Origin of the sequence: Novosphingobium sp. (assembly GCF_965229225.1) — a bacterium.
Classification (GTDB): domain Bacteria; phylum Pseudomonadota; class Alphaproteobacteria; order Sphingomonadales; family Sphingomonadaceae; genus Novosphingobium.
The window spans coordinates 3,431,215-3,486,654 of sequence record NZ_OZ245867.1; the positions used below are offsets into that span (position 1 = coordinate 3,431,215).

The window sequence follows — 55,440 nt, forward strand, 5'->3', positions numbered from 1 at the left end:
CCTTCACCAAGAACCGCGAACCGGCGGGCGCGGCAAGACCGGGCACCGCCAGCGAGGCGAGGCCCGCAGCACTGATGGTCATGGCGGTACGGCGATCGACGGTCATCAGGCAGGTCCTTTGGCGATGATGCGCGGGGCATCGGATCTGAAACCTGATTTATCAGACTTATTGCCGGTCATCAAACCGCGAAGCCCGGTTACTCTCGTCATCCCCGCGCAGGCGGGGGGCCAGAGCGCCCACAGCACTCCGCTCGCTATCATTACCCGCCCGCCCGATCCCGCCCGACACGCCGCCCATAATAAATAACAGACGCGTCTGTTATTTATTAGCCACTGTCCTACAATGACTGCCCTGTGGTATGTTCGTTAAATGTTCCATCCGCTCCGCGCAAATCTGCCGTTTTTGATCCTGCTGTCGGCTGCGTTGCAGGGGCTGAAAGTTTTCGCTCTGGACTGTGTCAACCGTGTCAACTTGGCCTGAAATCGCCGAACCCGACTCGGCGGCACGCAGACGTCAGGCCAGCCCCAGCTTCGCCAGCTCGCCCGCAAGGCTCGGCGGCAGAATCTCGGCGCTTTCGCCGTCCGCCAGATCGGCGGGGGCGTCTGCCTCTTCCAGATAGCGCCAGCCCTGATGCGCGCGCTTGGGTTTGGGGTGGACGTCGATCAGCTTGGTGGAGATCACGATAAGGGTCCGCCCGCCTTCCGCTTCCTCGAAGCCGAGAATCTCGCTGCGCGCGACAAGCTGGTGCTTCAGGATCCAGTAGAGCGAGCCGCCGATCATCTCGGCATGGCGCTTGGGCAGATACCGCGTGGTGAGGCGGGCGGTCTCCCCGCGCGTCTTGAACCAGCTGTGGAGGTCTTCGAACGATGTCGCCCCGTAGGCGACCTTGGTCATGTGGAGAGGCATTGGGATCAGCTCGCGAGGCCGCTGAGCACGGCAAGGCCGAGGAACGAGAAGAAGCCCATCACATCGGTCGCCATCGTCACGAACACGGCGGAGGAGACCGCTGGATCGACCTTGAGCCGGTCGAGCGTGACGGGGACCATGATCCCGGCAAGGCCCGCGACGAGATTGTTGATCACCATCGCCGCGCCGATCACGCTGCCGAGCAAGGGGTTCTGGAACAACAGCGCGGTGCCGACGCCGATCAGCGCGCCCAGCGAGAGCCCGTTGGCGAGCGCGATGCGCAATTCGCGCAGGATCATGCGCACGGTGTTGGAACTGGTGAGCTGGTTGGTGGCAATCGCGCGCACCACCACCGCCAGCGTCTGCGTTCCCGCATTGCCGCCCATGCCCGAGACGATCGGCATCAGCACCGCGAGCAGCGCCAGCTTGGCAATCGCGCCCTGGAACATGCCGACCACCGAAGAGGCGATGATCGCCGTGCCGAGATTGACCACCAGCCACGAAAGCCGCGTGCGCACGGTGAGGTGGATCGGCTCGTTGATGTCGCCGTCGCCCGCACCGGAAAGGCGCAGGATGTCCTCGCTTGCCTCTTCCTGGATGATGTGGACGACGTCGTCGACGGTGATCTGGCCGACGAGCCGCCCGCTTTCATCGACCACGGCGGCGGAAATCAGCGCGTACTTCTGGAAGCGCAGCGCGACCTCTTCCTGATCCATCGTCACCGGGATCAGCGTCTGGTCGCGTTTCATCACGTCGGTCAGCGCGATCGAGCGCGGGGTGCGCAGGATCCAGGAAAGCGCGCAGGTGCCGATCGGATGATGCTTGTGATCGACGATGAACACTTCCCAGAACTCGGTGGCAAGGTCCTGATCTTCGCGCATGTAGTCGATGAGATCGCCGACCGTCATGTGTTCGGGCACCGCGATCACATCGCGGCTCATCATGCGGCCGGCGGAGTCTTCGGGGTAGGACAGCGCCGTCTCGATCGCGGCGCGGTCTTCCGGCTCCATCTCGGCGAGGACGGCCTGCTGGTCTTCCTCGTCGAGATCCTGGATCAGCGCGACCGCGTCGTCGGTCTCCATGTCTCCGGCGAGTTCGGCGACTTCATCGGGATCGAGCTCTTCGACGAGATCGTCGCGCACATAGTCGTTGAGCTCGGAGATCACCTCGCTGCCGAGCAGATCGTTGATCGCGCGGGCGAGATCGACGCGGTAGTCCGGCCCGATCAGTTCGAACAGGTCGGCCACGTCGGCCGGGTGGAGCGGCTCGACGAGGTTGTAGACGGTCTCCTGATCGTCCGCGTCGAGCGCTTCGGTCACGCGGCGGATGAAGCTGGGGCGGAGGGTATTGTCCTCGTCGTCGAGGCTTTCGGAATTGCGCGCAGGCTCAGTGACCGCCGCCACCTCCGTCATCACGGAGCCGCCATCCGCGAGAGCGGAGTCGTGCAGGTCTTCGTCGCGCGCCATGCTGGCAGGCGATACGCAAGGGGGACGCAAAAGCAACCTCGATGGTATACTTTGGCGAACAAGGGATTATATGCCGGGACCAGACAGAAGGGATTTGGTGACCATGGCAGACGAAAAACTGGTTCTTACGCTCGATGGCGGTGATGTTGTGATCAATCTGCGCCCGGATCTGGCGCCCGGCCACGTCGAACGCATCAAGGAACTGGTGGGCGAAGGCTTCTACGATGGCGTGAAGTTCCACCGCGTGATTCCGGGTTTCATGGCGCAGGGCGGCTGCCCGCAGGGCACCGGCATGGGCGGATCGAGCAAGCCCGATCTCAAGGCTGAATTCAGCGATGCACCGCACGTGCGCGGCGTTTGCTCGATGGCCCGCACCAGCTATCCGCACTCGGCCAACAGCCAGTTCTTCATCTGCTTCGATGATGCCCGCTTCCTCGACAAGCAGTACACCGTTTGGGGCGAAGTCGAGAGCGGCATGGAACATATCGATGCGCTGCCCAAGGGCGAGCCGCCGGCAAAGCCCGGCGCGATCCAGAAGGCGGCCATCGTCACGGCCTGAGGGCTCGCGATGAACCTGGAGCTCAGGCATCCCGCGCCGGCCGACCGCGCCGCGTGGGACCGCCTGTGGCAGGGCTACCAGCGTTTCTACAAGGTGGAGATCGCCGACGCGGTCAGCGACCTCACCTGGGAGCGCCTGCACGATCCGGCCGAGCCGATGCACGCCGCGATTGCCTGGCAAGGCGCGCGTGCCATCGGCCTGGTCCACTGGATATTCCACCGCTCGACATGGACTGCAGGGCCCTATTGCTACCTGCAGGACCTCTACGTCGAGCCCGACGTGCGCGGCGGCGGAGTGGGCCGCAAGCTCATCGCCCATGTCCGCAGCGAAGCGGAAGCCGCCGGAGCCTCGCGGCTTTACTGGCTGACGCACGAGACCAATACCGACGCGATGGTGCTCTACGACAAGGTCGCCGAGCGATCGGGGTTCGTGCAGTACCGGGTGGTGCTGTAAGCGACGTCAGCAGGGATCAGCATGACCGAATACACCCGCCTGCGCACGCTCGCCGATCCCGACCATCTTCCAGCGCTGAACCGGGACCATATCCATGAACGGCCGGCGCTGGGGCTTGGCGATCTGACGCACCCGCCGCGGATCCTGCTGCTCTATGGCAGCCTGCGCGAACGCTCGTTCTCGCGCCATGCGGTGGAGGAAGCCGCGCGGCTCCTGCAGTTCTTTGGTTGCGAGACGCGGATCTTCGACCCTTCCGACTTGCCGCTGCCCGATCAGGTTGCGGGCGATGATCATCCGGCGGTGCATGAACTGCGCGAGCATGCGCTATGGTCCGAAGGGCAGGTCTGGTGCAGCCCGGAGCGGCATGGCCAGATCACCGGGATCATGAAGACGCAGATCGATCACCTGCCGCTCGCCTATCAGGGCCTCAGGCCGACGCAGGGGCGCACGCTGGCTGTCATGCAGGTCAGCGCCGGATCGCAATCGTTCAACAGCGTCAACAGCTTGCGCATCCTTGGCCGCTGGATGCGGATGTTCGTCATCCCCAACCAGTCGAGCGTGGCGAAGGCCTACATGGAATTCGACGCGGATGGGCGGATGAAGCCTTCCGCCTACTACGAGCGGATTGTCGACGTGATGGAGGAACTGGTCCGCTTCACCGTGCTGCTGCGCCCGCATGCCGAGCAACTGGTGGACCGCTATTCGGAGCGTGTCGAAGCGGGGCGGCCTACAAGCCCGCCTTGATCATCCAGTCGTGGAACAGCCGCACCGGGCGCGATTGCAGCGCGCGGGGGCGGCAGACGAACCAATAGGAATAGGGGCTGTCTACCTCGATATCGTAGAGCCGGGCCACGCGTGGATCGTGGCTGCGCTTGTAGTGATCATCGTGCATGATCGCGATGCCAAGGCCCTGCGCGGCGGCTTCGAGAATCAGCTGGCCGGAATCGAAATGATCGATCGCGGCAGGTTGCAGCGCTTCCAGATGGAGCGTGCGTTTCCATGCCTCGAAGCTCATCGGCAGGTCGTTGTGGACGAGGAAGGTCTGCTTGCCCAGCTTTGCAAGATCGGGCCGCGTGCCCAGTTCCGCCACGATCTCGGGCGTGGCGATGGCGTAGACGCGGTTGTGGTCGAGCCGCACCGAATGGAGCGAGCCGTCCGGCCCTTCGGACAGGATAATCGCGGCGTCGATAGTGTCGCCCAGCTTGGTTTCAGCAGCCGCCGAACTATCGATATCAATGTGGAGCTGCGGGTGGAGCTTGCGCAGTTCACCCAATCGCGGAAACAACCGCTGGCTGCCGAACAGCGGCAATACGCCGAGGCGGAGGCGCAGCACCTGCCCGGTATCGATCAGGCGATCGATCCGGTCCGCCATTTCGTCGATCAGCGGCGCGACGGCATCATAAAGCTGCTGGCCCTCTTCGGTGAGCTTGAGCAGCTGGTGCTTGCGTTCGAACACCGGCTTGCCGATGAACTCCTCAAGCGCGCCGAGCCGGCGCGAGAGCGCGGAGGGGCTGAGTGCGAGTTCCGCAGCCGCCGTCTTGGCCGAGCCAGCACGCACGACGCGGATGAACGCTTCGAGTGAGCGCAACGGAGGCAGGCGGCGAATCATCTAAGCGTCAGTCTTCCTCAGGCGTCTCGGGCAAGGGCGCATGGAGCCGCAGCCGGGTGAGCCTGCGCTCGTCCCCTGCCGTCACCTCGATCCGCCACCCGCTGTCATGTTCCAGCACGCGGCCGATCGGGGGGACTTCCCCCGCCAGCACGACTGCGAGCCCGCCCAGAGTATCCACGTCCTCGTCCACCAGCGCAAGCCGGGGATCGATCCGCTCGCCCACATCGTCAAGCTCGGTGCGGGCGTCTGCGTCCCAGGTCAGTTCGTCGATCTGGCAGAGCAGTTCCTTCGGTGCATCGTCGTGCTCGTCCTCGATCTCGCCGACGATCTCCTCGACAAGGTCCTCGATGGTGATGATCCCGTCGGTGCCCGAATATTCGTCGATCACGATGGCAAGGTGCGTGCGGCTGGAGCGCATGTCGGCCAGCACGTCGAGCGCGCCGCGTGCCTGGGGCACGAACAGCGGCTGGCGCATCAGCCCGGTCCAGTCCTTGGGCGCGGCCTTGCCCGAGAGCGCCATGCCCGCCACGATCGGGAACAGGTCCTTCACGTGGAGCATGCCGACCACTTCATCGAGCGATGTGCCATAGACCGGCAGGCGGCTGTGGCCGTGCTCGGCAAAGGCGCTCACGACCTCCTCGAAGGTTGCGGCGGCGGGGATCGCCACGATCTCGCCGCGCGGGATGGCGACATCGTCGGCATCGTTCTCGCTGAAATGGAGCAGGTTCTTGAGCATCTGGCGCTCGAGCGGCAGAAGATCGCCGTCTGCACCGTTGCTGCCACCGGAATCGCCTTCGTGCTCCTCGATCGCTTCCTCGATCTGCGCACGCAGCGATTGGTCGTGATCCGGTCCCCGGAAGAATGCCTTGAGCGCGCGCCACAACGCGCCGCTACTGTCTCCTTCGCCCGATCGGCCTTCGCCGCCGGACCCATTGCCCTCAGGCACGGCCCATCACTCCTTTGTCGCTAATGCGCCGCATATGGGTCGGCGAGGCCCATCAGCGCAAGCGCCTTTGTCTCCAGAGCCTCCATTTCCGCCGCGTCATCCTCGCCGGTCTCATGATCGTAGCCAGCGAGATGGAGCAGGCCGTGGACGATGAGGTGGGCTGCATGGGCCTCCACCGTGACGCCCTTGTCCGCCGCCTCACGCATGCAGACCCCATGTGCGAGGATCAGATCGCCCAGCATCCCCGGCGCACCCGGCGCCGCGGCTGCCGCCAGCACCTCCTCGCGCGACAGCATGGGGAATGACAGGACGTTGGTCGGTTTGTCCTTGGCGCGCCACTGCTTGTTGAGCGCATGGACTTCCTCGTCATCGGCCATGACGAGGCTGACGAGAAGATGTTCGTGCGCGAGTTCCGGTGCGACGGCACCGGCGGCTTCCGCTGCGCGCGCGGCAAGGTCTTCCCAGTCGGTGGAACTCGGCCAAACGGGGTCGATATCGAGTTCGAGGGTGGGAGCAGTCATAGGGGCCAAGGGGTTAGGGTCATCACGAAGCCGGACAGATCTTGCTCTCGAAGGCACGGCCCGCGCGCTGGGCCTTCTTCGCGTCGGACGCCTCGACCTCGCGGAACACGAACTCGAACAGTGCGACCGTGTTTTCGGCCGGGAGCGGATCAAGGATCGTGAGGACCCTGTCCACCTTGCCGCAAACCTCAGGGGTCAGATCCTTGCCCATCGCCTTGAACAGGCCAACCTTGAGGAACACGCGAAGCTCTGCGGCCGACATGCCGGAGAGCTCCCCCTTGGTATCGAACCTTTCCACGATCGCGGGCACTGCGCTTTCGTCCCCCGGCAAGGCCTCGTAGCGCTTCAGGAGGTCAGGACCCTTGGTGGCAAGGTAGGAACCGTTGCCAAGAACGGGCGCGCACTTGGTCGAGACGCCGTTGATCAGGATCGGCATGACGAACCGCGCCGCAACGCGCATTTCCGCACCGGTGATGCATTTCTCCGGAGCTGCGAGCACGGGCTGCATCGTCATGGCCGCCAAGGCCAAGGTTGCTGCAAGCTTCTTCATCATGCCGGTTTCCCCTTCGCCAGACAGCGCTCAATCGCGGCCTTCGTAAGCCTCGACGATCCGGCCGACAATGGGATGGCGGACCACATCGGCGACATTGAAGCGGACCATGCCGATGCCGTCCACGCCGTCGAGCCGACCCACCGCATCGTTCAGCCCGCTCGCCGCCGAGCCGCCGGGCAGGTCGGTCTGCTTGGGATCGCCGCAGATCACCATGCGGCTGTTCTGGCCGAAGCGGGTGAGGAACATCTTCATCTGCATCGGCGTGGTGTTCTGCGCTTCGTCGAGAATGACGAAAGCATCCGCCAGCGTGCGCCCGCGCATGAAGGCGATCGGCGCGATCTCGATCTCGCCCGAGGCCAGCCGCCGCTCGACCTGTTCGGGCGGCATGCAATCGTAGAGCGCATCGTAAAGCGGGCGGAGATAGGGATCGACCTTCTCCTTCATGTCGCCGGGCAGGAAGCCGAGCCGTTCGCCCGCCTCGACCGCCGGGCGCGACAGGATCAGACGCTGCACGCTGCCGCTGATGAGCTGCGCGACCGCTTGTGCCACGGCGAGGTAGGTCTTGCCCGTGCCCGCCGGGCCGAGTGCGAAGATCACGTCATCGCGAACCAGCGCGCGCATGTATTCGATCTGGGTGGCCGAGCGCGGGACGATGGTCTTCTTGCGCGTGCGGATCATGATCGGCGGCGCGCCATCGGGGGCGCCGGAGATGATCCCTTCGAGCGTCGGTTCGTTCGACATCATGATCAGCGAATCGACCGCGCCCGCATCCACCTCATGCCCCGAAAGCAGGCGCTGGTGCATGCCTTTGAGGACATCGCGTGCCCGGGCGACCGCATCGTCCGGCCCCTCGATCACTGCCTTGTTGCCCCGTGCGGAGATATAGACCCCCATGCGGTTCTCGATCTGCACGAGATTCTGGTCAAACTGGCCAAACAGCGCACCGAGCACCGTCTGCTCCTCGAACGCGATCTCGATCCTGGCGCGTCGCTGGCTTTCGCTTCGTGCGGCTTCACCGCGCTGTGGATCATTGCGTAAGGCACCCTGCCAGTCGCTGCGGGCAGCCTCTTCATGCGAACGGGAGAACTTGCGGGCCATGCGCTCCTTTCAGGTTTGCTGATGCGAGATTAGGCACCGATGCGACAGGCGCAAGACACGCCGGGCCGAAATCGCATCATTTGCACTGCCTTGTGGCGGGCGGGGCCCTACTTGCGACAAACTGCGACCAAAATGTCGCTCCCCTTAAGCCGCTGTTCCCGGCTGGTTCAGCCCGAGAAAGGCATTCTTCATCCGTGGTCGCAAGGATGCGATCCCGTCTGAAGGAGAATCCGATGCGCAAGTTTCTGCTGGCAGCCGCGTTCCTCGCGCTGACCCCCGCTGTGGCCCCTGCCATGGCCCAGGCCCATGCCGGTCCCGTGGCTGCTGATGCCCGTGCCCACGCCATCCACCGCGAAGTCGTTCGCGATCGCCATGAAGTGCGTGAAGAACGCCGCGAGCTGCGCCGCGACCGCCATGAACTGCGCCGCGATCAGCGCCGGCTCCACCGCGCGCGTGTCGCCCGCGCCCGGGCCTGGCATCGCCACCACCACTACCACGGCTAAGCGGTGATGCGCGCGCTACCGTTTATGCGGCGGCGCGCGCCACCAGCTGGCCGGCCAGCGAATTGGGCCCGGCCTCGACGAGATCGACGTCCACAAGATCGCCCAGCGCCGCATCCCCGGTGAAGTGCACCGATTGCAGCCAGGGCGATTTGCCCAGCCATTGCCCGGCGTGGCGGCCCTTGCGTTCGACCAGCACCGAGCAGCGCTTGCCGACGCTCGCCGTGTTGAACGCAAGGCTGTCACGCTGGAGCGCGGCCTGCAGGCGCTGCAGGCGTTCGTCCATCACTTCGGGCGCGATCTGGCCGTCCATCGTGGCGGCGGGGGTGCCGGGGCGGGCGGAGAACTTGAAACTGAACGCCTGCGCATAGCGGGCCTCAGCGATGATCTGCAGCGTTTCGGCGAATTCCGCTTCGGTCTCGCCCGGGAAACCGACGATGAAATCGCCTGAAAGCGCGATGTCCGGCCGCGCGGCACGCACGCGCTCCAGAATGCGCAAGTAGCTCTCTGCGGTGTGGCTGCGGTTCATCGCCTTCAGCACGCGGTCGCTGCCAGATTGCACGGGCAGGTGGAGGAACGGCATCAGCTTCGGATTGCTGCCATGCGCCTCGATCAGCGCATCGTCCATGTCCGCCGGATGGCTGGTGGTGTAGCGGATGCGACCAAGATCCTCGATCCGACCCAGTTCCTCGGCAAGGCCGGCGAGGCCGACACGGCGGCCCTTGTCGTCCTCGCCCGTCCAGGCATTCACATTCTGTCCCAGCAGCGTGATCTCGCGCGCGCCGCCTTCAACCAGCGCGCGGGCCTCACTGACGAGATCGGCATAAGGGCGCGAGAGTTCGGCGCCGCGCGTATAGGGCACCACGCAGTATGTGCAGAACTTGTCGCAGCCTTCCTGCACGGTGAGGAAGGCGCTGGCGCCGACCTTGCGGCGCTTGGGCAGTGCGGCGAACTTCGCCTCGGCGGGCATGTCGGTCTCGGTCGCGCGGCCACCGGCTGCGGCCTGCGCGACCATCGCGGGCAGGCGGTGATAGGCCTGAGGACCGACGACGACACGCACCGAAGGCGCGCGTGTCATGATTTCCTCGCCCTCCGCCTGCGCGACGCAGCCAGCCACTGCGATCAGCGGCACGGCGCCAGCCTCGCGCCCATCCTTCACGATCCGGCCGATATCGGAATAGACCTTCTCGGTCGCCTTTTCGCGGATGTGGCAGGTGTTGAGCACGACAAGATCCGCCGCCTCGCGCTCATCTGCCGCCGTCATGCCTTCGGCGGTCAGCAGTTCGGCCATGCGTTCGCCGTCATAGACGTTCATCTGGCAGCCGAAGCTTTTCACATGGAAGGTGCGGGGGGATTTAGCGGACATAAGGGGCGCCCGTACGCGAAAATGGCCCGCGATAGAAGGGGGCGCGGGAGGGTGCTGGCCGAAGCCAAGGCGACAGTCAGGCACGATGCAATGTTGGGCTTGTAATTCAAATTGAATTGGTAGAGATTTAACGGGTCTCTCAGGGAGGTCTGCCCATGCGTCGTCGCGTTGTTGCTCGCAGCGTTTCCACGTTCGTTCTGGGGGGCAGCCTGCTAGCCCTCGCGGCCTGCAGTGAAAAGGCGCCGGAGGCGTCCGGGACAAGCTACAGCAAGCCCGAAGAAGCCGCCGCTGCCGTCGACGTCGCGGAGGAGGCTCCGCCTCCCGCCATGGCCCGCGCGGTCACCAGGAAGTCCGAATGGACCATTGGCGGGCTGGTCAGCGGCAAGACCGAGACGACCATGCTCGATCCCGTGGCGCCGCCGCCGGTGGTCATCGAACCGCCCGCCATGCCGACCAATCCGGTCCAGCCGCAATCGGGCCTGCTGACGGCAGGCGATGTCGATGATCTGCTCAATCCAGGGCAATATGCCGCCTATGCCGGGCGCTTCCTCCAGGCGAGCGGCCAGTCGCTGCCGTTCTACGATACGCGCAGCCGAGTGGTGATCCGCGTGGTCGATGCACGCGGGCGGCCGGTGCCGTTTGCACAGACCGATGTCGGCCGCCCCGGCGCACCGCTCCATCTTGTGACCGCCGCCGACGGGACCGCCTCGTTCTATCCGCGGGCGGACCGCATCCCCCAGAAGACCACCGTGGCCGTGACCGGGACCGCCGGGGCGGCACGCAAGCCCGTCACGCTTTCCGCAGGCCGGTTGGTCGAGATCGCGCTTCCCGGCCTCGCCGCTGCGCCGCGCGCGATGGACCTTGCGCTGGTGATCGACACAACCGGCAGCATGGGCGACGAGATTGAGTACCTCCAGGCCGAACTCGATACGATCGTCGCGCGGCTCAAGCGCAATGCCGGCCAGATCGACTTGCGCATCGGCGTGGTGCTCTACCGCGACGAGGGCGATGACTATGTCGTCCAGTCGACACCGCTGACCGGGAACATCGGTTCGATCCGCACGCTGCTGGCCCGTCAGGATGCCGATGGCGGCGGCGATACGCCGGAGGCGATGGACCGGGCGGTGGTGGAGGCTGGCCGCCTGCAATGGCGCCCGGATGCGGCCAAGGCCGTGCTGCTCGTCACCGATGCGCCGCCGCACGAGGACGCGATCGGCGCCACACTCGACGCGGCGCAGCAACTGCGAAGTCGCGGTGTGCAGATCGTTCCCGTTGCGGCGAGCGGGGTGGAGGACAGTGCCCAATATGTCCTGCGCTCGATGGCCGCGTTGACGCAGGGGCGGTACATCTTCCTGACCGATGACAGCGGCGTTGGTGATAGCCATGCCGAACCGGATGTGGCGTGCTATCTGGTCACCCGGCTCGATACGATGGTGGCGCGCGTGCTGGCCGGTATTGCCACGGGGAAGCGCGTCGAGCCGCGTCAGGGCGATGTCATCCGCGCGGTCGGTGGTTATGATCGGGGACGCTGCAGCATCGCGCAGCAACGCGGGCAGGATCTGCAACGGCAGCAGGGCTGACCGCCGAACTACTCGGGCTCAGTTGCGGGTAATGCAGTAAACCGATGCCGGTGGGACGTTTCGCCAGACGCGCGCGGTGCGGTGTGCGGAGAGGCCCAGACGGGCCATGATCTCTTCGCGCACCGGGCACTTCGGGCCATAGGTGAACTGGTAAAGCGCGGCATCCGGCGTGCAGAAGCCGAACGCGGTGGTGACGATGCTCTCCACCTCGCGGCTGGGAAAGTTGAGCAGCGGCAGGCCGCTCACCACTGCGGCCGGGCGGCGGCCCTGGAGCATGTCTTCCGTTACGCTGGCCGCCTTGTGGGCCAGCACGAGCGCCTGGGGAAACGCTGTGCGCAGCCGTGCGGCGAGCAGATGGTCTGCCTCGACCAGGATCAGATTGCTCTCGGGAACACCGCGCGCAATGAGGGCGCGCGTGAACACGCCGGTGCCGGGGCCGAGTTCGAGCACGGGGCCGGCCGCCGGATCGATTTCGGCAGTGATGGCCGCCGCCAGCGCAGGACCGCTGACGAAGCCGCCGAAGCGACGCGGATTGGCGACAAGGCGGCGCAGGCCGAGCAAAGCCTCGGGCGGGCCTTTGGCCTCTCTGGCCGGGGTGCCGCGAAGGCGGGTTTTCTGGAGAATGATCTTGCGGCGCACCGCGTTGGCAAGCTTGTGTACCACCTGGCGCGGACGGCGCGCCATGCCGGGCTTGAGCTTCAGCTTCACGCCGCGCTCTTTGCCGCTTCGTAGCGTACGGGCGCAACATCGAAGGCGAAGGGCCGCAGCGGTTCACCCAATGCGGCCTCAAGCGCGGGTTCGATGCGGCGGCGCGCTTCGGCGGCGATCGCCTTGCGCCCGGCCAGCCCCTGCGGATCGAACGGTTCGAGGAAGTGAACCTCGAGCCGGAACGAACCACGACGCGAGAGAATGCGCTTGCCGTTGGAAACACCGTCTTCCGTGCCGATCCAGCCAATCCATTCGGCGACGCGGCCATAATCGAGCACCACTGGCTGCACCATCACACCCGGCGGCGGCGGCTCCAGTACGCGCAGCATCGAGGTCTTGAAGGGGAGCAGCGATTTGCCATCGGTGCAGGTGCCTTCAGGGAACACGGTGATCGACCAGTTGTCGGCCAGCGCTTCCTTGAGGCGGTTGATCTGATCGGCCACGCCCATGCGGTCCTCGCGGCTCACGAACACGGTGCGGTTGATCCGCGCGAGCCAGCCGACGATGGGGGCCTGCGACAATTCTGCCTTGGCGACGAAGGCCGTGCCGCTGGCCCCGCCAAGCGCAAGGATATCCACCCACGAGAGATGGTTCGAAATATAGAACACATCGCGCTTGAGCGGCACGCCGTGGACCCGCACACGCGCGCCGATGATGCGCGCCGCCAGAAACAGGAACAGCTTGGGAAACGGCGAGCCATAATGCACGACGCGGTAGAGGTAGTGCAGCGGCACGCAGAGCAGCATGGCCAGCACCAGCGCCACACCGCGCAGCACGATCCGCATCCAGCCCATCCAGGTGATGGCTGCGCCGCGTTCCGGGCCCACCTGGCGGCGGGCCTTACGCCTCGCGATCAGACTTGACACCATATAGCTCCATGCGGTGGTCGACGAGGCGGTAGCCAAGCCGTTCGGCAATCTGGCGCTGCAGCGCCTCAAGCTCGGGATCGACGAATTCGATGACCTTTCCGGTCTCGACATCGATCAGATGGTCGTGGTGCGCCTCGGGCGTTGCCTCATATCGGGCGCGGCCATCGCCGAAATCGTGGCGATCGAGGATCCCCGCCTCCTCGAAAAGACGGACAGTGCGGTAGACCGTGGCGATGGAAATGCGCGGATCGCGCGCCGATGCGCGCTCGTGCAGCTTCTCGACATCGGGATGGTCGTCGCTCTCAGACAGCACCTGCGCGATCACGCGGCGTTGTTCGGTGATCCTGAGACCCCGTTCCGCGCAAAGCGCTTCGATGTCGATTGCCTGGTGCAAGCTTGCGGCCCAATCCGGTTAGATTGCGTGCAGCATAGTTTGCTGCGCCAATTCTTCAACCGGCGCGCGGTCGATTTGCGGGCAGTATCAGGCCCGGATCGGGGAAAAGTGAACACGGCGAGGCCACGCGCAAACGAATGGGGGCCTCGCCGGTTCCGGGCCGGCCTTGGTCGGCTTCAGGCAGCTTAGCCGGCAGCCTTGGCGCTGCGGCCACGCTTTGGCGCAGGCTTGCGGCCGAGGCCGATCTTCTTGGCGAGTTCGCGGCGCTTTTCAGCATAAGCCGGAGCGACCATCGGATAGTCTGCCGGCAGGTTCCAGCGGGCGCGATACTGATCCGGGGTCATGTTGTAGCGCGTCATAAGATGGCGCTTGAGCATCTTGAGCTTCTTGCCGTCTTCAAGGCAGACAATGTGATCGTTCTTCACCGAAGCGCGGATCGAAACCGCGGGTTCAGGAGCCGGTTCTGCTGCCGGTTGCGCGGGATTGAGGCCAGCCAGCGCGGCATAGACATTGCTGATCAGCACTGGCAGGTCGTTAACAGCGACGCTGTTGTTGCTGACGTGTGCTGCAACGATGTCTGATGTGAGCGTGATCAGCGTTTCCCGCATATCGTTTTCGATTTCACTCATTGTACCCGTACCTTTTGCGGTTGTTATCTTCTTTTTGCCCAGTCAAGGCTCAGTGAGTCCAGAGTAGACCGAACCGCATATACGCTTGCGCAACCGAGTTACAACCATTGCTGAGCTATGCGGTCATTTTTCCGCCAGAATTCTCCCAAGTGCAGGTTGATACAGGTAAATATGCCTAATTGTCCGCAATATACAGTTCCTGACTGAGCGCATCCAGCCGCACGCCGCTGGCTGTGCGGTAGTATCCGGCTCTTATGCCGACAGTCCGGAAACCAAAGCCTGTGTATAGCTTGCCGGCGGGATTGTTCCGCCGCATTTCGAGAAACAGCCGCCGGATGCCCCGCAAACGCGCCCGTGCGATGACTTCGGTCAGCAGTGCCGCCCCCAGACCTTTGCCGCGATACTGGGGAAGTACGGCGAAGAGCAGCAGTTCTTCCTCGTCGAAGATCGACCGAGTAAGGGCAAACCCTGCCACGGGTTCTGCGAGGTCCGGATCGAATGATCCCTCTGCGCCAATCAGGCAGTAACCGGTTCCGGTAAGCAGGAGCGAGTCCGAAACCTGACGACGGTTCCATGCCTCCCCGTACTCGGGCGCGAAGGCACCGGTCATCACTTCCATGATCCGGTCGATATCATCGGCGCTGTCGGGCGCGTCGTCGTTCATGGCAAAGCTGCCTTCACCCAGCGGCCATCACGCTATTGGAAGCCGCGCATCGGGTGCGCGGCCATAGCGGGGCGTGGGATCGGGGCGCAGGGCATCGCGGCCAAGCAGCGCAAACGCGCGCGCATCAGGCCAGAGCGGATAGGTCGCAGGCGTGCCGCCGCGCCGCATTGCCAGCGCCTCGGCCTGGCTGCCGACCACGATCAGCGCCTGCGAGCGCTCCGTCGCCTCATCCGGCAGCAATGATGCCGGTTCGGCCAGCGCGGTGCCGTCTGCCGCAAAGGGCTGGAAGAACCACTCGCCGTGCCCACCGCTCATCACCACGTCGATGGCGCTGCCGCCATGCGCGGCGCGGGCCATCGCGCCGACGAGCGCCAGGCAGGCATAGCCTTCGAGCGGTACGTCCCACGCCAGCGCCAGCGCGCGCGCGGCGGCAAGGCCCACGCGAATACCGGTGAAGCTGCCCGGACCGGCGTTGACGGCGATGCGGTCGGCACGGCCCTTGCCGGGCAACGCAGCGATCATCGGCACAAGCTGTTCGGCATGGCCACGCCCGAGCATGGCGTGCGTGCCCGCCACCATGTCTCCATCGTCGAACAAGGCCACCGAACAGGCTTCGGTGGCGCTGTCGATCACCAGCCGGCGCAAGTGCGTGCTGCCTCAGGCCAGCGTGTTGAAGGTGGCGAAATCAGGCCGGGGGCTGCGCGCGAAGATCGTGGCCGGATCGCCGTAGCCCAGCGTTGAAATGAAGTTGGACTTCACGCGCGTGCCGGCGAAGAACGCCGCGTCCACCGCCGCATTGTTGAAGCCCGACATCGGCCCGGTATCAAGCCCCACCATGCGTGCGGCAACGATGAAATAGGCGCCTTGCAGCGTCGAGTTGCGCATGGCGGAAACCTCGCGCAGCGCTTCGTTGCCCTCGAACCAGCTCTTTGCGTCGGCATGGGGGAACAGCCATGGCAGCTGCTCGTGGAAATCGATGTCCATGCCGATGATCACGCTGACGGGTGCCTTGCGGATCTTGTCAGGGTTCGTACCACCGGCGCAGGCGGCGAGCTTTTCCTTCGCCTCATCGCTCACGCACCAGATGAGGCGCGCAGGCATCTGGTTGGCCGAGGTCGGCCCCATCTTCATCAGGTCCCAGATCGCGTGCAGCTGCTCCTCGCTCACCGGCTTGTCGAGATAGCCATTGTAGGTGCGGGCGGTACGGAACACCTGATCAAGCGCGGTGTCATCAAGCGGCAGGGACATCGGGGTAAACCTTCGGAGGATCGGGCCTTCGGGGGATCGAGGTCAGGCGGCGCGGACTTCGCTGACTTCGGGCACGTAGTGCTTGAGCAGCGATTCAATCCCGTGCTTGAGCGTGGCGGTGGACGAGGGGCAGCCCGAGCAGGCGCCCTGCATCTTGAGGTAGACCACGCCTTCGCGGAAGCCGCGATAGATGATGTCGCCGCCATCGTTCGCCACGGCCGGGCGCACGCGGGTTTCGATCAGGTCCTTGATCTGCTCGACGATCTCGGCGTCGGCCGGATCATCGCCGTAGTGCGCGTCATCCTCCGCCTCGCCGGGAACCACGAAGTCCGCGCCGGCCGAGGTGAACAGCGGCGCCTGCGCCACGAAATGATCGAGCAGCAGGGCAAGCACTTGCGGCTTGAGCGGCGCCCATTCGGCGCCCGGCGCGATCGTCACCGCGATGAAGTCGCGCCCATAGAGCACGCCTGTCACATCGCCCATCGAGAAGAGCGCCTCTGCCAGCGGAGATGCCGCTGCCGCCTCGGGCGAGGTGAACTCGCGCGTGCCGGTGGCCATGACGATCTCGCCCGGAAGAAACTTCAGCGTGGCGGGGTTCGGGGTGGTTTCGGTTTCAATAAACATGTCTCAGCATGTAGGCCGCGCGGGCGAGGGGTCAAGGGGTCAGGGGGCCCAATGGGCCGGTTCTTCAGGCGCTGCGCGAGACCAGCGAACCGTCCGGCGCGGGCGCGGCCCCGGCATAAGCGGCGGCCACGGGGGAAACCGGCGCAGTCCGCCGCTCGCGGTAGAGCGCTTGCAGCCGCTCGGCGTTGCGAGCTTCGGCGGAGAAGTGGTTGGCCGGCCCAGATGCTTTGCCGGGCTTGTGGCTGCCGTTGACGCCGAAGGGCCCTGCCGCCGGATCGGCCGGATCGATGTGGCGCTTGGCGCGGTCGACGTCGCTGCAATTGCGGCAGACGAAACCGTTGACAGTGACCGGTGAGGAGTAATCGCCACTGATAGCCATAACGGGGACGATACCAGGGCAGGTGCCACCGGCCGCTTTGCACTAACCTATGCGCAAATGCGTAGGGCAGGCGCGCGAAGAGGAGGGGCGGAGGCTATTGTTCTGCGCTGGCAGGTGTCACAACGCTAGTTTAAGAGCCCGCGCATGAGCACCACGCACTACGGCCTTCGCCGAATCGCCCTTACCCTGTCACTCGCGGCCTGCGCTGCCCTGTCTGCATCTGCGCACGCCCAGGCCGCCAAGCCTGCCGCGGCGCCCGCGCCTGCCCCTTCGTCCGAAATCCTGCCGGTGCCGCTCAACCCGGTGGTTCCGGCCGCGCAGCGCGTGTGCAGCGCCAAGACGGCCTCGGGCCTCGGCACCCGCATGCTACGCGATGCGGCTGGCGCAAAGCCCGGTGCGTCCGACTATGTGCTCGTCAACTACATCGGCTACCTCGCCGCCGATGGCACCGTGTTCGACCAGAACGTCAGCCAGGCCTTCCCCGCTGGCGGCGTAATCAAGGGCTTTTCCGAAGGCCTCCAGTTGATGAACAAGGGCAGCGTCTGGCGTTTCTGCATCCCGGCGGCGCTGGGTTATGGCGAAAAGGCTGCCGGGCCGATCCCGGCGAATGCCGACCTCGTCTTCCAGGTCGAGCTGGTCGATTTCAAGACCGAAGCCGAAATCGCGGCGATGCGTGCCGAAGCGCAGAAGCAGGCGGCCCAGCCGTCGCAGGGCGCGGATGCGGCGGCACCGGCACCGGCACCGGCCCCGGCTCCGGCAAAGCCGAAGAAGTGATCTGAACGCTGCAGGGGGTGAGGGACCAATTCACTGGTCCTTCATTTCTTGCCGCCCTATACAGCGGATATGGCTTTTCTGTACCGGTTCGCTCTGCGTTCGCCCCGCGCTCTCGCTCCCGTCGTTTCCGCCGTTCTTGTCGGCTTGCTCGGATCACCCTCACCGGTCCTTGCCAAAGCACCGGCCAAGCCGGCGGTAGCGGCCCCCAAGACGGCAAGCGGTTCAGGCCCCTGGCTCTATCGCGGCAGCGATGTGCCGCAGGACAAGGCGTGGATCTTCGGTGTCCTCCCCAATGGCCTGCGCTATGCCGTGCGCCGCAACGGCGTGCCGCCGGGCCAGGTTTCGGTGCGCATGCTGATCGATGCGGGCTCGCTTTATGAAACCGATCCGCAGCGCGGCTATGCGCACCTGATCGAGCACCTGACCTTCCGCGATTCGAAATACCTCAAGGCGGGTGAGGCGATCCCCGCCTGGCAGCGGCTCGGCGCCACATTCGGCAGCGATACCAATGCCGAGACGAGCCCGACGCAAACAGTCTACAAGCTCGACATTCCCGACGTTTCCCCCGCCAAGCTCGACGAGACGTTCCGCCTGCTTTCCGGCATGATCACCGCGCCGATCTTCACCGATGTGGGCGTGAAGACCGAAGTGCCGATCGTGCTTGCCGAAATGCGCGAGCGTTCGGGCCCGCAGACGCGCATCCTCGATGGCACGCGCGCCATTTTCTTCGCAGGCCAGCCGCTCGGCAGCCGTTCGCCCATCGGGACCGAGGAAACGTTGAACGCGGCAACGCCGGCCAAGGTCAAGGCGTTCCACGATGCGTGGTACCGGCCTGACAATGCGGTCATCGTTGTCGCCGGCGATGCTGATCCGGAGGCGCTGATCGCTCGCATCCAGCAGTGGTTCGGCACCTGGAAGGGCGCTAGCTTTGCCAAGGGCAAGCGCCCGCCGCTCCCTGATTTCGGCGCGCCCAAGCCGCCCGTCGGCGGTGATCCCGCAAATCCGGTGGGCGATGCCAAAGTCATGGTTGAGCCCGATCTGCCGCGCGTATTCAATTATGCCGTGCTGCGGCCGTGGCACAAAGTGCAGGATACGATCGTCTACAATCAGGGCCTGATGATCGACCGGCTCGGCATCGCGATCATCAATCGCCGGCTCGAAGGCCGGGCGCGCGCTGGGGGCAGCTTCCTCGCTGCCTCGGTCGAGCAGCAGCGCATCAGCCGCTCCGCCGACGCCACGCTGGTGACGGTGACCCCGCTGACCGACGACTGGAAGGCCGCGGTCAAAGATGTCCGCGCAGTTATCGCCGATGCGCTGGCGACGCCGCCGACCGAAGAGGAAATCGCCCGCGAGGTGGCCGAGTTCGACGTGGCCTTCAAGGTGCCGGTGGAAACGCAGGAGACGCTCGCCGGATCGAAGCTGGCCGACGACATCACCGATGCGGTCGACATTCGCGAGACGGTGGCCAATCCCGATACGGTCTACAGCATCTTCCGCTCGTCGATCCCGCTGTTTACCCCGGCAGCAGTGCTCGATCATACCCGGGCTTTGTTCAAGGGAACCGTGATCCGCCCCGTGCTGATCACCCCCAACGCTACCGATGGCACCGAAGCGGACTTGCGCGCCGCGTTGCAGGCGCCGGTGGCGCCGTCTTCGGGCAGCCGCCTTGCCGCCAGTTCCTTGAGCTTCAAGGATCTGCCGCCGATCGGCCAGCCCGGCAAGCTCGCCAACGCCGAAGGCACCGGCCTGCTCGGAATCGAGCGGATCGAGCTTTCGAACGGAGTGAAGGCGCTGCTCTGGTCGAACGAGGCCGAACCGGGCCGGGTGATCGTGCGCGTTCACTTCGGCGGCGGCTATGCGGTGATTGATCCCAAGGATGCGGTCTACGCCTCGCTGGGCGAAACGGCGCTGATGGACAGCGGCTTCGGCACTGTCGGGCGCGAGGATCTCGACCGGCTGGCGACGGGTCGCAAGCTCAGCCTCGATTTCGATATCGACGATACGACCTTCAAGTTCTCGGCCGATACGCGGCCCGCAGACCTGGCCGACCAGCTCTACCTTTTTGCGGCCAAGCTGGCGATGCCGCGCTGGGAGGCCAATCCGGTGATCCGCGCGCAGGCCGCCGCGCGGCTGGCTTATGAATCGACCAATGCCTCAGCCTCCTCGGTGCTTGGGCGCGATGTGGGCTGGCTGCTCAAGGATGGCGATCCGCGCTATGCCGTGCCCAATCCGGCGGAAATCGCGCGGGCGAACCCCGATGGGTTCCGCCGTGTCTGGTCGGCGCTCCTCAAGCAGGGGCCGATCGAGGTCGATATCTTCGGCGATTTCAACCGCGACGAGACCGTGGCCGCGCTCGAGCGCACGTTTGGTGCGCTGCCCGCGCGCGATCCGCTGCCTGCGACCGGTTTTGCGCCCAAGGTGCCCGAACCGGTCGGCGATCCGCTGACGCTCAACCACCATGGCGATGCCAACACGGCGGCAGCGCTCGTGGCCTGGCCCACCGGCGGCGGCAACGCGGGCGTCCACGAATCGCGCCAGCTCGAACTCCTCGCGCAGGTCTTCAACAACCGTCTGTTCGATGCGATGCGCGAGAAGATCGGGGCAAGCTATGCGCCGCAGGTATCCTCCAACTGGCCGCTCGATCTGCCCTCGGGCGGCTACCTCGCGGCGATGAGCCAGCTGCGCCCCGGCGATCTCCCGGCTTTCTTCGGTGCGACCGACAAGATTGCCGCCGATCTGGCCGCTGCACCCGCAACACCGGACGAGATCGCACGCGTGACCGAGCCGATGAAGCAGCTCATCACCCGTGCCAGCACCGGCAACGGGTTCTACATGTATCAGCTCGAAGGCGGCGCGCTCGATCCGGACAAGTTCACCCAGATCCGCTCGATCCTCTCGGACTACAGCGCGATTGCGCCGGAGCGACTGCAGACGCTGGCCAAGCGCTATCTGGTGCCGGGCAAGGCGTGGCGGCTCAGGGTCGTGCCGGGCAAATGACCCGGCGCATCGCCACGTGCCGGTGCGGCGGGCTGACCGCGACCTGCACGGGCGAACCGGTGCGCGTCTCGGTCTGCCACTGCCTTGAATGCCAGAAGCGCAGCGGCAGCGCATTTGCAGTGCAGGCGCGCTGGCCGCTGGATCAGGTCGAGCTCAGCGGCGCATTCCACGAATGGGTGCGCATCGGCGAAAGCGGCAAGCCCGCGACCTTCCGGTTCTGCCCGACCTGCGGGGCGACGGTAACCTTCGTCTCGGCCTCCATGCCCGATCTCACCGCCGTGCCCGTCGGCGCCTTTGCCGACCCGACTTTCCCGCCGCCGCGCTTCTCGGTGTTCGAGACGCGCATGCACCCTTGGGTCAGCGTCTCGGGCGCGGACTTGGAACATTGGGACTAGCGGACCTTGCTCCAAGGCTGCCTTGAACCGCGTGGCAGGCGCCGATAGGTTCAATGCCATGATCTTCAGGGAGTATTCTCATGCGGCGTCTCGCCCTTCTCGCGGCCTTGGCCTTGTCAGCCTCGGCACATCCGGCGCTGGCGCAAACCGTGGCTGAGCCGAGTGATCCCTATATCTGGCTCGAAGAGGTCAGTTCCCCGCGCGCCATGGCCTGGGTCGAGGCGGAGAACGCGCGTTCGCTGGCGGTGCTCAAGGCCGATCCGCATTTTGCCGGCTTCTATGCCGATGCGCTCAAGATTGCCGAGGCGACCGACCGGATCGCCATGCCGCGCCTTATCGGCGGGCAGATCGCCAATCTCTGGCAGGATGCCGCCCACGTCCACGGCTTGTGGCGCATGACCACGCCGACTGAGTACGAGAAGCCGGAGCCCGCGTGGCAGACGCTGCTCGATCTCGATGCGCTGTCGGCAGCGGAGAAGGCCAACTGGGTCTGGGCTGGCGCGGACTGCGAACTCAGTTCCGAAAAGCGCTGCCTCGTCGCGCTCTCCGATGGCGGCGAGGACGCCAATACCCTGCGCGAGTTCGATCTCGTCAGCCGCAGCTTCGTTTCCGGCGGGTTCATGCTGCCCAAATCGAAGCAGTGGGTCAGCTGGGAAACGCCGGACAGCCTGATCGCCGCACGCGATTGGGGTGCGGGCACGATGACCGCCAGCGGTTATCCCTTCGTGGTCAAGCGGGTCCAGCGCGGCGCACCACTGACAGCGGCGACCGAGGTGTTTCGCGGCAAGCCGGACGATGTGTTCGTCATTCCGGCGAGCTTCACCGATGGCGCAGGCCATACCGAAGTGGTCATCACGCGCGGGATCACCTTCTTCGAGGCGGAGTTTGTCCGCGTCACGGCGCAGGGCACCACGCCCATTGCGGTGCCGCGCAAGAGCACGGTCAAGGGCCTGCTGCAGGGCCGCCTGATCTTTCAGGTCAACGAAGACTGGATGCCGAAGGGCGGCCAGCCGATCACTGCCGGCGCGCTCGTCGCAGTCGATCCCGAAGGCAAGGCCGCGCCGGAACTGATCTTCGCACCGGGCCCGCGCCAGTCGGTCGATGCGGACGAAGTTTCGGTAACCCGCGACCATGTGCTGGCGGCGGTCTATGACAACGTGCGCGGGCGGGCGATGCGCTTCACCCGCAGCGCGGGCGGCTGGCAGCAGAGCGTGCTGCCCTTGCCCGACAACGCGGCGGTGAGCATGGTTTCCAGCGACCACGCTTCCAACACCGCCTATGTCTCGGTGCAGAGCTACCTTCTGCCCACAGCGCTCTGGAAGGTCGATGTTGCCAGCGGCGCTGCGGTCCAGATCAAGCAGACCCCGGCGCGCTTCGCAGCCGATGGGATGGTAACCGAACAGTTCGAGGCGACTTCGAAGGACGGGGCGAAGGTCCCCTATTTCATCACCCACCGTGCCGATATGCCGCTGACGGGCGCGACGCCCACGCTGATGACGGCCTACGGCGGCTTCCAGGTCTCCTACACGCCCCACTACAGCGGGGTAACCGGCAAGCTCTGGCTTGAGCGCGGCGGTGCCTTCGTGGTGGCAAACATCCGTGGCGGCGGCGAATTTGGCCCGGCGTGGCACGAGGCGGGGCTCAAGACCAAGCGTCAGGTGATCTACGACGATTTCGCCGCTGTTGCCGAAGACCTCACGGCCCGCAAGATCACCAGCCCGCAAAAGCTCGGCATCTACGGCGGCTCGAACGGCGGGCTGCTGATGGGCGTAGAACTCACCCAGCGGCCCGAGCTGTTCGGCGCAGTCAGCATCCAGATCCCGCTGCTCGACATGCTGCGCTATGAAAAGCTCTCCGCCGGTGCCTCGTGGGTCGGCGAATATGGCGCCATGGCAAACCCTGACGAGAAGGCGTTCTGGCTGAAAACCTCGCCCTATTCGAACCTCAAGCGCGGCGCGCCCTACCCCGAGACGCTGATCTGGACGACGACCAAGGACGACCGTGTCGGCCCGGTGCAGGCGCGCAAGTTTGCCGCGCGGATGAAGGAGTATGGCCTGCCCTACCTCTACTATGAGACGACGGCAGGCGGGCATGGCGCCGGGGCCAATCTCAAGGAAAGCGCAATGACCACCGCGCTCGAGATGGTCTACTTCCAGCGCCACCTGATGGAAGCGAACTAGGGCGCCGCCGCCAAACCTTTGCATTTCCGCTACGGTACCGCTAAACGCGCGCGTCCTTGAGGAAAGCGAGTACCGTGGCAAGCAACTGGAATGCGAACAGCTGGCGAGGCGCAGAAGCAAAGCATCTGCCCACCTACCCCGATGCGGCGAAGCTCGCCGCGGTCGAGGAAACGCTGACCCGGTTTCCCCCGCTGGTCTTCGCGGGCGAGGCGCGCGCGCTGAAGGCTGATCTTGCGCAAGTCGCTGCCGGCAAGGGTTTTCTGCTCCAGGGCGGGGACTGCGCCGAGAGCTTTGCCGAGTTCCACCCGAACAACATCCGCGACACCTTCCGCGTGCTGCTGCAGATGGCGGTGGTGCTGACTTTCGCCGGCAAGCAGCCGGTTGTGAAGGTGGGCCGCATGGCCGGCCAGTTCGCCAAGCCGCGCTCCTCGCCGGTCGAGAGCATCGGCGGTGTCGAGCTGCCGAGCTATCTGGGCGACAATATCAACGGCATCGATTTCACACCCGAAAGCCGCATCCCCGATCCTGATCGCATGCTGCGCGCCTATTCGCAGGCCGCCGCCACGCTCAATCTGCTGCGCGCGTTCTCCACCGGCGGCTATGCCAATCTGCGGCAGGTCCACCAGTGGACGCTCGACCATATCGGCAAGAGCCCGTGGGCGTCCAAGTTCAGCGAAATGGCCGACAAGATCGGCGAAGCGCTCGATTTCATGGAGGCCTGCGGGGTCAACCCCAGCACCGTGCCGCAGCTGCAGGGCACCACGTTCTATACCAGCCACGAAGCACTGCTGCTGCAATACGAGCAGGCGATGACGCGGCAGGATTCGCTCACCGGCCAGTGGTACGACACCAGCGCGCACATGCTGTGGATCGGTGATCGCACGCGCTTCGAAGGCTCGGCGCATGTCGAGTTCCTGCGCGGTGTGGGCAACCCCATCGGCATGAAGTGCGGGCCGAGCCTGACGCCCGACGCGCTGCTGCGCATGCTCGATACGCTGAACCCGGGCCGCGAGCCGGGCCGGATGACGCTGATCAGCCGGTTCGGGCACGACAAGGTCGAAGCGGGGCTCCCCGCGCTCGTCCGCGCCGTGGCGCGCGAAGGACACCCGGTGGTGTGGTCGTGCGATCCGATGCACGGCAACGTGATCAAGGCGGACAATGGCTACAAGACGCGTCCGTTCGACCGCATCCTCAGCGAAGTGAAGGGCTTCTTCGCCGTCCACCGCGCCGAGGGCACCCATGCCGGCGGCATCCACATCGAGATGACCGGACAGGACGTCACCGAATGCACCGGCGGTGCGATTGCGATCACGCAGGAGGGGCTGGCGGATCGCTACCACACCCACTGCGACCCGCGCCTCAATGCGGCGCAGTCGATCGAGCTTGCGTTCCTGCTGGCCGATGCGCTCAACGCCGAGCGCGCCGAACGCAAGGCCGAAGCGGCCTGACCGGCTATCGCTAAAGCGGCGGCAGCGGAGGCCTGAAATCTCCCTGCCGCCACAGCGCATTTGCCATTTCCTCGGCATCGGGGACGGCGAAGCGCACATAGCCGAAGAAGGTCGCGATGGTCCGCTCGGCCGCGTCGATGATCGCGCGCCGTCCATGCAGGAAGCGGGTGTTGTCGAGCACCAGCACGTCGCCCGCCTGCCAGCGCACTTCGGCGGTCAGCGCCTCGCCGGTCGCCTTTATTGCCTGCAGCCAGTCTTCCGGCACCGGGGTCAGATCATCAAGCAGCGGGAAGTTGCCGCGCCCGTTGTTGAACCGCGCGAAGAGCAGGAAATTCCCGAAAGCCGGGCCTTCGGCGAACATCGGGCGGTGCAGCGCAGGCCTTGAAAACTCGCGCGCGATGCGGCGATCGGGCATGCGGAAGAAGCGATAGGGCAGGGGCTGCGGCGGATTTGCCAGATCTGCATCGCCGGGTGTTTCGGTGCCGAACCAGAAGCGCAGCAATGCGGGCCAGACGCCCATCACGTGTACGAGCCGTCGGCCTTCCAGTCCGCTGCGCACATGCGCCGGCAGCGCGGCGGCGAGCGCGATGCCGTCGCACAGCGTGGTCTCACCCCCGGCGCCCGGCGGGCTGAGGCAGCCGAACAGTGCGGCATCGGGTTTCCACGGCTCCCGCGCGAGTTCCGGGTGGAGCGCGAAGGCATTCGTCCCGCCATCCACGCCCTGGATGGCCTGCGCCGCATCCAGCACCGCGCGGCCCGGCGTTTCGTTGATCACGGCAGTGGCGCAAAGGCTGCGAGCGAAGCGGCGGAAAGCGTCAAGATCGGCCCCGAAGCCACGCAGCAGCAGCGCGCCATGCGCCTTGTAGACGGCCTCTACTCGCGCCGGTTCGATCGCGCCGAGCGTCTCCGAGCCGGTCGGCGTCAGCACCGCATAGGGGCGTCCGGGCGCGGGGGGATCGATCTGGGCCATGGCTCCTGCGGCCTAACCCACCCTCGACCCCTCCCGCAAGCGGGAGGGGCGTGCGGCTCCGGACAATTCCCGCTATGCTCGCACCATGCCGCTGACACCTGCCGAAATTGCCGCCACGCCCGATCACTTTCTCCATTCCTTCGAAGGGGCGGACGCGGTGATCGTGCCGATGGACCGGGCGGCCTATGCACGCTCGATCTTTCTTGATGCGCGGATTTCTCCGGCGCGAGACGGCGCGGCACGGGTCGGCGCGGCACGGCTGGCCGAGGTAGCGCCACCACCGCGCACCACCGCGTGGATCTTTCATGTCGCACACTGCGGCTCCACCCTGCTGGCGCGCGCGCTGGAGGCGATCTCGCCCGGCCTCGTGCTGCGTGAACCGATGGCGCTGCGCCAGCTGGCCTTTGCGCCTGATGCGGAGCGGCTGGGGCTGGTGCTTGCCATGCTTTCCCGGCGTTATGGCGGGGTCGAGCCGACGCTGATCAAGGCGAACGTCCCGGTCAATGCGCTGCTGCCAGCCATTGCCGCCGCCGATCCGGCTGCGCCCGCAGTCCTGCTCTACCTCGGCCTTGATGACTATGCGCTCGCGGTCCTGCGTAGTCCGCAGCATCGCGGCTGGGTGCGCGATATCGCGGCGCGGTTTGCGGGTGTGGCGCCAGGGGCGAACGATGCGGAGTGCCTCGCCGCGCTCTGGCTGTGGCAGATGCGCGCCTTCGCCGCCACGCTCGCCGCGCTGCCGCAGGCCTGCACGCTCGATGCCGAACGGTTCTATGCGGATCCCGCCGCCACGCTTGCTGCGTTGGCTCCCCGGCTTGGCCGGCAGGCCGATCCGGCGCGGATTGCCGAAGTGGCGGACGGGGCGCTGTTCAGCACGTATTCCAAGCGGCCTGGGCTCGCGTTCAGCAATGCCGCCCGGCTTGAACGGCGCGCGGCCTTGCAGCGCGAACTCGCCGGCGAACTGGCGCAAGTCCGCACGGCGGCGCAGCGCGCCGCGCCCGATCTGGCGGATCTTGAAGCACGTATGGGTGCCGCAGAGGTCTGACGAAACAAGCCGTCCCGCCAGTTTGGACCCTGTCCGGGCTTGAGCCTCCCGCGCACTCAGCCTAGCCTCCCGCTTCGATGCAGGTACGCGGGGGCGTCATGAAAAAGGTATCGGGTTACGGCAGGTTGGGGCTGCGTGCGGCGCGCGCGCTGTTCGCCATAACGGCGGCACTGGCGCCCGTTTCGGCATTTGCTGCCGATCCCCCCACTGCCGCACCTGCTCCCACATCCGCAGCCGCGCCTGCCGTAGCAAAGGTTCAGGCTGGCCCACCGGAGAAGATCCCGACCGCGATCCTTTCGGCGCTGCCGTTCCTTTCCTCCCCGCGCCTTTCGCCGGATGGCAAGCGGATCGCGGCCTATGTCACGATGAAGGGGCAGAAGCTGCTGGGCTTCTTCACGCCCGAGACCGGTGAGACGAAGCTCCTCAATCCTGGTGCCTCGCTCGATTTCAACTGGTTCCGCTGGGCCGGCAATGGCCGGGTGCTGTTCAGCGTGGGCAAGACTGTCGACTGGGAAGGCGACGATGCCTGGCAGACGCGGCTCGTCGTCTACGATGTCGCGACGAGCGAACAGCGCTTTATCGGCGGCAAGACCGAAGGCCTGATCGGCGATGACGTGCTCTGGGTCGATCCCGAAGGCAAGTCGATCCTCCTTGCCTTCCAGCAGACCATCTACGACTACCCGAGCGCTTCCACGATCGATCTCGCCACGAACAAGGCAAAGCAGGTCGTGGCCCCGCGTGACGGGCTGTGGGACTGGTACGCCGATGACAAGGGCGTGGTGCGCGCGGGCTTCGTCTTCGGCGACAGCAGCTGGAAGATGATCTACCGCGCCAAGGACGGCGAGGGCTTCCGCACCGTGGTGCGCGCCGGCAACGATGATGACGAGGCCGGGTTCGATGCGTTCCGCATCTACCAGGGCAGCGACGATGGCTACCGGATCATGCTCAACGAGGCGACCGGCCGCTACGCGCTGTGGCGCTTCAACTTCGCGACGCGCAAGCGCGGTGAGATGGTGTTCGAGGCGCCGGGCGTCGATATCGACGATTTCGATACGCAGTTCGATGGTGCCAATCTCTATGCCGCCTGGTTCACCGATGATCGCCCGCGCGCGCACTGGTTCGATGCCGAACTTGCCAAAGTGCAGGACGCCATCGACCAGGCCGTGACCGGCGCGGTGGGCGACCGCATGGCGACCATTGTCAGCTACTCGCGGGATCGCGCCCGCATGCTCGTGCACATCGGCGGGTCCAACGATCCGGGCCGCTATTATGTGTTCGATCAGGCCGCCGGGATCATGCAGCTCTTCGCGCAGGCCAACGAGAAGCTGAAGCCCTCGCAACTCAGCCCGACGCGCTACACGTCCTACAAGACGCGCGACGGGCTCGCTGTTCCCGCCTACCTCACCCTGCCGAAAGGCCGCAAGGCGAAGAACCTTCCGCTGGTCATCCTGCCGCACGGCGGGCCCTATGATGTGCGCGATGATGGCACCTTCGATGTCGACGTGCAGTTCCTCGCCAACCGGGGGTATGCGGTGCTGCAGCCCGAATTTCGCGGCTCGGGCGGCTATGGCAAGGCGTTCTACGAAAAGGGCGAGGGCCAGTGGGGCCGCGCCATGCAGGACGATCTCGACGACGGGATGGACTGGCTGGCAAAGCAGGGCACGATCGATCCCAAGCGGGTGTGCATCGTTGGCAGCTCCTACGGTGGCTACGCTGCGCTGTGGGGTGCGGTGCGCAATCCGGAGCGCTATCGCTGCGCGGCCAGCTTTGCGGGGATTTCCGACCTCAAGCGGCAGCTCAAGTACCAGATCACGTTCAAGATCTCGAAGCGGTACCGCAAGGATTGGCGCAAGACGGTGCAGGGTGACGAAACGTTCGACCTCACCACCGTCTCGCCGCTCTATGCGATCGACAAGCTCAAGGTGCCGCTGCTGATCGTGCATGGCGATGCGGACCAGCGCGTGCCCTACAAGCAATCGAAGCTCTATGCGGATGCCCTGGCCAAGGCTGGCAAATCCTATGAGTTTGTCACGATGAAGGGGGAAGGCCACGGGTTCTCGAGCGATGCCAACCAGCAGCTCTGGCTCGACAAGCTCGAAGCCTTCCTCGCGAAGTACAACCCGGCGTCCTGAGCACTCGCCAAGTCGGTGCGGATGGGGCAGGATACCGTGCATGATCCGTGTACTTCTCGCCGCCGCAATCGGCCTTGCCGCCACTGCCCCTGCCGCCACACCTGTCCATGCCGAAACGCTCTATGTCCGGGCCGGGCACCTCGTTGATCCGGAAGCCGGTGCAGTGCTGGGCGCGCGTCTGCTGCGGGTGGAGGATGGCCGCGTGGCTGCGGTGCTGCCCGATGGCCCCGCACCGAAGGGCGCGAAGGTGGTTGATTGGTCTGCCTTCACCGTCCTGCCGGGCCTCATCGATTGTCACGTCCACCTGGCCGACACCGGGCAGACCGCCAACGTGGCGGAACCGCTGCTCCATTCGCCGATGGAGATCGCCTATATCGGCGCGCGCAATGCCCGCACCACGCTGATGGCGGGCTTCACCACGGTGCACGATGTCGGGTCTTTCCGCGCCTTCGCCGATGTCGAACTGCGCGAGGCGATCAATCGCGGCGATGTGATCGGGCCGCGCATGCAGGCCGTCGGCGCCTATGTCACCGTGCCCGGCGGCGGCGGGGAAGTGACCGGCTTCTCGCCCGAGGTGCGCATTCCGGAGGATATGCGTGCCGGCGTAATCACCGATGCGGCGGACGCGCGGGCCAAGGTCAACTACTTGTTCCAGCACGGCGCGGACTCGATCAAGCTCATCGCCACCGGCGCGGTGCTGGCGAGCGGCACCGAGGCCGGCCAGCAGGAACTGACCGAGGACGAGATGCGCGCAGCGGTCGAAGTTGCCGCCACACGCAAGTCGTGGGTTACTGCCCATGCCCACGGCGCGGCCGGGATCAAGGCCGCGATCCGCGCCGGGGTGCGCGCGATCGAACACGCCAGCCTGATCGATGATGAAGGCATCGCGCTCGCCAAGGCCAAGGGTGTCTGGCTCGACATGGATATCTACAACGGTGACTACATCGCCGATGTCGGGCGCAAGGAGCACTGGCCAGAGAACTACCTGCGCAAGAACGACGAGACGACCGAGGCGCAGCGCCTGGCCTTCCGCAAGGCAGTCAAGGCGGGCGTGAAGCTCTCGTTCGGCACCGACGCCGGGGTCTATCCGCACGGCGAGAACGCGCGCCAGTTTGCCTATATGGTGCGCTACGGGATGACTCCGATGCAGGCGATCCAGTCTGCCACCACCAGCGCGGCGGAACTGATGGGCTGGAGCAAGGACGTCGGCGCGCTTTCGGCCGGGCATTTTGCCGACATGATCGCGGTGCCGGGCGATCCCACTGCCGATATCACCGTGCTGCAGAAAGTGGCCCACGTGATGAAGGGTGGCGAGGTGGTGCGCTGAGACTTTTGTGGGGGGCGCCGCGCGGCGCCTTGCCCTAGCCTTGGTGCAAATGGTGTTCGAGGAGAGAGCCTGATGCACGACGTGATTATCCGCGGCGGCAAGATCGTCGATGGTTCGGGCGCCGCGCCGTTCATTGGCGACCTTGCGTTCAAGGACGGTGTGATCACCGAAATTGGCGCCCGGATCTCCGGCGCGGCGGCGCGCGAAATCGATGCCGAAGGCCATATCGTCACGCCCGGCTGGGTGGACATCCACACGCACTATGATGGCCAGGTCAGCTGGGATGATGAGCTCGCGCCCTCCTCGCACAACGGCGTGACGACGGTGGTGATGGGTAACTGCGGCGTGGGCTTCGCACCGGTGCGCCCCGGGCAGGAGAAGGAACTGATCGAGCTGATGGAGGGGGTGGAGGACATCCCCGGCACCGCGCTCTACGAAGGGATCGAGTGGGGGCGTTGGGAGAGTTTCCCCGAATACATGGATTACATCGCCTCGCGCCACTACGCGATCGACGTGGGCGCGCAGATCGCGCACGGCGCGGTGCGGTATTACGCGATGGGCGAGCGCGGGCGGACCAACGAGGATGCGACGCCGGACGAAATCGAACGGATGGCCGATCTCGTCGAGGAAGCGGTGGCGGCGGGCGCAGTGGGCTTTTCCACTTCGCGCACCATCGGCCACCGCGCGCTGTGGGGGGAACCGGTGCCGGGGACTTTCGCGCCGGAGGAAGAACTGCTCGCCATTGCCCGCCGGTTCAAGAAGCTCGGCAAAGGGGTGATCGAGGCGATTCCGGCGGGCACGGTCGGCAAGCTGGAAGCGCTTGGCGGGGAACGCAGCGAGCCGCTGGCGGAGCTGGAGCTGTTCCGCCGCATCTCGGAGGAAAGCGGGCGGCCGCTGACCTTCACGCTGGTGGAAATCCGCGAATACGCGCCCGATCTGTGGCGCCAGATGCTGGACCGCTGCCGTGAAGCCAACGAAGGCGGCGCGCATCTGTTTCCGCAGGTGCCCTCGCGGATCATCGGGTTCATCCACGGCCTCAGCAGCTATCACGCCTTCATGCGGCGGCCGACTTACCTCGAGAAGCTCGCGCATTTGCCGCTGGCCGAACGGGTGCAGGCGATGCGTGATCCGGCCATCAAGGAGCAGATCCTTTCGGAGCGCGATGTGCCGCATGAGGCGCCGGGTTCGATGCAGAACGTTTACGGCCTGTTCCGCCGGGGCGCTGCGAGCCTCTATCCGCTGACCGAGCCGATCAATCTGGAGGCCGAAAAGTCCGCCTCGATCGGCGCGAGGGCGAAGGCCGAGGGGCGCGATGCGCTGGAGTATCTTTACGACGTGATGCTGGAGGACGAGGGCCGCAGCTTTCAGGCGCTGACGCGCGATAACCAGCCAAAGAGCCTTGCCGTGCTGGAGGAAATGCTGCGCCATCCGGATACGGTGACCGGGCTCAGCGATGCGGGCGCGCATGTCACGCTGATCTGCGATGCGACGATGCCGACGACCCAGCTCAGCTACTGGACCCGCGACCGCAAGAGCGGCCCGGTGCTGCCGCTGGAATTCCTCGTCCACAAGCAGACCGCGCGCAATGCCGCGCTCTACGGTTTCAAGGACCGCGGGCTGCTGCAGCCAGGCAAGCGCGCGGACATCAACGTGATCGACTACGCGGGGCTGACGGTTTCCCCCCACGTGGCCCACCACGATCTGCCGGCAGGTGGCACGCGGCTGATGCAGCCGGTCAAGGGCTACAGGGCCACGTTCTGCAACGGCGTGATGATCCGCGAGAACGATGCCGATACCGGCGCGCGGCCAGGGCGGCTGGTGCGCAGCTAGGCAGTCTTGGTGCGGGACAAGTTGACACGGTTGACACTGTCCTGAGCGGAAACTTTCAACCCCGGTGCAGCGCTTTCGCAACGCCGCTTCGGGGCAGGAATGGCTGATTCGCGGGGCATTTGGGGATCATGCCGCAAGGGCATGGCTGTAGGACAGCGCTTTATAAATAACAGACGCGTCTGTTATTTATAAAGCGCATTGTCGAGCGCAAGATGGCCGTTCGGAAATAGTCTATGGGCCCGACTGGCCGTAGGCCGTGCATAAGGCCCGAATCCGCCGGTATCCTGATCCTGATAATCGTAAACGGAGACCACTGCGGAATCGCTTCCCCGCTCAATGCGGAAGGTCATGTTCTGGCCGACATTGCAGACGCTTTTCCCGCAATTGGCATAGTCTTCCCCGCCGCTGTGGCATCCCCACCACGAGGTATCGGCCGAGGCAGGAGATGCACTCAGCGCAAGCGCGATCAGACTGCAGCAGGCGATTTTCATTCTGATAACCTCGACAAGAAACAACGGTCGGGCGAGTGTAGTGGCCGTCTGCGCACGCTCACAAGGGTTGTGAATAACAATTGCCTCCAAATTGGCTCGTTTTACTTCTCGCCATTGTGTGATTTTGATTTATTTGTTTTGATATGTCCCGCAAGGCAGAATCAAAATCTATCTATTGGCGGAATTTCCATTTGTATAATTGGCCTGAAATTTCCTGCTCAAATCGCTTCTCTCGGGGACGGCGGAGCATTCGTGGCAGCTGTTCTCGCTGGGCGACAGGCGCGGTGCGAATTGAAATTTCGGGGGATGACTCCGGTGGCGGAGCGCACTTTCATGCGTTCGCTCAAGTCTAGTATACTTAACATCCTCTTAAGGAATGATAGTAACTTTGGATTTATCGTAGATCATCCGGCGTGGAACTATATTGCAATTGACACCTGAAATCGCTTCCATGATCATCAAGTGAACAATTGTATTGGAAGGGGGTGTCATGTTTCCGCAAAATTTTCCAAATGAATACTCCTGGCTCAAGAATATCGGCGTACTGCCGAGGGTTCTGCAGGAAGCCATTCCGCTTTACGGCACTGCAGAAGTGATCGGAACGGGGAGCAGCAAGACTATTCTTTCATGGCGTGACACGCTGAATCAGAATGGGGTCAAGATTTCCGGCTATTCGGATGACGGCGTGCCCTGGTGCGGGCTTTTCGCCGCCTACGTTGCCTTCAAGGCTGGAAAGGCCGTGGTCGATGATCCGCTCTGGGCGCTCAACTGGGCCAAGTTCGGTGATCCGGTCGCGCGGCGCGGCACTGATGGCAAACTTTCCGGCGTAGATGGGCGCAAGCCGTCGCTGGGCGACGTGCTGGCCTACAAGCGGCCGGGCGGCGGCCATGTGAACTTCTACATCGGCGAGACGGCCACCCACTTTGTCGGGCTGGGCGGAAACCAGAGCGATCAGGTCAACATCAAGGCCATTCCGAAGGCGCAGTGCGTTGCGGTGCGGCGGCCGCTGATGACCAGCCCGCCTGCATCGATGAAGCCGATCCAGCTTGCCAGATCCGGTGAGATCGCGGGCAACCTCGCCTGACAGGAACTGGAGCGGTTTGCTCGCGCAGCGGAGCGGGTCATGTCTGCCATTCTGGGCTGCGCGATTGCCGCGCTTGTCGTCTATTGCCTGTACCGGTTCCGGGCGCCGACCGTGGGGGTTGCGTTTGACCGGAACGATCCGCGCCTGCTTGCCGCCAAGCGGCAGGCGCAGGCGGCCTTGCCGTCATTCTGGACGGCGCTTGAGGCGCTTAATCCGGATGATGATGACTTCGCGCTGAAGTTCAATTTGCTCCATGGCAGGGACAGCCCATACAACGAATCGATCTGGGCCGGCGATATCGTGCGGCGCGATGGGCGCATCTTCGGCAGGCTGCGCAATCGGCCGGTGAGCGAGGGGTTTGCCGAGGGAGACGAGGTCGAAATTCCGCCGGGTGCGATTGACGACTGGAGCTACTATCATGGCGGCGTGGCGCAGGGGCACTTTGTGACCCGGGTGATGATCGAGAGTGCGCCGACCCGCGTCGCGCGCCAGCAGAAGAAGGCGCTGGGCTGGGATTGAGTTTTTGAGGGCTGCGGCGTTCTGGCCCGAGATCCCGACGGCGAGGGCCATGACGGGTTTTGTGCGCCGGGCAGGCGGTAGCCGGGCGGACGCTTGAAGTGCTGCCATTGATCTCACACAGCAAATATCGATCGGGATGCGAGTTAACGATCCATTTGTAATCCAAAACTATTTGGGAGAATCTGCATTCATTGTGATAGGTATTAGTCCCGTGGCAGATTCGAAGCTCTGCATGCAGGAGGTTTTATGGCATTCTGGAACGACTTGGGCAGCTTTAGCGGCGTAACCACCATGGATCTCGATCTGGATGGCGCGCTTGGCAACGCTCAGAATCAGCAGAGTGCTCACCGTGGGAAGCAACAGATGATTGCTGTTACGAACGGCAATCAGACAAGAATTTATACAAAGAACGAGGCGCCTGCGGGTGGTGTTCGAAGTGAGGCGACAGTCTATTGGCTGCCATGGTCTGGTGAGCCCGGCAAAGGCGCGATCACCGAAGCAACCTGGGAAGCGATCGAGAAAAGTGAAGCGCAGTATATCCTCACTTCCAAGTTTACGGGCTGCCGCCTTGTTGTCGATGATATCGGGGTAAGCCACGTTGCTTACGGTGCAGGCAATGCCGTTCCTGCAGCCACCACTTCCGCTGACCGTGATCGCGCCGAGGGCGCTTCAAGGTTGGCAAGAAGACATCGTAGAACCATGTCCTTTTCGGCGGGGGCAGCGGTCGTTTACGATATAAATGGATATGCAATTGCCATTGGATATCGGGATGCAAGCTATAGATGGAAATTTCGCGTCTATCGCGTTGATGGATTTGGAGCCAGGAGATGGGACTTGTTCTGACGAGCGATGAGAGTTGTCAGCAAAACCAAGCGCAATGATGACGTGTTAAAGTTTCAACTGCTGGCGAAGGCTGCAACCCGCTTGACCTCGCGACTGTAAGGCGCACGCCTCCTTCTCGCATTTCGGCCGGGCCGCGCTTTACCTCAGCCCGCCTTTGCGCCCTTCACAAGGTGCACCGCGCCGACGATGACACTGCCGAGCGCGAGCCCGATGAGGCCGCAGATGGCGACGTCTGCCAGCCAGGCGGCCGCGCCTTCGTGCAGGCCGACCCATTCGGCGGGGTGGGCGCCAGCGGAATGGACGATGATCTGGCCGCCGACCCATAGCATGGCGGCCGTGCCGATGGTGGCGAGCGCGGTGAGGACCTTGGGCATGGCCTGCACCAGTGCGCGGCCCAGCGCGCGGGTTGCCCCGTATCTGCGCTTGGCGAGATTGAGACCGATATCGTCCATCTTCACGATCAGCCCGACGACCCCGTAGACCATGGCGGTGATCGCGATGGCCACGATCACCAGCGCAGCGGCGCGCAAGGGCAGCCCCTCGGCAGCGACTTCATTGAGCGCGATGACCATGATCTCGCCCGAAAGGATGAAATCTGTGCGGATCGCGCCCTTGACCATGGTTTCTTCATGGCCGGGCTCGACGAGTTCCTCAGCCTCGGCGGCGAGGTCTTCCTTGTGGGTGAGCGCGTGGATCACCTTTTCCGCGCCTTCGAAGCACAGGAACGCGCCGCCCGCCATCAGGATGGGGGTGATCGCCCATGGCAGCAGCACCGAGAGCGCGAGGATGACCGGGGTGATCACGGCCAGCTTGTTGAACAGCGATCCGCGCGCGATGCGCCAGATGATCGGCAGTTCGCGGTCTGCGGTGAAGCCGGTGACATAGCGCGGGGTGACGGCGGTATCATCGACCACCACGCCGGCGGACTTGACCGCCGCTTTGCCCGCCGCCGCGCCGACATCATCGAGCGAGGCGGCGGCGATCTTTGCGATGGTGGCGATGTCGTCGAGAAGGGCTGCTAGTCCGCCGGGCATGGAATTTCCTGTTGCTTGCCAGCCAGACGGTAGCGGGGGCGCAGGGGCGAGGGCAAGCGGTGAAAAGGGGGCGAGCGCGCGCTAGCCCGCGCGCAGGAAGGCCACGATGCGATCGCGCCAGACGCGGTAGCCGGCCTGGCTGGGGTGCAGGCTGTCGTTGAACAGTTCGCGGCGCTGGGCCCCGGTTTCGTCCACGAAGCCGGGGTAGAGATCGAGGTAGCGCATGTTGGCGCCCTTCTCCGCCATGGCCGCCAGCGCCGCATTGACCGGCTGCACGAGCTCGCGGTTCTTGGCCGGATCGTCGGTGGGGAGCAGCGATTGCACCACGATCTGGGCGGACGGCTTGCGCTCGCGGATCCGGGCTACGGTTGCGGTGACACCGCGCACAATGCTCTCCACCGCAGGCTTTTCGGCATCGAACGAATTGTTGATCCCAAGCAGCAGGAACACCCGGTCGGGCTGCAGGTCGGCGCGGTCGAGCCAGCCTTCGCCGCCGGCGGACGCGGGCTGGAGGCGGTGGAGCACATGCTCGATCCGATCACCCGAGACGCCGAGATTGAGCGCGGTCCAGGCAGGGTTGGCACCGCCGAAGGTCTCATCCCACACCGCGCGCCCGCAGAACTTGCCGGGGAACCAGGGGTTGGCGTCGAGATGCCAGAAATCGGTGATGGAATCGCCGACGAAGACGAGGCGGATGGACTTCAGGCTTTCGGGCGCGGCGACTTGGCGGGCGATATCGGCGGCGCGGACCTGCCAGTAATCGACCCGTGCTGCGGGGGTTTCGGAGATGAAGCGCTGCGGGGCTTGCGCAAGGGCGCCGCCGGGAAGGGAGAGCGCAAGGCCCGCCGCGAGCAGTGCGGCCAGGATCGAACGGGGGGGCATCAGGCGGCTCTCCGGTTTGGGTTTGGCGCAGCGTAACCATCCGGCTGGTGCGCGCAATGCAATAGCGGCGCCCCTTGCCATCGGGTGTGGGAGGCGGTTCTATGCGGGGATGATCGACACCCCGCGCCTGACACGGCGGTCCGCACTGGCGCTTGGCGCCGCTTCTGCTGCCATTCTGGCGGAGGCGCGGGCTGCGCCGGTGCCTGCGGGGCCGATCACCGGGCTTGCCGCGCACCGGCTGGCGGCGATGATCGCGGGGCGGGAGGTGTCGTCCGCCGAAGTGACCGGGGCTTTTCTGGACCGGATCGAACGGCTCAATCCCGCGGTGAACGCGATCATCGGCATGCCGGAGCGCGCCGGGCTGATGGCGCAGGCAGCGGCGGCGGATATGGCGGTCAAGGCGGGCGGGCCGCTCGGCGCGCTGCACGGGCTGCCGCATGCGGTGAAGGATCTTTCGGCGGTGGCGGGGCTGCCCTGGACCATGGGTTCGCCGATCTTCCGCGATCAGGTGGCGAAGGCCGATGGGCTGATGGTGGAGCGGCTGCGGCGGGCGGGCGTGGTCTTTGTCGGCAAGACCAATTCGCCCGAGTTCGGGCTTGGCAGCCATACCTACAATCCGGTGTGGGGGACGACGCGAAATCCCTGGGACCTGACGCGGTCCGCAGGCGGGAGCACCGGGGGTGGGGCGGTGGCGCTGGCGCTCGATCTGGTCCCGCTGGCCGATGGCAGCGATTATGGCGGATCGCTCCGCAATCCGGCGGGGTGGAACAGCGTGTTCGGCCTGAGGCCAAGCCTTGGGCGCGTGCCGGGGGATGGGCCAGATGACTGGCTGACCTCGATGGGGGTGGCCGGGCCGATGGCGCGGTCTGTGGCCGATCTGGCGCTGCTGCTTTCGGTGCAGGCGGGATACGATGCGCGCAAGCCGATGATGCTGGAGGGCAGCGGCGAGGTCTTCCGCAGCGTGCAGGGCGAGGGGATGAAGGGCAAGCGCATCGGCTGGGCGGGCGATCTGGGCGGCGCGGTGCCTTGTGAGCCGGGGGTGCTGGAGACCTGCCGCAAGGCGCTCGCGCGGTTCGAGGCGATGGGCGCGGTGGTGGAGGATGCCGTGCCCGATTTCCCGGTGGAGCAGGCGTGGCAGGCCTTCGTGAAACTGCGGCACTGGCAGCAGGGCGGCAATCTGCTGGCGCTCTATCGCGATCCGGCGAAGCGCGCGCTGCTGAAGGAGGCGGCGGTGTGGGAAGTGGAGGGGGGCCTTGCGCTATCGGCCTTCGACGTGAACGCGTGGAGCACGGTGCGCAGCGGGTGGAGCCGGGCGGTGCACAAGCTGTTCCAGCGCTATGATTACTGGGTCATGCCGACTTCGCAGCTGTTCCCGTTTCCGGCGGAATGGGCTTACCCCAAGGCGATCGCCGGGCAGGAGATGCGGACCTATCACGAGTGGATGAAGGCGACCTGCCTCGTTACGCTTTCGGGCTGTCCGGTGGTGGCGGTGCCGGCGGGATTCGGGCCTCAGGGCTTGCCAATGGGGCTCCAGATCGCCGCGCCGGTGCATGAGGATGCGGCGTGTCTGGCGGCAGCGGCGGCGTGGGAGGCGGTGAGCGGCGACATCCTCTCGCGGAGGCCGCCGCTCGCCTGAGGGGGCCTAGATCCTCAGCTGACTCCCCAGTTCGACCACGCGGTTGGTGGGGAGCTTGAAGAAGTCCATCGCGCTTTCGGAAACCTTGAGCATCCACGCGAAGAGGCGTTCGCGCCACAGCGCCATGCCGGGGACAGCGCAGGAGGCGATGAGCTTCTGGCGGCTGAGGAAGTAGCTGGTGTGGAGCGGCTCGAAGGCAAGGTCGGTGCCGGTGCAGGCATCGGCAAGGTCGCGCGGGATGTCCGGATCTTCCATGAAGCCATAGTGGAGGATGGCCCGGTAGAAGCCGTGGCCTTCGGCATGGAATTCCGCGCGGCGGGCGGAGTTGACCTGCGGCACGTCTTCCACCTGCACGGTGAGCAGCACGACGCGTTCGTGAAGCACCTGATTGTGCTTGAGGTTGTGGAGGAGCGCAGCGGGCAGCGCTTCGGGCGAGGCGGAGAGAAACACCGCGGTGCCGCGCACGCGGTGGACCGTGGTGGCGACCGACTGGATGAAGACGGCTAGGGGCAGGCTGTCCTCCAGCATGCTGGCGCGCATCAGGCGGCGACCGGTCGACCAGGTGGTGAGCACGGTGAAGATGATCAGGCCGACGAGGAGCGGGAACCACGCGCCCTCGAACAGCTTGGCAAGGCCCGAGGCGAGCAGCACCGAATCGACCGCGACGAACGTGACGAAGCCCAGCACGCCCTGCCAGCGCGGGGTGTGCCAGATGCGGAAGACGACGACAAATTGCATCAAGGTGGTGATCAGCATGGTGCCGACAACGGCGAGGCCATAGGCGGGCAGCATCGCGGCGGAGGCCTGGAAGCCGATGACAAGCACGGCGACCATGAACGCGAGCGCCCAGTTGATTGCGGGCACATAGATCTGGCCCTGCGCGTGCGAGGACGTGTGGAGGATGCGCAGACGCGGCAGGAAGCCGAGCTGGACGGCCTGCTGGGTGACCGAGAACGCGCCCGAGATGACCGCCTGGCTGGCGATGATCGTGGCGAGCGTGGCGATCACCAGCAACGGGATGGTGAGCGAGGGCGGGACCATGTGGAAGAACGGATTGTCGATGAATTCGGGGTGCTGGATGAGCATCGCGGCCTGCCCCATGTAGTTGATCATGAGCGCCGGCACGCAGATCACGAGCCATGCCATGGTGATCGGGATGCGGCCGAAATGGCCCATGTCCGCATAGAGCGCCTCGGTGCCGGTGATCGCGTAGACGATGGCGCCCAGCGAGAGGAACGAGAACAGCGGGTGGGCCTGAAAGTAGCTTACCATGTAGAGCGGATTGAGCGCGGTGAGCACGGCAGGGTGCTGGGCGATATGGTAGCCGCCCATCGCCGCGATCACCGCGAAGTAGATCAGCATGATGGGGCCGAACAGGCGGCCGACGTTCTCGGTACCGCGCCGCTGGATGGCAAAGAGGCCGGTAAGGATGGCGAGCGCGATCCACACGATCCACGGCTTGAACGCAGAGCTGACGACGCCGAGACCCTCGACCGCGGAGATGACCGAGATGGCGGGCGTGAGCATCGCATCGGCGAAAAACAACGCGGTGGCGAACAGCGCGCCGGTGAGCAGCCAGCGCTTGGGCGCCTTTTCGCCCAGCTGGCGGTGGATCAGCGCATAGAGCGCAAGGCTGCCGCCTTCGCCCTTGTTGTCGCAGCGCATGACGATGAAGACATATTTGATCGTGACGACGAAGACGAAGAGCCAGAAGATCAGGCTGACGATTCCGTAAAGATCGGTGATCGATGTGGTCAGCCGGTAGCGCGGATCGAGCGTGGCCTGCAGCGCATAGAGCGGGCTGGTGCCGATATCGCCGAACACCACGCCGAGCGCACCGAGGGTGAGCGCGGCGCGGCTGGTGCCTCGCGGCGGATTGTCGGAGTCGGATGAGGCCATCTGGACGGCCGGTTCTGGCTGTGTCATGCCGCTGCAAATGCGCCCGAGGGGCATTAAGTTTCCATGTGGATTACTGGCGTGCGGCAAGACGGGGGGCACGACTTTGCGGCAAGCCGCGCGTAGTATGGCGCGATGAGCCCGCTGGCCATCCAACGCGTTGCCGCGCCGCGCCCGGGGCCCCGCCTGTCCTGGCTGGGGCTGGGTGTGCTGCTCGCGATGTTCGTGCTCGTCACGGGCATCGGGCTTGCGATGGTGGCCTACTGGGGGCGGGCACCGGTCGTGCTGCTCTACCTTCCGCCGGTGCTTGCAGCGGCCGCCTTTGCCGGGCGCTGGCAAGCCCTGATGGCGGCGGTGGCGGCGACGCTGGCCTACAATTTCTTCTTCACCGCGCCGACCTATACCCTGCTGATCCACGATCCGGGCGATCTGTTGACGGTGGCCATGCTGCTGATGGTGGGGCTGGTGACTAGCCATCTGGTGACCTCGCTACGAGTGCAGGGCGAGCTTGCGGCCTTCCACGCGAGCCGCAACGCCACGATTGCCGGGTTCGCGCGGCGGCTGCTTTCCTGCGCCGACGAGGCCGCGATTGCCGCGGTGACGGCGGGCGAACTGGCGCGGATCCTCGATTGCCATGTCTGCGTGGTGGCGGGGCGGCCAGAGGCGCGGCTGCTGGCGGGAGCGGACCGGCTGACCGAAGCGGACCTCGCCGTGGCCGAGCAGGCCTTGGGTAGCGGCGCGCCGACCGGTCGGCACATTGCCGGCGGCAGCCTGACCGACTGGCAGTTCCATCCGGTGCGCGCGGCGGACGATACTTTGGCCGCAGCGGGCCTTGCGCGCAGCGATGGCATGCCGCCGGTGGAAGGGGAGGCGCTATCGCTGCTGGGGAACCTGCTCGATCAGGTGGCGCTGGCGCTGGAGCGGGCGCGGCTGGAAAGCGTGGGGCGCGAGAATGTGGTGCTGCGCGAACGCGATGACCTGCGCTCGGCGCTGCTCGGTTCGATCGGGAGCGATATCCGGCCGCGCCTGCACGGGATCGCTGCGGGCCTGCGCAAGCTGCAGCGCGCGGGCGAGGCGGATAGCGAGGTGCTGCACGAGATTGCGGGAGAGACTGCACGGCTCACCGGCTTCATCGACAATCTGGCCGATCTCGATCTGGCGCAGAATCAGGACCCGGTGGTTGTTGGCGAGGTTGCCATCGATCTCTACCGGCGGACAGTGACGCTGGGCGGCGAGGCGGTGCATCTGACACCCAAGGAATTCGCGGTCCTGGCCGAGCTGGCGCGCAATGCCGGGCGTGTGCTGACGCACCGCTACCTGCTGCGCGCGGTGTGGGGGCCGGCACATGAGGACCATGTCGATTACCTGCGCGTCGCGGTGAGCGCGCTGCGCAGGAAGCTGGGCGATCAGGTGATCCTCAACGAGCCGGCGGTGGGCTATCGCCTTGCCGTTCAGTCCGCCCAGTAGAGCCGCATCGGGTTGTCGATGAGGAGCTTGCGCTGCAATTCCTCGGTGGGCGCGATGCGCGGGATCATGTCGACAAGGTGGCCGTCGTCCGGGATCTCGGTGTCCATGTTGGGATGCGGCCAATCGGTGCCCCAGAGGCAGCGGTCGGGATAGTCTGCCACGAGCGGGGCGACCGCCTGCGCGAAGGCATCCCACGGATCGCCCGCGCCGCCTTCCTTGATGGCGTCCAAACGGTCCGGGCAGGTGGCCTTGAACCAGATATCCTCGCGGCTGTTCAGAAAGGCGCGGAAGGCCTTCATGTCTGCGCCATCCGGGCCCTGGCGCACATCGGGGCGGCCCATGTGGTCGATGACGAGGGGGACCCGGATCGCGTCCATGAAGGGGCGCAGTTCCTCGAGGATATCGGCCTCGAAATAGATCACCACGTGCCAGCCTGCGGGCAGGCGCCGGGCGACTTCGAGGAACTTGTCCTTCGGAGCATCATCGACGAGGCGCTTGAGGAAATTGAAGCGGATGCCGCGAATGCCGCCTGCGTGGAGGGCGTGAAGCTCGGCTTCCGAGATGGCGGGATCGACGACGGCGACGCCTCTTGCGCGGCCATTGGACTTCGCGATGGCATCGAGCGTGGCGGCGTTGTCCGTGCCGTGGCAGCTGGCCTGGACGATCACGTTCCTCTCGAAACCGAGGTGATCGCGCAGGGCGAACAGCATGTCTGGCCCGGCGTCTTCGGGGAGGTACTTGGCCTTCGCGCTGAAGGGGAACTCAGCCATCGGGCCAAAGACGTGGCAATGCGCATCGACCGCGCCGGGGGGCGGGGTGTAGCGCGGCTTGCTGGGGCTTGCGTGCCAGCTGGTGATGCGGTTGGTCATTGTATTCCTTCCGTCGCGATGTGGTCCTTCGACAGGCTCAGGACGAGCGGATGTTGTTCTGGTTTTGCTTCAACCCCGCTCGTGCTGAGCTTGTCGAAGCATGCTTGCGCGGCATCAGCCGTAAACAATTCCATCCATCAACTTGCGCGCGGTGCGCAGGAGGGCGGCGGTGCGGACGGCGCCGGTCTCATCGGTTTCGAGGACGCAGCTCATTTCGCCAGTGGGGTGCTCGACCGAGAGGAGCTTGCGCGCGCCTTCGGGGATTTGCGCCACTTCGGCGGCGGGGGAGCCGGGGATGAGGCACGCGGTCGCCACGCTGACCGCGCCGAGGACGCCGATGGTGGCGTGGGCGCGGTGGGGGATGAAACTGCGCACGGTGACCGCGCCGCCGTGCCGGGGCGGGGCGACGAGCATCATCTTGGGGACGGACTTGGCGGTGACATCGCCGAGGTTCATCATGGGGCCGACGATGAGGCGGATGGCTTCGATTTTCGCCTTGAGGTCTGCGGCGTTGTCGAGCCAGTCGCGATCTTCGTAGCCGGTTATGCCGACATCTTCCGCCTTCATCACGACGCAGGGCATGCCGTTGTCGATGAGGGTGACGGGGACGCCATTGATCACGTCGACCGCGTTGCCAGTGGGGAGCAGCGCGCCGCAGGAGGAACCGGCGGTATCGCGGAATTCGAGCGGGACCGGTGCGTGGCTGCCGGGGACGCCGTCGATTTTGGCGTCGCCGTTGTAGGTGACCAGACGACCATTTGGGCCGCCGGGCGTGCAGACGGTGGCGACGGCGACTTGCCCGGTGTTTTCCATGTAGATGGCGACGCGGGTTTCATCGCCGGTGGCCGCGACGAGGCCGCGTTCGATGGCAAAGGGGCCGATCCCGGCGAGGATATTGCCGCAGTTTTGCGCATCGGTGACGATGGCTTTGTCGACGAAGACCTGCAGGAAGAGGTAGTCGACGTCGATGCCTTCGCGGGTGGATTTCGAGACGACCGCGACTTTGCTGGTGAGCGGATCGGCGCCGCCCATGCCGTCGATCTGGACGGGATCGGGGCTGCCCATCATCGCGAGGAGGAAGGCATCGCGGGTCGCGGTGTCTTGCGGCAGGTCGTCCTTGAGGAAGTAGCCGCCCTTGGACGTGCCGCCGCGCATCCACATGCAGCGTATGCCGGTTTCAGACATACTTGAGGCCTTCCTTTTCAAGGCGTTCGCGCATCTTGTACATGTCGAGGCCGAGGATGCCGGCGGCGAGCTTTTCGCGTTTTTCGCCCTCGTTGGCTTCGCGGGCCTGCGCGGCTTTGAGCACGGCTTCGGCGTTGGCGCGGGGGACAATGCAGACGCCGTCGTCATCCGCCACGATCACATCGCCGGGGTTCACCAGCGCGTTCGCGCAGACGACGGGGACGTTGACGCTGCCGAGCGTGTTCTTGACCGTGCCCTGCGCATAGATCGCCTTGGACCAGACGGGGAAGTTCATTTCGGTGAGATCACGCACATCGCGCACGCCGGCGTCGATGATGAGGCCGCGGCAGCCGCGTGCGATGGCCGAGGTGGCGAGGAGGTCGCCGAAGTAGCCATCTTCGCACGGGCTGGTGGGGGCGAGCAGCATGATATCGCCGGCCTGAAGCTGTTCGATGGCGACATGGACCATCCAGTTGTCACCCGGGGGCGAACTGATCGTGACGGCGCTGCCGGCGATGCGCGCGCCGCGATAGATGGGCCGCATGTAGCTGGCGAGGAGGCCGGTGCGGCCCTGCGCTTCGTGGACGGTGGCGACACCGCAGGCGGCGAGGCCGTCGATCACCGCCGGATCGGCGCGTTCGATGTGCTGGACGACGATACCGGACATGCGCTGGCTCCCGCTGAAATGGTTCGGGCTTCCTTCGGCCCGGTCCGCGCGCGGGGCCAATGCAATGTTTGGCGCAGGGCATAAGGAAATGCTAAGGGAGTGTGGTGACTGAACCGGCCTACAATATCCGGCACTATGCCGCCTTTGCCGCGACAGTCCGGCATGGCAGCGTGACGCGCGCGGCGCGGGCGGTGAACCTGACACAGCCAGCGCTCACGCAGGCCATCGCGCGGCTGGAGGCGGAGCTGGGCTGCGCTTTGTTCGAGCGCGGTTCGGGCGGGATGACGCCGACGGAGCCCGCGCGGCTGCTGGCGCCGCGCGCGGAAGCGGCGATTGCGCAGATCGGTTCGCCAAGGGTGACGGGGACGCAAGTGCGGGCATTTCTGGCCCTGGCGCGCAGCGGTTCCTATGCTGGGGCGGCGGAGGCGACGGGGCTATCGGCGGCATCGCTGCACCGCGCGGTGGCCGATCTGGCCGTGGCGCTGGGGCAGCGGCTGGTAGACAAGCGCGGGCGTTCCATTCTGCTGACCCCGCAAGGTGAGCGGCGCGCGCGCGGGTTTGGCCTGGCGATGGCGGAACTGCGCAGCGGGCTTGCCGAAGTGGCGGCGTGGCAAGGCAAGGCGGCGGGGCGGATCGTGGTGGGGGCGATGCCGCTCAGCCGCGCGCGCTGGCTGCCGGAGACGATCCTGCGGTTTCATGCAGCGCATCCGGGGGTGGGAATCGCGGTGGTGGAAGGAAGCCACGCAGAGCTGGCGGGGCCGCTGCGCGATGGCGAGATCGATCTGATGCTGGGCGCACTGCGCGAGGCGGGTTTGCTGGAGGATCTGCGGCAGGAGCCGGTATTCGAGGACCGGCCACAACTTGTCATGCGCGCGGGCCATCCCTTGCTGGGCGAGGCGCAGCCGATGGGGCAGAGGTTGGCCGACTTCCCGTGGGTGCTGCCCGCGCGCGATACGCCGCTGCGCCAGTACTGGGAGGCGATGATGCGCAGCGCCGGGGCCGAGCCGCCGCCCGTTGAGATCGAGTGCGGATCGGTATTGACGGTGCGACAATTGCTGCTGGGATCGGATGCGTTGACACTGCTGAGTCCCGCGCAGTTGGCGGTGGAACTGGAGGCGGGGGTGCTGGCGACTTTGCCAACGCCCGCGCCGGTGCTGCGCCGGATCGGAATTACCACGCGCGAGGACTGGCGGCCCACCGCGCCGCAGGCAGCCTTCGTCGATCTGCTGCGTGCAGTCGCAGGTGGAGGTTTCGCATAATCTTATAGGATCGCCAAGAATTGCATTTGTTTGGCCCGCCCGCGCGCCGCAGGAGGGCGCGCATGGAGAGCACAATCGCCCTGATCGGCTATGGTGAGGCCGGATCGACCTTTGCCGAGGCAGCGGGCTGGGAAGCCGGGGCAGCGGCCTACGACGTGCTGCCCGCGCGGCGCAGCGCGATGGAAGCGGCGGGCGTGTTGGTCTGTGCGACCGCCAAATGCGCCCTTTCCGATGCTGATCTGGTGCTCTCGCTCGTCACGGCCGATGCGGCGCTGGCGGCGGCGAAGGACTATGCCGCGCTGCTGAAGCCGGGCGCCTTGTGGTGTGACATGAACTCTGTGGCGCCCGATACCAAGCGCGCGGCGGCGCGCGCGGTGGAAGCGGCAGGCGGGCGCTATGTGGATGTGGCGGTGCTGGCCCCGGTGAACCCCGCGCGGATGAATGTGCCGCTGCTGGTGGCGGGCGGCGCGGCGGACGAGGCTGCCGAAGCTCTGCGCGCGGTTGGTTTTGCCCATGTGCGCGTGGTGGGCAGTGAAGTGGGCCGGGCCTCGGCGATCAAGATGATCCGTTCGGTGATGGTCAAGGGGATCGAGGCGCTGACGGCAGAGATGATGCTGGCGGCGGATGCGGCGGGCGTGACCGACGAAGTGCTTGCTTCGCTTGATGCGAGCGAGAAGGCGCAGGGCTGGGCGAACCGGGCGGCCTATAATCTGGAGCGCATGACGACGCATGGGGCGCGGCGTGCGGCCGAGATGGAAGAGAGCGCCAAGACGCTGATCGGGCTCGGCGTGGAGCCGGTGATGACCAGCGGCACCGTGCGCCGCCAGCGTGAGATGGCCGGAAAGGCCGACTTGTTTTCGGAAAAGAGAGAAGCCGCGCAATGACGATGATCATCGACTGCCATGGCCATTACACCGTGCTGCCCAAGGCGCACGACGAGTGGCGCGAGGCGCAGAAGGCGGCGTTCAAGGCGGGCGAAGCCGCGCCGCCGTACCCCGACATTTCGGACGACGAGATCCGCGAGACGATCGAGGCGAACCAGTTGCGCCTGATCAAGGAACGCGGCGCGGACATGACGATCTTTTCGCCGCGTGCCAGCGCAATGGCACCGCATGTGGGCGACCAGTCTGTCGCGGTGCCGTGGGCGCGGGCCTGCAACGATCTGATCGCGCGGGTGGTGGGGCTTTACCCCGAGACGTTTGCGGGCGTGTGCATGCTGCCGCAATCGCCCGAGGCGGACCTGACCAGCTCGATTGCCGAGCTGGAGCGCTGCGTGACCGAGCTTGGCTTCATCGGCTGCAATCTCAATCCCGATCCCGGCGGCGGGCACTTCAAGCATCCGCCGCTGACCGATCCCTACTGGTTCCCGCTCTACGAGAAGATGGTCGAGCTGGACGTGCCCGCGATGATCCACGTTTCGGGATCGTGCAATCCGGCGATGCACGCGACGGGGGCCTATTACATTGCGGCGGATACCATCGCGTTCATGCAGCTGCTGGAAGGCGATCTGTTTGCCAAGTTTCCGACGCTGCGCTTCATCATCCCGCATGGCGGCGGCGCGGTGCCCTATCACTGGGGGCGCTATCGCGGGCTGGCGGACATGCTCAAGAAGCCCGATCTTTCGGGCCACCTGATGAACAACGTGTTCTTCGATACCTGCGTCTATCACCAGCCGGGGGTGAACCTGCTGGCCGAAGTGATCGAGACCAAGAACATCCTGTTCGGCAGCGAGATGGTGGGCGCGGTGCGCGGGATCGATCCGACGACGGGGCACTATTTCGATGACACCAAGCGCTATGTCGATGCGCTGCCGATCACGGACGAGGCGCGCCACGCGATTTTCGAGGGCAATGCCCGGCGCGTCTATCCGCGCCTCGATGCCAAGCTCAAGGAGATGGGCAAGTGACTGAAGCTGCCAAACCCGCTGCGGACATTCATGCCTATCTGGCGGAGCTGGAGGATATCCCCGGCACCCGCGTTTATACCGCCGCGCGGGCACGCAAGGGGTATCACATCAACCAGTTCGCGATGAGCCTGATGAAGGGCGACAACCGCGAGCGGTTCAAGGCGGACGAGCGCGCTTATCTGGATGAATGGCCGATTTCCGAGGAAGCCAAGGAAGCGCTGCTGAAGCGGGATTACAACACGCTGCTCGATCTGGGCGGCAATGTCTATTTCCTCTCGAAGCTGTTCTCGACCGATGGCCTCAGCTTTGCCGAAGCGGTGAGCACGATGACCGACATGACGTTCCCGGAATATCGGGACATGATGCTGAAGGGCGGGCGTTCCCCCATTGGCAATCGCTCCATTAAAGGAGGCTACTGAGATGGCGCGTTTGACTGCTGGCGTGGGTTCGAGCCACGTGCCGCTGCTGGGCGTGGCGGTGGATCAGGGCAAGACACGGGACGACTATTTCGGCCCGATCTTTGCCGGGTACGACTGGACCCGCGAGTGGGAGAAGGCCGAGAAGCCGGACGTTGTGATCCTCGTCTATAATGACCACGCGAGCGCCTTCGACATGAAGATCGTGCCGACTTTCGCGATCGGCTGCGGTGAGCATTACAAATCGGCAGACGAGGGCTGGGGCCCGCGCAAGGTGCCCGATGTGGAGGGCCATGCTGATCTCGCCTGGCATATCGCGCAGAGCCTGATCCTCGATGATTTCGACATGACGATCATCAACGAGATGGACGTGGACCACGGGCTGACCGTGCCGCTTTCGATGATGTTCGGCACGCCGGAGAAATGGCCGTGCAAGGTTGTGCCGGTGGCGGTCAATGTCGTGACCTATCCGGTGCCTTCGGGCAATCGCTGCTGGGCGCTTGGCGAGGCAATTGCCCGCGCCGTGGCGAGCTTTCCCGAGGATCTCAACGTGCAGATCTGGGGCACGGGCGGGATGAGCCACCAGCTGCAGGGGCCGCGTGCAGGCTTGCTCAACCGCGAGTGGGACAACAAGTTCCTTGATATGCTGGAGAGCGACAGCGACGCAGCGCGCTGGATCCCGCATATCGAATACCTGCGCGAGACCGGCAGCGAGGGCATCGAGATGGTGATGTGGCTGATCATGCGCGGCGCGCTGGGAAAGAAGGTGAAGACCTTGCACCGCCACTACCACATTCCGTGCAGCAACACGGCTATCGGACATATCGTGCTGGAGCCGGCTCCCGAATAAATGGGGACTGTCCCCTTTTTTGTATGTTAAAACAGAAGTTTGATTGCCATTTGGGCCTTTCCGGAAAATAGGGACTGTCCCCATTTTGTGAGGGTATGATGAGAATAGCACTCGCTGGTGCCGGCGCTTTTGGTGAGAAGCACCTTGATGGCCTTAAGAAGATCGAGGGCGTGGAAATCGTCTCGATCATCAGCCGCACGGCCGAACAGGCGGCGGCGGTGGCGGCCAAGTATGGCGCCAAGCATTCCTCGACCGAGCTGGACGATGCGCTGGCGCGCGATGACGTGGACGCGGTGATCCTGTGCACGCCGACGCAGATGCATGCCTCTCAGGCGATTGCCTGCATGACCGCGGGCAAGCACGTGCAGGTGGAGATTCCGCTGGCGGACAGCTGGGCGGACAGCGAGGCGGTGCTGGCCAAGGCGCAGGAAACCGGCCTTACCTGCATGGTCGGCCACACCCGGCGCTTCAATCCCTCGCACCAGTACGTGCATAACAAGATCACGGCGGGCGAATTCAACATCCAGCAAATGGATGTGCAGACCTACTTCTTCCGCCGCCGCAACATCAACGCCAAGGGTGAGGCGCGTTCCTGGACCGATCACCTGCTGTGGCACCACGCGGCGCACACGGTGGACCTGTTTGCCTATCAGGCGGGCAAGATCGTGAAGGCCAATGCGCTGCAGGGGCCGCTGCATCCCGAACTTGGCATCGCGATGGACATGTCGATCCAGCTGCTGAGCGAGACGGGCGCGATCTGCACATTGTCGCTCTCGTTCAACAATGACGGGCCGCTGGGCACGTTCTTCCGCTATATCGGCGATACCGGCACCTACATCGCGCGGTACGACGATCTGGTGAACGGCAAGGAAGAGCCGATCGACGTGAGCAAGGTCGACGTTTCGATGAACGGGATCGAGCTGCAGGACCGCGAGTTCATTGCCGCGATCCGCGAAGGGCGCGAGCCCAATTCGTCGGTCGGCAAGGTGCTCGATTGCTACCGCGTGCTGGGCGAGCTGGAGCAGCAGCTCAACGCATAAGAGGAGGCGCGGGTGGAGGCTTGGATTGCCTATTCGGGACGCACGTTTGCCCGCCCGCGCTACTACGCCAATGCGCATGAGCGCGATGAGGTGGAGATCGCGCCGGTCCTGATGCCGGTGCTGGATGGTCGCAGCGCCGGGACGGGGATCGACCGGGAGGGCTTCCAGATCGTTTCGCACCGGAGCGCGGTGCACGATTTCCGGGACCGCGAGGAAGTGGCGCGGGTCCACATGCGCGAGATCGAGGAACTGGTGCAGGCCGAGACCGGCGCGGACCATGTCCATGTCGGCGCGCCGGGGCTGCTGCGGTTCTCGGAGCGGTCTGGCCTCGCCGGCAGTCTCAACAATTCGATGCCGGCGCGCTTTGCGCATATCGACATTTCCGCTGTGACGGCGGCGCGGTTTGCGCAGGCGGGTGCGGGCGGGCGGCCCTTTGCCCGCTGCGCGCACTACAACGTATGGCGCGCGCTTTCGCCCGCGCCGCAGGATGTGCCGCTGGCGCTGTGCGATGCGCGCTCGCTGGCAGCGGACGATCTGATCGCGGCGGATGCGGTGTTTGACGAGCCGGGCAAGCCGGAATGGTCGTTCGAGGGGCTGGTGGTGGCGCACAATGCCGCGCATCGCTGGCATGCCTTCCTCGATCTGAACGCGGACGAGGCGATCCTGTTCAAGACCCACGACAGCGATCCGGCGCGGGCCATCCATGTGCCGCACGTGGCCTTCGATCTACCCGGCTGCCCCGCCGACGCGCCGCCGCGAGTGAGCATCGAGATGCGTGCAACGGCGTGGTGGTGGCGCTGAGGCAACAGTTTGTGCGTGAAACATACATTTTAGACAGGCCGGAGATTGCTTCCGCTGTCAGAATTGTTATGACTCATACCTGATTGAACGAGTAGATCGTCAACAAAGGGAGGGTGACCATGGCCAGATTGTCGGCCGCGAGGCGCGTTGCGCGTCTTCTCGGCATTACCGCTGCAGTAGTCTCCGTGCCGGCCTTCGCGCAGCAGACCGCTGCACCGCAGGCGGCAGAAGAGTCCGCTGCCAACAACGCTGCTTCGCAGGAAATCGTCGTTACCGCGCAGTTCCGCGCGCAGAAGCTGCAGGATACGCCGCTGGCGATCACCGCAGTCAACGCGGCCGTGCTGGAAGCGCGCGGGCAGACCGACATTTCGCAGATCGCCGCACAGGCACCGAACGTGACGCTGCGTGCGCAGCCGCAGAGCGGTGGTATCGGCCTGATCGCGTTCATTCGCGGCATCGGCCAGACCGACTTCAACTACGCGCTTGAACCGGGCGTCGGCATCTATGTCGACGACGTCTATATCCCGACGCTGTCGAGCTCGCTGCTCGATCTGATGGATCTGGAGCGCGTCGAAGTGCTGCGCGGGCCGCAGGGCACGCTGGCTGGCCGCAACTCGATCGGCGGCGCGATCAAGCTGTTCTCCAAGAAGCCCAACGGTGAAGGTGGCGGCTATCTGCAGGCGACGTATGGCGCCTACAACCGCATCGACGTGCGCGGCGTGGCGGACTTCAAGATCACCGATCACCTTTCCGCGCGGCTTTCCGGGGCGACCAAGAACACCGACGGCTATGTGAAGCTGCTCGATTATGGCCTTTCGCACCCCAATTCGAACGTGCCGGCCAACACCAATTCGGGCAATGGCATCGAGCGCGGCACGCTGGGCGGACGTTCGTTCTCGGCCGGGCGCCTGGCGCTGCGCTGGGAAGCCTCGCCCGATATCGAAGTGAACATTGCGGGCGATTACACCCGCGAGCGCAACGATGCCGGTGCGCAAGTGCTGCTCTATGGCGGCAGCCCGGCAACGACGCCCGAAGGTATCCCTTGGCTGAAGGGCAAGGACGGCAACGCTGTGCCGCTGAGCAACGCCTTCGTTCCCTACAGCACGCGCTTCCAGCAGAGCGGATCGGCCACCCCGGCGGGCTATGATCCGCGCTTCATCAACTACGCCAACTTCCTCGATGCGCGCACGCCGACGAGCCAGGCGCCGTTCAAGCCCTATTCCGCGAACAATGCCCAGAACTACGATGGTTGGGGCGTGACCGGAAACGTGACGGCGAAGCTGGCAGAAAACCTCAGCGCGGTGTGGATCTCCTCGTTCCGCCGCTACAAGATGAGCTTCGGCTTCGATCAGGACGGCTCGCCCGTGCCGGTCGCGCAGCTCGACAATATCCTGCGCCACCGCGCGTGGAGCCAGGAAGTGCGCCTCAACGGCAGCTTCATGGACAAGCGCATCGAGTACACGCTGGGCGGGTTCTACTTCGACCAGAACGGCACGTACAACGCGCGCGTCGACCTGAACTATGCGGGTATCGACTTCATCCACGGGCCGGACAGCACGCCTTCGACCTCGAAGGCGCTGTTCTTCAACGGCACGTTCCACATCACCGACGCGTGGGGCATCACGGGCGGCATCCGCCACACGTGGGACAAGAAGGACTACACCTACTTCCGTTCGAACCCGGACGGTACGGTGCCCGGGCCGCTGCCGTGCGAATTCTTCCTCGGCGCGCCCACGGCGGGCCCGACCGGTGTCGGCAATTCGCCCAACTGCCTCCTGATCGGCCTCTATAACGTCACCGGCCAGTTCAAGGGACAGCGCACCGACTGGCGCGTGGAGACGGACTACCGGTTTAGCCCGGAAGTCTTCGCCTATGCGTCGGTGGCGACGGGCTACAAGGGTGGCGGCGTGAATCCGCGCCCGTTCTTCGGGCCTTCGGCGGGTGATTGCAACGTGCTGCCGTTCGGCGCGCCGTGCAACCAGATCACTTCGTTCCAGCCGGAAACGTTGCGGACCTATGAAGCCGGCATCAAGACCGACCTGTTCGATCGCAAGCTGCGCTTCAACGCATCGGCCTTCTACAACAAGTATGACAACATCATCCTGACGCTGACGCGCTGCCACGGATTCTCGCCGTGTCTGATGCCCGCCAACGTCGGCAAGGCGAATGTCTGGGGTCTTGAGGCCGAAACCACGATCCGTCCGGTCGAGGGCTTCACGCTGGATGGCTCGATCAGCTACCTGCACTTCAAGTACAAGGACACCGGCACGACCAATGTGCCGCTGACCAACGTCACGCCCTATACCCCGAAGTGGAACTGGAGCTTTGGCGCGCAGTATGATTACGCGCTCAAGGCCGGCATGATCAGCCTTCGTTTCGACGGCACCTACCAGTCGTCGATCTTCACCGAGGCCTTCAATGGCGCCGACAACCTCGTCGACGGCCGCTTCCTGGGCAACGCCAGGCTGACCTACACCAGCCCGGACAAGGCCTGGCAGGTTTCGGGCGAAGTGCAGAACGTGTTCAACAAGTACTATTACAACACGATCGAAGACGTGAAGAGCTCGCTGGGCGCGATCACGGCCAACCCCGGCCTGCCGCGCACCTGGGCGCTGACGGTCAAGCGCACGTTCTGATCCGCGCGCTTTCCTGAACAAGGCAAGGGGCCGCTCCGCTTCGGTGGGGCGGCCCTTTCCTTTTGCGGAATCGGTTGAAATCCTCTGCTTCTGCGCTACACCTATCGTAACAAATGATAGGATGGGATGGGGCTTATGGGTGCGTTTCCGCAGACAATGTACTTCGCCGGGCTCAATGAACCCGTAGGGCAGGAAGCCAGCCTGACCGGGCTGACGGTTGAAGGCACGCTGCCGCCCGAAGTGCGCGGCAGCTTTTACCGCGCGGTGCCGGATCCTGCGTTCCCGCCCAAGTTCGAGAATGATCACACGCTTTCGGGCGACGGGATGGTGAGCCGGCTTTCGTTCAATGCCGATGGCACGGCGGACTTCGCCATCCGCTTTGTCGAGACTGCGCGCTATCTGGCGGAGAAGGAGGCGGGGCATGCGCGCTTCGGCAAGTATCGCAACCCGTTTACCGATGATGCCGATGTAGCGGGTGTTGACCGCACGGTGGCGAACACCACGCCCGTCTGGCACGCGGGCCGCATGCTGATGGCGAAGGAGGATGGGCGACCCTACCGCGTCGATCCCGTGACGCTCGAAACGCTGGGCTCGTATGACTTCGGCGGGGCGCTGAAATCGGAGACGATGACCGCGCATGTGCGGATCGATCCCGCGACGAAGGAACTGTTCTTCTATGGCTATGAGGCCGATGGGCTGGCTTCGACGAAGGTTTCCTATTGCGTGGTGGGGCCGGACGGCACGCTGAAGAGCGAGCAGTGGTTCGATGCGCCCTACTGCGCGATGATGCATGATTTCACGATCAGCGAGAACTACGCGCTGTTTCCGATCTACCCGACCACGGCGGACCTCGAGCGCCTCAAGGCGGGGGGCGAGCACTGGCATCATGAGCCGGAGCTGGATTCATGGCTGGGCGTGATGCCGCGCTATGGCGACGTTTCCGAGATCCGCTGGTTCAAGGGGCCGAAGGGCGTCCATTCCTACCACATGATGAATGCCTGGGAGGACGAGGCTGGCCTGCTCCACTTCGATGCTTGCCTCAATTCGACCAATGCCTTTGCCTTCATCCGCGAGCCTTCGGGCATCCACTTGCAGCCGTGGGAAGTGCAGGGCGCGCTGACGCGGTGGACAGTCGATCCCAAGGCGGAGGGCGGTGATGTGACGGCGACCATCATCGGACCTCCGGGCGATTTCCCGGTGATCCCGGCGGCGCGGCAGGGGCGGCCCTATACGCATGGCTGGATGCTGACGATGAACCCCGAGCTTCAGGGGCCGCCCTTGCTGGGTGGGCCGGTGGGCGCGATGTTCAACCTGCTGCTGCGGCTGGACATGCGGGCCAGCTCGCCGCAGGCGCAAAAACGCCCACCGCAGGCGCTGGCCTTGCCCCCGATGGCCGGGTTCAACGAGCCGGTGCATGTGCCTGCCGCCGATCCAGCGCATGAAGGTTGGCTGGTGACGATCTTGGACCAGCAGATCGGCGACAATGCATTCGTGCATGAGGCCTGGGTGATCGACGCTGGCAACATCGCGGCTGGCCCGGTCGCCAAGGTGGCAATTCCGCTGCGCCTGCGCCCGCAAGTGCATGGCTGGTGGGTGCCGCAGGCCGAACTGGATGCTGCTGCATGAGCCGTATCGTCATCACCGGCGCTTCGGGCAATTATGGCCGGGGGCTGACCGACCGGCTGATCGCGGCGGGGCGCGCGGCGGACCTGATCCTGATCACACGCTCGCCCGCCAAGCTGGCGGACCGCGTGAGCCAGGGCTGCACCGTGCGCTATGGCGATTTCGACA

General features: G+C 65.2%; 55 protein-coding genes (2 of these 55 cut by a window edge). 29 read left to right on the forward strand and 26 right to left on the reverse strand.

Translation table 11 applies throughout. The annotated features are described in order from the left end of the window. The 3 genes from ACO06X_RS16125 to mgtE all read right to left on the reverse strand — a co-directional run. Positions 1-106: the 5' end (the start) of a glycoside hydrolase family 35 protein gene (locus ACO06X_RS16125; RefSeq protein ID WP_421837224.1), read on the reverse strand. Its footprint begins 1,754 nt before the window's first position; only the first 106 of its 1,860 coding nucleotides appear in the window; it begins with the start codon at positions 104-106; its stop codon lies beyond the left edge, outside the window. A 408-nt stretch (positions 107-514) separates the two neighbouring features. Beyond that, positions 515-907 carry a DUF1489 family protein gene (locus tag ACO06X_RS16130; RefSeq protein WP_421837225.1) on the reverse strand — a complete coding sequence of 131 codons (393 nt, stop codon included), beginning with the start codon at positions 905-907 and terminating at the stop codon, positions 515-517. Between the two features lie 5 nt (positions 908-912). Continuing rightward, positions 913-2,319 carry a magnesium transporter gene (mgtE, locus tag ACO06X_RS16135; protein ID WP_421839933.1) on the reverse strand — a complete coding sequence of 469 codons (1,407 nt, stop codon included), beginning with the start codon at positions 2,317-2,319 and terminating at the stop codon, positions 913-915. Positions 2,320-2,476: 157 nt separating this feature from the next. On the opposite strand from mgtE, the gene ACO06X_RS16140 reads away from it, so the two are divergent. From ACO06X_RS16140 to arsH, 3 genes are read left to right on the forward strand one after another with little or no spacing between them, the layout of a single operon-like run. Continuing rightward, positions 2,477-2,932: a peptidylprolyl isomerase gene (locus ACO06X_RS16140; protein WP_421837226.1), complete on the forward strand. Its 456-nt coding sequence runs from the start codon at positions 2,477-2,479 to the stop codon at positions 2,930-2,932. 9 nt (positions 2,933-2,941) lie between these two features. Continuing rightward, positions 2,942-3,385, forward strand: a complete 444-nt coding sequence (locus tag ACO06X_RS16145; RefSeq protein ID WP_421837227.1) for a GNAT family N-acetyltransferase — start codon at positions 2,942-2,944, stop codon at positions 3,383-3,385. A gap of 21 nt (positions 3,386-3,406) precedes the next feature. Beyond that, positions 3,407-4,129: an arsenical resistance protein ArsH gene (arsH, locus tag ACO06X_RS16150; RefSeq protein WP_421837228.1), complete on the forward strand. Its 723-nt coding sequence runs from the start codon at positions 3,407-3,409 to the stop codon at positions 4,127-4,129. On the opposite strand, the gene ACO06X_RS16155 is transcribed toward arsH, so the two are convergent. The 5 genes from ACO06X_RS16155 to ACO06X_RS16175 are packed head-to-tail and all read right to left on the reverse strand — an operon-like array spanning position 4,113 to position 8,112. Continuing rightward, positions 4,113-4,994, reverse strand: a complete 882-nt coding sequence (locus ACO06X_RS16155) for a LysR substrate-binding domain-containing protein (RefSeq protein WP_298164874.1) — start codon at positions 4,992-4,994, stop codon at positions 4,113-4,115. The genes arsH and ACO06X_RS16155 overlap by 17 nt on opposite strands. Before the next feature lie 7 nt (positions 4,995-5,001). Further along, positions 5,002-5,940, reverse strand: coding sequence for a hemolysin family protein (locus ACO06X_RS16160; RefSeq protein ID WP_421837229.1), 939 nt, complete (start codon positions 5,938-5,940; stop codon positions 5,002-5,004). A gap of 20 nt (positions 5,941-5,960) precedes the next feature. Beyond that, positions 5,961-6,461 (reverse strand): rRNA maturation RNase YbeY, encoded by a 501-nt coding sequence (ybeY, locus tag ACO06X_RS16165; RefSeq protein ID WP_421837230.1) that lies wholly within the window; start codon positions 6,459-6,461, stop codon positions 5,961-5,963. A 22-nt stretch (positions 6,462-6,483) separates the two neighbouring features. Continuing rightward, positions 6,484-7,014 (reverse strand): hypothetical protein, encoded by a 531-nt coding sequence (locus ACO06X_RS16170; protein ID WP_421837231.1) that lies wholly within the window; start codon positions 7,012-7,014, stop codon positions 6,484-6,486. 27 nt (positions 7,015-7,041) lie between these two features. Beyond that, complete coding sequence (locus ACO06X_RS16175; RefSeq protein ID WP_421837232.1) at positions 7,042-8,112, reverse strand: PhoH family protein; 1,071 nt, start codon at positions 8,110-8,112, stop codon at positions 7,042-7,044. A gap of 233 nt (positions 8,113-8,345) precedes the next feature. Here ACO06X_RS16175 and ACO06X_RS16180 point away from each other — a divergent pair, with 233 nt between their 5' ends. Next, positions 8,346-8,615 carry a hypothetical protein gene (locus ACO06X_RS16180; RefSeq protein WP_421837233.1) on the forward strand — a complete coding sequence of 90 codons (270 nt, stop codon included), beginning with the start codon at positions 8,346-8,348 and terminating at the stop codon, positions 8,613-8,615. A 22-nt stretch (positions 8,616-8,637) separates the two neighbouring features. On the opposite strand, the gene miaB is transcribed toward ACO06X_RS16180, so the two are convergent. After that, a complete protein-coding gene (gene miaB, locus ACO06X_RS16185; protein WP_421837234.1) occupies positions 8,638-9,978 on the reverse strand; it encodes a tRNA (N6-isopentenyl adenosine(37)-C2)-methylthiotransferase MiaB in 1,341 nt (446 codons plus the stop codon). A 155-nt stretch (positions 9,979-10,133) separates the two neighbouring features. Between miaB and ACO06X_RS16190 the strand changes: the two genes are divergently transcribed. Continuing rightward, positions 10,134-11,558: a vWA domain-containing protein gene (locus tag ACO06X_RS16190; RefSeq protein WP_421837235.1), complete on the forward strand. Its 1,425-nt coding sequence runs from the start codon at positions 10,134-10,136 to the stop codon at positions 11,556-11,558. Positions 11,559-11,576: 18 nt separating this feature from the next. Here ACO06X_RS16190 and ACO06X_RS16195 read toward each other — a convergent pair whose 3' ends face one another. The 9 genes from ACO06X_RS16195 to ACO06X_RS16235 all read right to left on the reverse strand — a co-directional run bounded on the left by ACO06X_RS16195 (position 11,577) and on the right by ACO06X_RS16235 (position 17,073). After that, complete coding sequence (locus tag ACO06X_RS16195) at positions 11,577-12,266, reverse strand: class I SAM-dependent methyltransferase (protein WP_421837236.1); 690 nt, start codon at positions 12,264-12,266, stop codon at positions 11,577-11,579. Then, positions 12,263-13,135 carry a lysophospholipid acyltransferase family protein gene (locus tag ACO06X_RS16200; RefSeq protein ID WP_421837237.1) on the reverse strand — a complete coding sequence of 291 codons (873 nt, stop codon included), beginning with the start codon at positions 13,133-13,135 and terminating at the stop codon, positions 12,263-12,265. Before ACO06X_RS16200 ends, ACO06X_RS16195 begins: the two co-directional genes overlap by 4 nt. Beyond that, positions 13,107-13,529, reverse strand: a complete 423-nt coding sequence (locus tag ACO06X_RS16205; protein ID WP_054122249.1) for a Fur family transcriptional regulator — start codon at positions 13,527-13,529, stop codon at positions 13,107-13,109. The genes ACO06X_RS16200 and ACO06X_RS16205 overlap by 29 nt, the downstream gene beginning before the upstream one ends. Positions 13,530-13,714: 185 nt before the next feature. After that, on the reverse strand, positions 13,715-14,158 hold the full coding sequence (locus tag ACO06X_RS16210) for a MucR family transcriptional regulator (protein WP_421837238.1): 444 nt from the start codon (positions 14,156-14,158) through the stop codon (positions 13,715-13,717). 175 nt (positions 14,159-14,333) lie between these two features. After that, positions 14,334-14,822 (reverse strand): GNAT family N-acetyltransferase, encoded by a 489-nt coding sequence (locus ACO06X_RS16215; RefSeq protein WP_421837239.1) that lies wholly within the window; start codon positions 14,820-14,822, stop codon positions 14,334-14,336. A 27-nt stretch (positions 14,823-14,849) separates the two neighbouring features. Further along, on the reverse strand, positions 14,850-15,467 hold the full coding sequence (gene tsaB, locus ACO06X_RS16220; protein WP_421837240.1) for a tRNA (adenosine(37)-N6)-threonylcarbamoyltransferase complex dimerization subunit type 1 TsaB: 618 nt from the start codon (positions 15,465-15,467) through the stop codon (positions 14,850-14,852). 12 nt (positions 15,468-15,479) lie between these two features. Continuing rightward, a complete protein-coding gene (locus ACO06X_RS16225; RefSeq protein ID WP_421837241.1) occupies positions 15,480-16,070 on the reverse strand; it encodes a malonic semialdehyde reductase in 591 nt (196 codons plus the stop codon). A gap of 42 nt (positions 16,071-16,112) precedes the next feature. Next, a complete protein-coding gene (locus ACO06X_RS16230) occupies positions 16,113-16,694 on the reverse strand; it encodes a NifU family protein (RefSeq protein ID WP_421837242.1) in 582 nt (193 codons plus the stop codon). Between the two features lie 64 nt (positions 16,695-16,758). Next, complete coding sequence (locus ACO06X_RS16235) at positions 16,759-17,073, reverse strand: hypothetical protein (RefSeq protein ID WP_421837243.1); 315 nt, start codon at positions 17,071-17,073, stop codon at positions 16,759-16,761. Between the two features lie 144 nt (positions 17,074-17,217). Between ACO06X_RS16235 and ACO06X_RS16240 the strand changes: the two genes are divergently transcribed. From ACO06X_RS16240 to ACO06X_RS16260, 5 genes are all read left to right on the forward strand, one after another. After that, entirely contained in the window at positions 17,218-17,847 is a 630-nt protein-coding gene (locus tag ACO06X_RS16240; RefSeq protein ID WP_421837244.1) for an FKBP-type peptidyl-prolyl cis-trans isomerase, read from the forward strand. A 69-nt stretch (positions 17,848-17,916) separates the two neighbouring features. Further along, positions 17,917-20,844, forward strand: a complete 2,928-nt coding sequence (locus tag ACO06X_RS16245; protein ID WP_421837245.1) for a M16 family metallopeptidase — start codon at positions 17,917-17,919, stop codon at positions 20,842-20,844. Continuing rightward, positions 20,841-21,239 (forward strand): GFA family protein, encoded by a 399-nt coding sequence (locus ACO06X_RS16250; RefSeq protein WP_421837246.1) that lies wholly within the window; start codon positions 20,841-20,843, stop codon positions 21,237-21,239. Before ACO06X_RS16245 ends, ACO06X_RS16250 begins: the two co-directional genes overlap by 4 nt. An 80-nt stretch (positions 21,240-21,319) precedes the next feature. Next, positions 21,320-23,419, forward strand: coding sequence for a prolyl oligopeptidase family serine peptidase (locus ACO06X_RS16255; protein WP_421837247.1), 2,100 nt, complete (start codon positions 21,320-21,322; stop codon positions 23,417-23,419). 74 nt (positions 23,420-23,493) lie between these two features. Continuing rightward, positions 23,494-24,867: a class II 3-deoxy-7-phosphoheptulonate synthase gene (locus ACO06X_RS16260; protein ID WP_421837248.1), complete on the forward strand. Its 1,374-nt coding sequence runs from the start codon at positions 23,494-23,496 to the stop codon at positions 24,865-24,867. Positions 24,868-24,877: 10 nt separating this feature from the next. Here ACO06X_RS16260 and ACO06X_RS16265 read toward each other — a convergent pair whose 3' ends face one another. Then, entirely contained in the window at positions 24,878-25,837 is a 960-nt protein-coding gene (locus tag ACO06X_RS16265; protein ID WP_421837249.1) for a TauD/TfdA family dioxygenase, read from the reverse strand. Between the two features lie 85 nt (positions 25,838-25,922). Between ACO06X_RS16265 and ACO06X_RS16270 the strand changes: the two genes are divergently transcribed. The 4 genes from ACO06X_RS16270 (at position 25,923) to ACO06X_RS16285 (ending at position 32,168) form a co-directional block, all read left to right on the forward strand. Then, positions 25,923-26,879 carry a hypothetical protein gene (locus ACO06X_RS16270; protein WP_421837250.1) on the forward strand — a complete coding sequence of 319 codons (957 nt, stop codon included), beginning with the start codon at positions 25,923-25,925 and terminating at the stop codon, positions 26,877-26,879. A 98-nt stretch (positions 26,880-26,977) separates the two neighbouring features. After that, entirely contained in the window at positions 26,978-29,011 is a 2,034-nt protein-coding gene (locus ACO06X_RS16275) for an alpha/beta hydrolase family protein (RefSeq protein WP_421837251.1), read from the forward strand. A 40-nt stretch (positions 29,012-29,051) separates the two neighbouring features. Then, a complete protein-coding gene (locus ACO06X_RS16280) occupies positions 29,052-30,338 on the forward strand; it encodes an amidohydrolase family protein (protein ID WP_421837252.1) in 1,287 nt (428 codons plus the stop codon). A gap of 72 nt (positions 30,339-30,410) precedes the next feature. Then, entirely contained in the window at positions 30,411-32,168 is a 1,758-nt protein-coding gene (locus tag ACO06X_RS16285; protein WP_421837253.1) for an N-acyl-D-amino-acid deacylase family protein, read from the forward strand. Positions 32,169-32,350: 182 nt separating this feature from the next. Here the strand turns inward: ACO06X_RS16285 and ACO06X_RS16290 are convergent, their stop codons facing one another. Next, entirely contained in the window at positions 32,351-32,659 is a 309-nt protein-coding gene (locus ACO06X_RS16290) for a hypothetical protein (RefSeq protein WP_421837254.1), read from the reverse strand. A 490-nt stretch (positions 32,660-33,149) separates the two neighbouring features. Here ACO06X_RS16290 and ACO06X_RS16295 point away from each other — a divergent pair, with 490 nt between their 5' ends. The 3 genes from ACO06X_RS16295 to ACO06X_RS16305 all read left to right on the forward strand — a co-directional run bounded on the left by ACO06X_RS16295 (position 33,150) and on the right by ACO06X_RS16305 (position 35,105). Beyond that, the gene (locus ACO06X_RS16295; protein WP_421837255.1) at positions 33,150-33,743 is read left to right on the forward strand and encodes a TIGR02594 family protein; all 594 of its coding nucleotides are present in this window, start codon (positions 33,150-33,152) and stop codon (positions 33,741-33,743) included. Positions 33,744-33,782: 39 nt separating this feature from the next. Beyond that, complete coding sequence (locus tag ACO06X_RS16300) at positions 33,783-34,262, forward strand: DUF2314 domain-containing protein (RefSeq protein WP_421837256.1); 480 nt, start codon at positions 33,783-33,785, stop codon at positions 34,260-34,262. Between the two features lie 246 nt (positions 34,263-34,508). Then, positions 34,509-35,105, forward strand: coding sequence for a hypothetical protein (locus ACO06X_RS16305; RefSeq protein WP_421837257.1), 597 nt, complete (start codon positions 34,509-34,511; stop codon positions 35,103-35,105). Positions 35,106-35,248: 143 nt separating this feature from the next. Here the strand turns inward: ACO06X_RS16305 and ACO06X_RS16310 are convergent, their stop codons facing one another. Both ACO06X_RS16310 and ACO06X_RS16315 read right to left on the reverse strand, forming a co-directional pair. Beyond that, positions 35,249-36,139 carry a DUF808 domain-containing protein gene (locus ACO06X_RS16310; protein WP_421837258.1) on the reverse strand — a complete coding sequence of 297 codons (891 nt, stop codon included), beginning with the start codon at positions 36,137-36,139 and terminating at the stop codon, positions 35,249-35,251. An 81-nt stretch (positions 36,140-36,220) separates the two neighbouring features. Then, positions 36,221-37,021, reverse strand: coding sequence for a GDSL-type esterase/lipase family protein (locus ACO06X_RS16315; protein WP_421837259.1), 801 nt, complete (start codon positions 37,019-37,021; stop codon positions 36,221-36,223). 109 nt (positions 37,022-37,130) lie between these two features. On the opposite strand from ACO06X_RS16315, the gene ACO06X_RS16320 reads away from it, so the two are divergent. After that, complete coding sequence (locus tag ACO06X_RS16320) at positions 37,131-38,657, forward strand: amidase (protein WP_421837260.1); 1,527 nt, start codon at positions 37,131-37,133, stop codon at positions 38,655-38,657. A 6-nt stretch (positions 38,658-38,663) separates the two neighbouring features. Here the strand turns inward: ACO06X_RS16320 and ACO06X_RS16325 are convergent, their stop codons facing one another. Continuing rightward, complete coding sequence (locus ACO06X_RS16325; protein ID WP_421837261.1) at positions 38,664-40,583, reverse strand: potassium transporter Kup; 1,920 nt, start codon at positions 40,581-40,583, stop codon at positions 38,664-38,666. Positions 40,584-40,688: 105 nt separating this feature from the next. Here ACO06X_RS16325 and ACO06X_RS16330 point away from each other — a divergent pair, with 105 nt between their 5' ends. Continuing rightward, positions 40,689-42,020 (forward strand): DUF4118 domain-containing protein, encoded by a 1,332-nt coding sequence (locus ACO06X_RS16330; protein WP_421837262.1) that lies wholly within the window; start codon positions 40,689-40,691, stop codon positions 42,018-42,020. Here the strand turns inward: ACO06X_RS16330 and ACO06X_RS16335 are convergent. From ACO06X_RS16335 to ligK, 3 genes are all read right to left on the reverse strand, one after another. After that, a complete protein-coding gene (locus tag ACO06X_RS16335; protein WP_421837263.1) occupies positions 42,005-42,889 on the reverse strand; it encodes an amidohydrolase family protein in 885 nt (294 codons plus the stop codon). The genes ACO06X_RS16330 and ACO06X_RS16335 overlap by 16 nt on opposite strands. Positions 42,890-43,003: 114 nt before the next feature. Beyond that, positions 43,004-44,074: a 4-oxalomesaconate tautomerase gene (locus tag ACO06X_RS16340; RefSeq protein WP_421837264.1), complete on the reverse strand. Its 1,071-nt coding sequence runs from the start codon at positions 44,072-44,074 to the stop codon at positions 43,004-43,006. Next, positions 44,067-44,741 carry a 4-carboxy-4-hydroxy-2-oxoadipate aldolase/oxaloacetate decarboxylase gene (gene ligK / locus ACO06X_RS16345; protein WP_421837265.1) on the reverse strand — a complete coding sequence of 225 codons (675 nt, stop codon included), beginning with the start codon at positions 44,739-44,741 and terminating at the stop codon, positions 44,067-44,069. Before ligK ends, ACO06X_RS16340 begins: the two co-directional genes overlap by 8 nt. 104 nt (positions 44,742-44,845) lie before the next feature. On the opposite strand from ligK, the gene ACO06X_RS16350 reads away from it, so the two are divergent. From ACO06X_RS16350 to ACO06X_RS16395, 10 genes are all read left to right on the forward strand, one after another. Beyond that, complete coding sequence (locus ACO06X_RS16350) at positions 44,846-46,000, forward strand: LysR family transcriptional regulator (protein WP_421837266.1); 1,155 nt, start codon at positions 44,846-44,848, stop codon at positions 45,998-46,000. A 62-nt stretch (positions 46,001-46,062) separates the two neighbouring features. Then, positions 46,063-46,884 (forward strand): DUF1932 domain-containing protein, encoded by an 822-nt coding sequence (locus tag ACO06X_RS16355; protein WP_421837267.1) that lies wholly within the window; start codon positions 46,063-46,065, stop codon positions 46,882-46,884. After that, a complete protein-coding gene (locus tag ACO06X_RS16360) occupies positions 46,881-47,906 on the forward strand; it encodes an amidohydrolase family protein (RefSeq protein ID WP_421837268.1) in 1,026 nt (341 codons plus the stop codon). Before ACO06X_RS16355 ends, ACO06X_RS16360 begins: the two co-directional genes overlap by 4 nt. Beyond that, positions 47,903-48,325, forward strand: a complete 423-nt coding sequence (ligA, locus tag ACO06X_RS16365) for a protocatechuate 4,5-dioxygenase subunit alpha (RefSeq protein ID WP_298164788.1) — start codon at positions 47,903-47,905, stop codon at positions 48,323-48,325. The genes ACO06X_RS16360 and ligA overlap by 4 nt, the downstream gene beginning before the upstream one ends. 1 nt (position 48,326) lies before the next feature. Beyond that, complete coding sequence (locus ACO06X_RS16370; protein WP_421837269.1) at positions 48,327-49,172, forward strand: class III extradiol dioxygenase subunit beta; 846 nt, start codon at positions 48,327-48,329, stop codon at positions 49,170-49,172. Between the two features lie 98 nt (positions 49,173-49,270). Continuing rightward, complete coding sequence (locus ACO06X_RS16375) at positions 49,271-50,212, forward strand: Gfo/Idh/MocA family oxidoreductase (RefSeq protein ID WP_421837270.1); 942 nt, start codon at positions 49,271-49,273, stop codon at positions 50,210-50,212. 12 nt (positions 50,213-50,224) lie between these two features. Beyond that, positions 50,225-51,013, forward strand: coding sequence for a CmcJ/NvfI family oxidoreductase (locus ACO06X_RS16380; protein WP_421837271.1), 789 nt, complete (start codon positions 50,225-50,227; stop codon positions 51,011-51,013). A gap of 119 nt (positions 51,014-51,132) precedes the next feature. Further along, positions 51,133-53,649 carry a TonB-dependent receptor gene (locus ACO06X_RS16385; RefSeq protein ID WP_421837272.1) on the forward strand — a complete coding sequence of 839 codons (2,517 nt, stop codon included), beginning with the start codon at positions 51,133-51,135 and terminating at the stop codon, positions 53,647-53,649. Positions 53,650-53,784: 135 nt separating this feature from the next. Beyond that, a complete protein-coding gene (locus ACO06X_RS16390; RefSeq protein ID WP_421837273.1) occupies positions 53,785-55,275 on the forward strand; it encodes a carotenoid oxygenase family protein in 1,491 nt (496 codons plus the stop codon). Next, positions 55,272-55,440, forward strand: partial view of an SDR family oxidoreductase gene (locus tag ACO06X_RS16395; RefSeq protein ID WP_421837274.1) — the start only. It continues 749 nt past the right edge of the window; the window shows 169 of its 918 coding nt (coding positions 1-169); it begins with the start codon at positions 55,272-55,274; its stop codon lies off the right edge, out of view. The genes ACO06X_RS16390 and ACO06X_RS16395 overlap by 4 nt, the downstream gene beginning before the upstream one ends.

What these genes read in the sequence shown, in the direction of transcription:
- ACO06X_RS16200 (WP_421837237.1), bottom strand. Translation starts at nt 13,135, where the DNA reads ATGGTGTCAAGTCTGATCGCGAGGCGTAAGGCCCGCCGCCAGGTGGGC.
- ACO06X_RS16375 (WP_421837270.1), top strand. Translation starts at nt 49,271, where the DNA reads ATGAGAATAGCACTCGCTGGTGCCGGCGCTTTTGGTGAGAAGCACCTT.
- ACO06X_RS16305 (WP_421837257.1), top strand. Translation starts at nt 34,509, where the DNA reads ATGGCATTCTGGAACGACTTGGGCAGCTTTAGCGGCGTAACCACCATG.
- ybeY (WP_421837230.1), bottom strand. Translation starts at nt 6,461, where the DNA reads ATGACTGCTCCCACCCTCGAACTCGATATCGACCCCGTTTGGCCGAGT.
- ACO06X_RS16140 (WP_421837226.1), top strand. Translation starts at nt 2,477, where the DNA reads ATGGCAGACGAAAAACTGGTTCTTACGCTCGATGGCGGTGATGTTGTG.
- ACO06X_RS16145 (WP_421837227.1), top strand. Translation starts at nt 2,942, where the DNA reads ATGAACCTGGAGCTCAGGCATCCCGCGCCGGCCGACCGCGCCGCGTGG.
- ligK (WP_421837265.1), bottom strand. Translation starts at nt 44,741, where the DNA reads ATGTCCGGTATCGTCGTCCAGCACATCGAACGCGCCGATCCGGCGGTG.
- ACO06X_RS16215 (WP_421837239.1), bottom strand. Translation starts at nt 14,822, where the DNA reads ATGAACGACGACGCGCCCGACAGCGCCGATGATATCGACCGGATCATG.
- ACO06X_RS16390 (WP_421837273.1), top strand. Translation starts at nt 53,785, where the DNA reads ATGGGTGCGTTTCCGCAGACAATGTACTTCGCCGGGCTCAATGAACCC.
- ACO06X_RS16320 (WP_421837260.1), top strand. Translation starts at nt 37,131, where the DNA reads ATGATCGACACCCCGCGCCTGACACGGCGGTCCGCACTGGCGCTTGGC.
- ACO06X_RS16130 (WP_421837225.1), bottom strand. Translation starts at nt 907, where the DNA reads ATGCCTCTCCACATGACCAAGGTCGCCTACGGGGCGACATCGTTCGAA.
- miaB (WP_421837234.1), bottom strand. Translation starts at nt 9,978, where the DNA reads ATGTCCGCTAAATCCCCCCGCACCTTCCATGTGAAAAGCTTCGGCTGC.
- ACO06X_RS16175 (WP_421837232.1), bottom strand. Translation starts at nt 8,112, where the DNA reads ATGGCCCGCAAGTTCTCCCGTTCGCATGAAGAGGCTGCCCGCAGCGAC.
- ACO06X_RS16280 (WP_421837252.1), top strand. Translation starts at nt 29,052, where the DNA reads ATGATCCGTGTACTTCTCGCCGCCGCAATCGGCCTTGCCGCCACTGCC.
- mgtE (WP_421839933.1), bottom strand. Translation starts at nt 2,319, where the DNA reads ATGACGGAGGTGGCGGCGGTCACTGAGCCTGCGCGCAATTCCGAAAGC.
- ACO06X_RS16190 (WP_421837235.1), top strand. Translation starts at nt 10,134, where the DNA reads ATGCGTCGTCGCGTTGTTGCTCGCAGCGTTTCCACGTTCGTTCTGGGG.
- ACO06X_RS16360 (WP_421837268.1), top strand. Translation starts at nt 46,881, where the DNA reads ATGACGATGATCATCGACTGCCATGGCCATTACACCGTGCTGCCCAAG.
- ACO06X_RS16355 (WP_421837267.1), top strand. Translation starts at nt 46,063, where the DNA reads ATGGAGAGCACAATCGCCCTGATCGGCTATGGTGAGGCCGGATCGACC.
- ACO06X_RS16325 (WP_421837261.1), bottom strand. Translation starts at nt 40,583, where the DNA reads ATGACACAGCCAGAACCGGCCGTCCAGATGGCCTCATCCGACTCCGAC.
- ACO06X_RS16180 (WP_421837233.1), top strand. Translation starts at nt 8,346, where the DNA reads ATGCGCAAGTTTCTGCTGGCAGCCGCGTTCCTCGCGCTGACCCCCGCT.
- ACO06X_RS16295 (WP_421837255.1), top strand. Translation starts at nt 33,150, where the DNA reads ATGTTTCCGCAAAATTTTCCAAATGAATACTCCTGGCTCAAGAATATC.
- ACO06X_RS16385 (WP_421837272.1), top strand. Translation starts at nt 51,133, where the DNA reads ATGGCCAGATTGTCGGCCGCGAGGCGCGTTGCGCGTCTTCTCGGCATT.
- ACO06X_RS16210 (WP_421837238.1), bottom strand. Translation starts at nt 14,158, where the DNA reads ATGAGTGAAATCGAAAACGATATGCGGGAAACGCTGATCACGCTCACA.
- ACO06X_RS16290 (WP_421837254.1), bottom strand. Translation starts at nt 32,659, where the DNA reads ATGAAAATCGCCTGCTGCAGTCTGATCGCGCTTGCGCTGAGTGCATCT.
- ACO06X_RS16170 (WP_421837231.1), bottom strand. Translation starts at nt 7,014, where the DNA reads ATGATGAAGAAGCTTGCAGCAACCTTGGCCTTGGCGGCCATGACGATG.
- ACO06X_RS16245 (WP_421837245.1), top strand. Translation starts at nt 17,917, where the DNA reads ATGGCTTTTCTGTACCGGTTCGCTCTGCGTTCGCCCCGCGCTCTCGCT.
- ACO06X_RS16340 (WP_421837264.1), bottom strand. Translation starts at nt 44,074, where the DNA reads ATGTCTGAAACCGGCATACGCTGCATGTGGATGCGCGGCGGCACGTCC.
- ACO06X_RS16330 (WP_421837262.1), top strand. Translation starts at nt 40,689, where the DNA reads ATGAGCCCGCTGGCCATCCAACGCGTTGCCGCGCCGCGCCCGGGGCCC.
- ACO06X_RS16310 (WP_421837258.1), bottom strand. Translation starts at nt 36,139, where the DNA reads ATGCCCGGCGGACTAGCAGCCCTTCTCGACGACATCGCCACCATCGCA.
- ACO06X_RS16230 (WP_421837242.1), bottom strand. Translation starts at nt 16,694, where the DNA reads ATGTTTATTGAAACCGAAACCACCCCGAACCCCGCCACGCTGAAGTTT.
- ACO06X_RS16240 (WP_421837244.1), top strand. Translation starts at nt 17,218, where the DNA reads ATGAGCACCACGCACTACGGCCTTCGCCGAATCGCCCTTACCCTGTCA.
- ACO06X_RS16285 (WP_421837253.1), top strand. Translation starts at nt 30,411, where the DNA reads ATGCACGACGTGATTATCCGCGGCGGCAAGATCGTCGATGGTTCGGGC.
- ACO06X_RS16300 (WP_421837256.1), top strand. Translation starts at nt 33,783, where the DNA reads ATGTCTGCCATTCTGGGCTGCGCGATTGCCGCGCTTGTCGTCTATTGC.
- ACO06X_RS16275 (WP_421837251.1), top strand. Translation starts at nt 26,978, where the DNA reads ATGAAAAAGGTATCGGGTTACGGCAGGTTGGGGCTGCGTGCGGCGCGC.
- ACO06X_RS16370 (WP_421837269.1), top strand. Translation starts at nt 48,327, where the DNA reads ATGGCGCGTTTGACTGCTGGCGTGGGTTCGAGCCACGTGCCGCTGCTG.
- ACO06X_RS16335 (WP_421837263.1), bottom strand. Translation starts at nt 42,889, where the DNA reads ATGACCAACCGCATCACCAGCTGGCACGCAAGCCCCAGCAAGCCGCGC.
- ACO06X_RS16155 (WP_298164874.1), bottom strand. Translation starts at nt 4,994, where the DNA reads ATGATTCGCCGCCTGCCTCCGTTGCGCTCACTCGAAGCGTTCATCCGC.
- ACO06X_RS16255 (WP_421837247.1), top strand. Translation starts at nt 21,320, where the DNA reads ATGCGGCGTCTCGCCCTTCTCGCGGCCTTGGCCTTGTCAGCCTCGGCA.
- arsH (WP_421837228.1), top strand. Translation starts at nt 3,407, where the DNA reads ATGACCGAATACACCCGCCTGCGCACGCTCGCCGATCCCGACCATCTT.
- ACO06X_RS16225 (WP_421837241.1), bottom strand. Translation starts at nt 16,070, where the DNA reads ATGTCCCTGCCGCTTGATGACACCGCGCTTGATCAGGTGTTCCGTACC.
- ACO06X_RS16265 (WP_421837249.1), bottom strand. Translation starts at nt 25,837, where the DNA reads ATGGCCCAGATCGATCCCCCCGCGCCCGGACGCCCCTATGCGGTGCTG.
- ACO06X_RS16250 (WP_421837246.1), top strand. Translation starts at nt 20,841, where the DNA reads ATGACCCGGCGCATCGCCACGTGCCGGTGCGGCGGGCTGACCGCGACC.
- ACO06X_RS16235 (WP_421837243.1), bottom strand. Translation starts at nt 17,073, where the DNA reads ATGGCTATCAGTGGCGATTACTCCTCACCGGTCACTGTCAACGGTTTC.
- ACO06X_RS16315 (WP_421837259.1), bottom strand. Translation starts at nt 37,021, where the DNA reads ATGCCCCCCCGTTCGATCCTGGCCGCACTGCTCGCGGCGGGCCTTGCG.
- ACO06X_RS16270 (WP_421837250.1), top strand. Translation starts at nt 25,923, where the DNA reads ATGCCGCTGACACCTGCCGAAATTGCCGCCACGCCCGATCACTTTCTC.